This is a genomic window from Vibrio sp. 10N (genome assembly GCF_036245475.1).
GTDB lineage: Bacteria > Pseudomonadota > Gammaproteobacteria > Enterobacterales > Vibrionaceae > Vibrio.
In genome coordinates this window covers 1-57,671 of sequence record NZ_BTPM01000002.1, presented here as the reverse complement: position 1 = coordinate 57,671, position 57,671 = coordinate 1, and the positions used below count along the sequence as shown (strand labels likewise).

The window sequence follows — 57,671 nt, the reverse complement described above, 5'->3', positions numbered from 1 at the left end:
CATGGTTAAGTGGTGACTTTTTGCACAATCTCGCAATTCTCTCCGCCTACGCTGTCGTGTTTATTCGCAAGGCGTTTACTACGTTAATCAGTTTCGTTATGGTGGGCACTAGGAGTTTCAATTTCGAGCAAGGAAAGCAGCGCCGCTTAAGCTCGACAGGAGTGAGATATGGAAAAGGTCATTGTCGCCAGCAGAGCACTGCTTGCCCTCGCTATATTCGCCTTAGCTTGGTCAATTTACACCTTCACTCTCGAAGCTAAACAAGTACGAGTTGAGTTACCCAGTTTATTGACTCAAATCGACCAAACCGCACAGCGCATCACTCCTGTGGTTGAAGAAGTGCAAAAAATCCAAGCCATCATTCCAAGCATTCTGGAGCAAAGCGCCCAATACCAACAAGCAATCCCCGAAGTGCTGGAGCGAGTCGACGATATCAATCGCCAGATCCCCGCTATTTTGACGCAAGTCCAATCCGTCACGGCAGCCATTCCGCCAATTCTTGAGCAGTCGGAGCATTGGCACAGTTCGTTGCCGAATCTTCTAAAGCAAGTCGAACAAACCAATCAAACCATTCGCGCCACCAACAAACAAATTGCAGCGACCAACCAACAAGTCCCCGCGATTCTGGCCGAAAGTGAGGCACTGCGAGTAGCCATGCCTGAGATCATTGACCAAGCCGAAGCGCTGGTCCAACAGGCAGAGCAAGCAGGGCGCGAAGCGAGCAAAGGCGCAGTAACCGGTGTTATTGGCGGTATTTTATCCTCACCGTTTCAACTTGTAGACTCACTCACATCACAAACCTTTGGCGTTGAAGACAAAAGCTTTTCTGCCAAAGATCAGCAACTACACAAACAAGCGGTAGAGCGCTTGATGCGTGACCCAAACTCTAAACAAGCAATACCATGGAATAACAGCGGCAGTGGCAACTCTGGCACTGTCAGCATTCAATCTGCAACACCCAGTGGCAGCACCATGTGCTACAACATCTTAAGCCGGCTCACCATCACTAAGGGACCTGATAAGGGCACGCATAGCATCGTGACAGAACGTTGCGTGGCGCGCCAGTAACACTATGAAGATACACTATATTGAAGATAGCGCCGTCACAAACGAGCTAGACCAAGCACTGATCACGATTCTCAGTAGCTGTTTTACCAAGCCAAGCGATAGCCGATTTAAAACTCAGCGCTTTTACAACGAGATGCCTCAACATCGCTGGTATATTACCGGTGAACATGAGCATCATATTATCGCTCACTTAGCAGTGCATGAAAAAACCCTCTCCATTGGCGGCGAGTCTGTGCCTATTGCCGGTGTCGCTGAAGTGTGTGTCCATCCAGACTATCGAAAGCGTGGCTTAACCAAAGCTTTGCTCGAAGAAGCACATCAGTGGATGCAACTACAGCCGTTTTACTACTCAGTGCTGTTTGGCCGCGATGAAGTCTATGGCTCTAGTGGCTATACCCGCATCACTAACCTTTCACTACTGCCCGATGAGCCCTTGGCTCAGCCGACCCCCGTGTCTGTCATGATCAAAGAGCTTAATCAGCACCGCTGGCCAAAACAGCCCGTGCTGTTGCCTGGTCTGACATTCTAACCCCTCTCCTTCTGACGGCTAGAAGCGTAATTTGTTGCTTGCCGTCGGTGATCGATAGCCTAATCCCACCGTAACAGACGACTGCGAATAGACACAAACAAAGGATCGCAGATATGAAGACTATATTCACACGTTCGCTTGCAGCGATAGCAGCACTTCTACTCTCGTTTTCAGCACTGGCTGACCACCACGGAATGAAAAAAGACATTGTCGACGTGGCTGCTGAGAACGGCTCATTCACTACGCTCGTTGCAGCAGTACAAGCTGCGGGGCTCGTTGATACGTTGAAAGGTGATGGCCCATTTACGGTGTTTGCACCCACTGACGATGCGTTTGCAAAACTGCCCGATGGCACAGTCGAGATGTTGCTCAAACCAGAGAACAAAGACAAGCTAGTCGCAATTCTCACCTACCACGTAGTCGCAGGAAAAGTGATGGCAGCGGATGTTATGGGGCTAGATAAGGCGACCACAGTGCAAGGTCAGGACATTATGATTACTAAAAGCGATGGCAAGGTGATGGTGGATAACGCTACCGTTATCGCGACCGATGTTAAAGCGAAAAATGGTGTGATCCACGTGATCGATACAGTGATAATGCCAAAATAAGCTTGTTACTAAAACGAGTAAAACTCAATGCAGCATCTCAAGACCGAGGCCCATCGCTTCGGTCTTTGTGTTTAACGCGGCGGTAAGTCAGCCAGCATCGCACCAATCAGATTTTTCAGTTCCTCTCGCTCTTGAGGGTCATCAATTCGATTTTCTGTCGGCCCTTGTGCTAAAGCTCGCCATCTTGGAAATGCCCCCACTGAATCAAACACCGCTATGTACAAACTCCCTTTTTCCCCGTTCTGCGTCGGTGATTCAAATTGAACCCCGGTCTTGATTTGGGTACTTTCAAAAATTTGTTCATCATTCATTGCCGTTTCAGTCGCGATACCAAAGTCTAGGTGCATGGAAGCGGCATGACCATCTTGCACCGCAAGATAACCCTTCGATGCCAACACTTCATCAATTTGCGACTTGATCACAGACAGGTAATGGTCAGCGTCAAAATCTTCCGACACTTTAGCAACAGGTGAATGAGTACGCCACGAATAGGTCACCATGCCCGTTTGAGGGAGAAAGCCAAAGTCTCCTGTTTTCGCGACCCCATAAGCGAAATTAAGGGGTGCTACTGGTTTGGTGCTGGTCGTGCACCCTACCATAGCCAAGCTTGCGATAACGAAAGACGTCAGTACATGTTTCATAAACCAGTGTCCTGTGCGATTAATGTCGATGGGCTAGAAACATTAATGCACGAAAAAACAACAAGTTCAAATTTTGTTCACTATTCCATGTTAGCGATAGACAGCGCGATAAGCGATCCCTTCCAAGCGACGACGCAGATTCTGCGCCTCTCCAGAATAGGGGGCAAAGTTGGTTAGTACTTCATCAACAGAAAAAGATTCACCATAAATGGCGTGATTTAGCGTGTTGTCTAGAGTCATGTTGAAGGTATCGATGCTGCCACCAAAGTAGAGCCCTTTGTTTTGCGAAACCATCATCGCACTTATTCCACTGGTGCCACCAACGACTTTGCCACTGACGCCATCACCAATCGTGACATCAGCCGTTCCGCCAATTTTGGTTGAACCTGATTGCAATTGCTCGACCACATCATCGGAGAGGATCACTCCGACGCCTTTGATTTTTTGCGCGCCCGCTAACAAGCCAAACATCGCGCTGCGGAATTTGACAAACACAGGCTCACTCCACTGATGCCCATCTCTGGTTAGCAAGATACCTTTACCCCACTGTGCCCCCAAAATAAAGCCAGCTTGACCACCCGACGGAAAGATCACGATCGCTTTAGCAACACCAGTAACATTTTTCACTGACTCCCAATGTGCAGCGGAGTCGAATTCATCAATATTTTGCGCCGCTTGCGCGATGATAGTATTGGCTTTGTCCACCATGTCAGTGTCACTGGAGTAAGCATGACTACTGATAAGCCATAACGAAGCCAGACATGACCAAACCCATTGCTTTGATTTCAAGAACATAATCAACGTATCCAAATAAACGTTCTACAAGCATAACAAAAAAAGGTGGTACCAAAGGCACCACCTATTCGTAGATCAGATTATAAATTTAGGGTACTGCGCTACTTGCGTCCAACACCCATAAGAACTTTTTTCGGACCTTTGCCCGAATCAATTTCAAATGCGATTGACACTTCGACTTTCTCGAAACCCGCATTCAACAAGACATCTTTAGCTCGCTTTTCCGTCATCCCATAACCAGCATCGTCACTGTCAACAGCCCAGTCCCAGTGGATGAACATGCCGTACTCATCAAGCAAGGTATAGATAACGTTCACGGTGTCTTGAAGGTTGTCGATAAATCCACAAACAGAAGACGCAACGACGAGATCAAACTGATTGCGGAAGGCAGGATGCTGAGCAACTAAGCCGCGCGTTAATAAATCTACGACAGGCTCAACATTTTCTAACCCTTTTTTGTCGAGCTCTTCAATCATGGCTTCAGAGCCATCCAGTGCGACAATATATTTGGTCGTCGGAGACATCAGTTGGCTCAACAGGCCGGTACCACAACCAAAGTCTAAAACCGATTTACCTTTCAACGAGGTTATTTCAGAGAGCGCGTCATAGCATGACTGAGCAAAGACCGCGGTCGCCTCGTTATTTTCCCATGTCGCGGCGTACTCATCCCACTCGTTAGACATAGTTTACTCCATTGTTTTACTCGTGCTGAACACAATACAAGCACTTCATTTTAATCCTTGATAACTAGACATAGATTAAACCAGAACGCCAAGCAATTCCTAGTGTTATCTTCGTATTCTTTGGCACTCGTGCTATGATTTTTGTTCCTATGATTTACGGGCGTTTTACGATCAATGTCTATCAATCTTTCTCAAATCGAAGCCTTCTGCGCCGTGGTTGACGCCGGCTCTGTGTCCGAAGCAGCGCGAGTATTAAACTGCAACCGAACCAAACTCAGCATGGCAATCAAAGCCCTCGAGAAAGACCTCGACACCGATCTGTTTGTCCGCACAGGCAACAACGTGACCTTGTCAGAAATAGGGAAAGCCATTTATAAAGACTGTGAAAACTTATTGGTCACCTCTGCTCGCATCAGGCAGACCTGTGCCCAAGTCTCTGGTGACTTTGCCACTGAGCTGCGTATTGCCCACGACGACAGCCTACCCGATCAAGTATGGCAAGATCTGACGTTAGAGCTCAACCAACGCTATCCAGCTCTTTCTCTCAATATCGTCTTGGCCTCATCGGGCGACCTAGCCGATATCGTTGAGAAAAAGCAGGTTGATTTCGCCTTTGGTGTCGATTTTGAGCGCGAAGATGACCCCATGCTCACCTATCAGCCACTGGGGAAGATTCGTATGATGTCGGTGTGCCGAGCGGATCATAAGTTATCTAAACTGCCCCGTGTTTCAGACGAAGTACTGCGTGATCAAATGCAAGTATCACTCGCCTACCTAAATCTACGAGATAACCCTGAGCTATTGCCTTTCTCTCTGAAGTATATTGGATTTTCAAGCTTCGAATTTATGCTTAAAACCATCATTTCTGAAGGCGCTTGGGGGGTATTGCCAGAGCCATTGATTCGTCAATTATTGCGTGAGCAAACCTTATCTGTCATCAAGCACACCTATGGTTTGACCCAAGAAGATTTCTGTATGCTGACCTCATCGGGCATGTCGGAACACCCTGCGATGACGTGGCTTGCGGACCAAATCAGCGACTACCTGTTTACTTTCTAACGGTTATTCATCAGCGGCCATCAGTGGGTGTCATTAATACTGACAGCAAAAAACATCTATTAAACCCATGATTTAAATATAAATTATCATTAATTTGTTTTCAGCTTTCATCCAAACACTCAGTTAATGTTTGAAAGATAAGCAGCACGGCGAAACAATAGCCTTAGTTCAAACAAAAGGTAAATCCAATGTCTTCGCTAAAACAACACAATGAATCATCAGTCTTGAGAGTATCAGCCATTATTGCTACTGGCTTCGCTGTCGCAGGCCTAGTGGTTGGTGTGTTGATGGGCTCACTAGTCATCGCTTTCGACGGTGTCTATTCAATGGTCAGCTTACTGTTAACTTTATTGTCACTGGCCGCAGCACAACAGTTGAAAAATCCAAACAGCCACGCCTCTAAATACGGTCGCCAAACCGTTGAGTCCTTGGTAATAGCTATTAAAGCATCAGTGATCTTAATCATTGTATTGGCGTCACTGTACTCCGCCGTCAGCGCCATGTTCACGGGCGGTCGTCCGGTAGACACGACCGTAGCAACGCTATTTGGACTGTTTAATGTCCTAGGCTGTACCTACGCTTGGTGGTACATCGCTAGTAAAAACAAGAAAATGGGTTCGAACCTAATCGAAGCAGAAACCAAACAGTGGCAAATGGACACTCTCCTTAGCGTCGCTGTCATGGCGGGTTTTATTTCAGCATGGGCTATGGAATTTACGCCGTGGGCACATCTAAGCGTGTATGCGGACCCTACGATGATGATCTTAATGTCGGTGTACTTTATTAAAGTGCCAGGTCAAATGCTGTTTCAAGCGTGTAAAGCATTGTCACGCGCTAATGATGCAACCTTGGCCAGCAACTCATAACGACTTTCGTCAATATTAATCGGTCACATTTGGATGAGAGAGATGCTGATAGCCAGCAATCTCTCTTTTCAACCCCTTAAAGGTTTCAATCGCCCCTTCAATCGTCAACTGATTAGCCAACCAATCGGGCAATGCCCCGCCCACATCTGCAAACGCGGTGTAGACCACAAAGACTTGGTTTTCCGTTAACTTAGTCAGCTCCCAGCGTGAACGCACCTTTTCAATTCGAATATAGTCGGGCTGCTGGGCAAGGTAATCCGATGCGTCACTGATTTCCAGAACAAAACGACGACCGGTTTGATAGTAGCGAGAGTAAGTCACCATATCTCGATTCTTAGCAGGCCACGGAGCTGCAAAGGTGGTATATACGATGTTTTCGTTAGACGATAGCTGGGCCAACACTTTCGTTTGGTCGACATTATGCAGCCAGTTCGGAACATTGGCCGTGTCTTCAAATAACCGTAAAAAGGCGGCAAACGTCGTCGACACATCCGCATGCACTCGGATCTCAATCAGTCCAGTATGATGCTCCCGTTTGTACAAAGTCACGGCATCTTGATTGTAACTGACCAACCAAGGTTTACCGCTAGGAGCAGCAATCACAGACCGGCTGATTGTCGCGTTTAACACCAACAGCACTATCAGATGAACAAACATCACGGCCCCACCCATTGCTCGCATTTGGCTTTACCCTTTTCATCAACCCTATCTCTATTACGATAGTAGTTAGCAAAGCGATTGCCGCATTTGTCAGGCGTTTGCAGCTTCCTTCTCGAGTGCACGTTCGCGAGTGGCCCAAGCACAAAGCAGTGAACCAAGCGTGACTAATGCCACGCCTTTCCAAAACGACTGAGTCAGTGCCACAGACAAGTAAACTGAAGAAAACACGGTGGAGAATACCGGTGTAAAATAGGAAAACGTGGCGATAAGTACCATATTGCCGCCAATAATCGCTTGGTTCCAAAGCGCATATCCAGCCCCCATAATGCAACCTGCCAACAGTAAGGTTGATACGGAGGAAACGTTGAACACCATCTGGCTTTCATCACTCAGCGCATAGTGAATCCAAAGCGTCACCGATGTCATGGCAAAAAACAAAACGATGGCATTTTTGCCACCACTCATCTTAGGCGTGATATTACAATACAGCGCCCAAATAAACGCCGCCGACAACGCCATCGTGTAGGTTATTGGGTTGGTCGCCACATTGTTTTTGACACTCTCAAAAGAGAAAGAAGCGTCCCCAGAAATACACCACACGACCCCAATAAACGCGAGCACCACGCTCGGGTAAACCAACACACTGACTCTACGACCGCTCATCAATACCGCCAACAGCACAGTGAGCGCCGGCCATAAGTAGTTAATAACCGCCATCTCCATCGCTTGTTGACGATCGTTCGCCATCCCAAGAGCCAGCGCGAGACAAATCTCGTAACTTACAAACAACCCGCCGCCAAGAAGTAAGTAACTTGGACGATAGTCGCCAATACGTGGTCTTCCCATCACCACCATCAGCGCAATTGTGCTCACACTGTACATCAATGCAGCGCCACCAATCGGGCCAAAAAGCTCCGCAATATCGCGCGTCAACGCGATCACACAGCTCCAAAGCAAAATGGCCATAATGCCAAACAAGGTATATTTGTTGGTGCCCAAACTCGCCACGAACTCTCCTAATATCCAGCGATTCAAAACCAGCCAGAATCGTTATAAGTAATTGTTATGCAACCTAGTCACTTTCAATTAGGCTATACTTAATTGCTATGAAATTTATCAGTAAAAACGCCAGCGACACAGTGCAAATCCTTCGATGAGCCGTTACACTCTCGCTGCATTTTTAGAACTTACTCGAATACCAGCACTTTAACTATGCCCAACATTTTGTCTATAAAAAATTTCTTCGCACTACTGCTCATTGCCGCCCTGAGCGGATGCGTTTCTTCCAGCATTGACCCTAGCCGCTACGAAAAACAGCCCTCGTACACCATCATTAATGATGAACCGACCAAGCTGGATTTGTATTTTGCAAGGGAAGTGGCATCTCATTCTTTGATCGATGAGACTGGGTTTCATCCTTTAGATAAGGGGCATGATGCCTTGCTGGCAAGGCTCGCGATTATCGAAACCGCGCAGTCAAGCATCGACGTTCAGTATTACATTTTTCGAGACGACGAAGCGGGCAACTTAATTGCGTGGCGACTATTCGAGGCTGCCGAACGTGGGGTACGGGTGCGTTTATTGCTTGATGACATGCAAAAGTATGATGACAAAGACCTCATGCGTTTTAGTAGTCACCCAAACATCGAAGTGCGTATGTTCAACCCGCACCACCTGCGCTCAGCACGCGGTATCGCTATGCTGAGTGATTTCGAACGACTCAACCACAGAATGCACAATAAATCGCTCACCGTTGACGGGGTTGTGTCCATCATTGGCGGTCGCAATGTCGGCAACGAGTATTACTCTATCGAGTCGAGTGTTGAGTTTTCTGACCTAGATTTAATGATGGTGGGCAAGGCTGTCCGTCAAGTAAACCGCCAATTCGACCTCTATTGGAACAGTGATTACAGTGTCCCTATTGAGTGGATAGAACCGCGTGAAGATCTGCGCTACACCGATGCCGATGTTGATGCATGGGTCGACGAGCTTGGTCTCGAAGCCAAATTTTCTGGTGGGCAATATGATTTTGCCAAGCTGCCACTCTACAACGACCTCATTAACGGTACCGTAAAGCTATATTGGGGTGTCGGCGACTTACTCTACGATTTACCAAATAAGCCCGATAGCAAGCAAAGCACCTTAATCGACAGCCTCAATGCTGTGCTCGAAGATTCTCACACCTCGCTGGTGTTCATCTCGCCCTACTTTGTTCCTACAGCGCAAGGAACCAAAGAGCTGATCAGTGCCGTGAAACAAGGGCTTGAAGTGACGATTATTACCAACTCTCTTGCCTCAAACGACGTGTTTGCGGTACATGGCTGGTACGCTAAATACCGTGAAGATCTGGTCAAAGGTGGCGTAACGCTGTGGGAAGTTAAATCCAGCGCTGAAATCCAAAAGAACTGGAGCTTAACAGGTAGTAGCCGTTCAAGCCTTCACACCAAAGCGATGGTCATTGATAAGCGCAAAGTGTTTGTTGGTTCAATGAACCTCGACCCTCGCTCAGCTCACCTCAATACTGAAATGGGCGTGGTGATTGAGCAACCAGAATATGCCCAAAAGGTGTATGACGCTATCTCCAAAGAGATCCCCAAAACGGCTTACGAACTGAGAATGGATGACGGAGACCTGGTTTGGTTTGATCACAGTACCGGCGAAACCTTGACCTCAGAGCCAGAAGCCAGCATTTGGCGCCGCATGGGCGCTTGGTTTAGCGGCATATTGCCCATTGAAGAGCAATTATAAGTCTTGTCTAAGGTAGGCCTTTGAGACGAAAGTCGCTCAAAGGTCTTTGCGTTTCAATCTTCAAACTCTGTCCGTCAATTCAGTTACTCGCTTATCAAAAAACCCAAAAAGCTCATCCAGCGCCGCTGTCGCTTCATCAAAGTACTCTACCGCAGCAACGCTCGGGATCGAGACCAAGACTTTATTTTCAATCGTTTTAAGAAGCCTCTTCAATGTTGGGTAATGCGCATCGCTTTGTGCTGAGACAAAGCGATGAATCGACTGATGTAAGTACTTCAGTCGAATTCGCTCAACACTACTGCATTTCGATTTGGCTGCGACTCCGGTGCCTAATGCCCTTGCCTGTCCTACGCACTCCGTCACTCTCAATAAGTCCGTCCACAGCGTGGTAATCACTTCCCCCTCTTTTTGCCCCAACTCTGCCAATCGATAGTGCTGAGCACACTCCTCTACGGATTCTAACAATGCAGCGAGTAACTGGTTGTGCTCAACAAGGCTTTGCTCGGCAGACCATTGTCCGAACTGCATTTGCACCCTTGACCATTTACCTTCGACACTGCGCCAGCTGGCTGTGCTTCGCACCCTGTCATCCAATTGATTAAGCGCTATAAAGTGATCACTGATAGCGCTTTGCAGTGGGGGAAGACGAGACTGCAACTTATTGTCACCGCAAAGGACACCGTTGATTATTCCCCTGTGTTGCTGAATCGCGCCCAAGAGATGCCTAAGCGTAGTGACATGTTGCAATCCTTGTCGCCGAGTGGCTTGAATGTCTCTGCGTGTGCTCGCTCTCTTCCAGGTGCCAGTAACAACAACGAGAAAAACCAATAACACACCAAGTATTACACCGAGATTAGTCATCATCATTCACTCCTTAGGCGGTTAACTTTTCAAGATGCTCTGCTACCTGAGCATTCTCTGCAGCCACTTCAGCATTGTGCTTTGCACTAACCGCAACCCGCTCCATGCTGCTCGATATCTCTTGGGTTGCAATAGTCTGTTGCTCGGAAGCAACCGACACCCCGGAGATTTGATCCGTGATAGAGGCCATCGAAGCTTTCATCGCTTCTAGGGTGTTTTGTGCCACTCGTGTTTGCTCTGTACAACCCATGTTGCCATCACGTACTTTTTCTATCATCGCCGTGACAGCACTCATGCTAGTGGTTACTTGATCAACGTGAGACGTTATAGCATTGGCGGACTCATGGCTGCGTTTTGCAAGACGCCCCACTTCTTCGGCAACCACACTAAAACCACGTCCATGTTCCCCCGCTCGGGCCGCTTCAATCGCCGCATTAAGTGCCAAAAGGTTAGTTTGCTCAGCAATATCACGAATGAACTGCGACATCTCAGAGACCGTGGTGAGGTGACTCTCCAATGTGACGATACTTTTCGCTGTAGAGGCCACCTGTAATTCCACTAGCTCGACACTACTTTGAACGCATACAAGTGCCTCATTACCTTCGTGGCAGAGAGCATTGCCATGCTCAATTGCCTGCAAAGTGTGCTCGATACGAGTCGAGACATCCTCGATACTTTGGGAAATTTCCGTCGCCGCAGAGGCGGAACAAAGGGTGGATTCGGCCTGCATATCACTGTCTTTAGCCGCATCAGTCGCGTTGCTGGCGAGCTCTTGGGCACAAAACGCCATTTCTGAGCGCATTGCTTCGGCTTTTCGCAGTTTCCGAAGCAGCAACTGTTGAACATCATCAACAGCATGAAAGCTAGAATAAAGCAGCCCGAGTGACTGCGGTAAAGAAGGTGTCTCGCCTTGTCGTAGCTGCCGCAGATAATCATTGAGCACTCGAACCTCTCGGTTCAATAAAAGCAGCAGCAACCATGACAATATCGCGGCCCCTAACAGGACTGCGGCTCCTGCAAATATGGCGTCAAATGCGAAAAGCGCCAATGATGAAAACAGCGCAAACATTATGAGCAAGTTGACTGTGTTCAATGGTGTTATACGCAAGATAAGTATCATCTTTCCCCTCCCTGGCTAAAGACTCGCTTTCTTTATGTCTATGATTGAACTGCAACTTTCATTCCAGACACATAAGAGGAAACAAAATCGCACGGATACTGAGTCGCACTAGGACTTGCATAAGTGCTAGCGGTTACTTGATAACGGTACCGTATTGAACGAGAAGGGGGCGTTGCACCTAAAAAGTGCAGGATATTGATACTATTGCGAATTAAAGAAAATGGCGACCCTTGGGCCGCCATTTACAAGAAGAACTCAGCGATAGTGATTACGCTTTTTGTAGGTCTTTTGCTGGGTAAGTTAGAGACATGCCGTCTACTTCTACACGTACGTAGAAGCCGCCACTGCTCAAACCAGTCACGACCATTTTACCTAGATCGATACCTTTAGTTGCAACTACAACATCATCAATAGCAAACATTTTAAACCCTTAATTGGAAGTAAGATTAACAGCAATCTTTCGGGCGCTATTGAAGCAAAGTTGGTTAAGTATCACTAATCTGATTTTTTGTCGTTTGCATCAATTTTTATTATCAAACAGGCATAAAAAAACCACCGCAAAAAGCAGTGGTTCTTATAATCAGGGCAGTAAGATTACAGTGATACAGAGCCGAATGCTTGATTCCAAACTGTATGACGGTTTTCGCCGCCGTTTTCTTTCTTACGCTCTTCTGCTAGCCAGCAAAGTAGTTCCCAACCGAAGCCAGCTGCAATGATGCCGTCTTTATCTGTTGGGTCAGTATCTGGCGTGTACTCAGCGACGTCAGCACCAACAAGACGAACTTTACCTGATGCCTTCACTTTACGGATGATGTCGTAAACCTGAAGGTGCGTCAGACCGAATGGATCTGGGCTTGAGTTTGAACGACAGAACGCAGTATCTAGTGCGTCAAGGTCGAATGTGAAGTAAACCGGACCGCCATCGCCACAAAGTTCGATGATCTTGTCTGCTACCGCATCAACACCTTGCTCGTAAACTTCGTTAGTGGTGAAGCCAGTGGTACCAAATGCGATGTGGTTACCTTTAACAAGCGCCGTTTGACGACCACGCATACCAATTTGAACTGTGCGCTCTGGATCCGCTAGACCTTCAGAGTACAGCTTTGGTAGCCAGTGACCTGACGTGTATGGGTAGTCAAAGTCAGCACGAGTTGATAGGTCGTAGTGCGCATCGAAGTGGATAACGCGAAGAGGACCGTACTTCTCACCTAGAGCACGCATTGTTGGGTATGGGATTGTGTGGTCACCACCAAATACTAGCGGTGTACAATCTTTTTCAACAACCATGTGGTGTAGAAGTTCTGTTAGCTGCTCAACTTCTGCTTTAAGCTCAAATTGGCCTAGGCTATCCCAGTTACCGTAGTCAGAAATACGACACCATTCGAATGGGATTTCACCGTTGTCACCAACTGTACCCATACCCATTTTACTTAGGTGGCGTAGACGCTGTGGTGCGAACTTGTGTGAAGAACCAGTAGGAGAACATTTTTCGATGCCCATACCGTAGATAACAACGTCGGTGTTATCTAGATCTTGTGAGAATGGCGCTTGATAGAAACCTAGGTAATCTTTGTTGATGAAGCTCATTTGCTCGATACCCTTGCCGCCACCTTGCTCTTTAACACGAGCTAGGTAAGCCGCAACTTCTGGATCTAGGTTATCTGCTGCAGAAACGTTTTCCCAAATGTGCTTATATTTCGCTACTTTTTCTGGGTCGATTGCAGGCCACTTTTTGATGTTAGACATGATATTGCCTCTCTACTTGGTTGATAACGCCATACTAGCCCATCAATTTAACCGTCAACAGTAACAACAGGTACGGTTTACGTTAGTAAAAACGTAAACTCAGTAATTTACCTTTGAATTAAGATTGAACATAGTTGCTAGTACGACACCAAGAGGCGAAACAAAAAAACTCGCAGACTATTCCGCGACCTGCGCCAAAGATTGGCGCGCCTCATCTAACATTGCTTGAAGCGAGTCATCCAAAATCATCACTTTAAGCAACTGCTCAGCCATAGAGGCATTGTCACCAGTGCTTTGTCTCGCCTCTCGCCAATATTGCCTAGCGGTTTGCTCACGGCCTACCACTTGATAAATCAACGCAAGCAGAATCGTTTGCAACACATTACCTTCAACGTAGAACAATTCTAAACTTTGCAGCGCAGCCTCATGGTCATGCTGTCGAATCGCATTTAACGCCTGACTAAGTTTGAGCCAATTCGGGAAATAGTCGTCTTTACCCAAGAGATCGGTCAGAATTTGAATTCCATAATCAAAGTTACCAGATAGGCAGACCAACCACCCCACAGCACCAATTGTGTAGTGTGAGTTAGGATTAAGCTGAATAATGCGCTCGGCGCAGCCGCTAACCTTCTGCTGGTTATTTGTCAGAAGTGCCCACCACGCTTGTGCCAACATCACTTCGCCATTCCGCGGAGCATAATCAGACGCCTTCGAAACCAATTTTTCGCAGCGCTCAATCACCTCGTCATAGCTCATCATGCCATACAGTAAGGCATCGCAGTAAAGCTGAGCTAACGTAGCGAGCGTTCGCGCATCATTTGCATAACGTCCTGAGACCAACTGCTGATAGAGTTCGAGCATTTCTTGCAAGCGCTCCTGACTCATTTTCGTCAGGTACTCTAGGTAATAAAGGCGCGCTTGATAATCGTTAAGGAAGACCGCCCCTTGGTCCTTGATGCGTTTAAACTCATGCATTGAGATCACGCCATAGGAAGAGGCCATTTTGGTGGCAATTCGCTGGACCATACGCTCTTGTTGATCCAGTAAATCCTCACCACTGACAGGCAATACAAATCGCTCGCTCCAGATTTGTAGACCGTGCTCCGTCTCACTTAACGTGACGGTAACACGTAGAGCCCCCCCAGCCCTTCGCACAGAGCCTGAAACCACATAGCGGGCACCCAGTCTTTCGTGAAGTTCGGTAAGCGAAGCTACGCCGCCCGTCACTTCTTGTACTCGTAAAGGAGATACCACCGCCAACTGCTCAAATAAACTCAGAGCATGGTTAAGCTCTTCTTGCAGCGACAACGCCACTTCATCACAGGCAGGGTCTTTTAAGCTCGTCACAAATGACTGAACCGCGAGCGTGGGATAGTTGATATTCAGAGTTATCGATGAGGGAGCCGGGCTCGCTATGTGTGAAAACTGAGGCGAGTAGCTGCGTTTTGGCAAAGTAATTACAATCAGATCACTGTCATTGGTTGTTTGATAAAAAGCCATCAGCGATTTACGCAATTTTGTTGCTAGCATGCGAACCAGCGGATCGGAAGAGGGATTGAAACTCGCTGGTTTTTCAAACAGCTCAGTCGCTATCGAATATTGACTCAGTTGACTACCTTGACCAACGATAGTCTGCTCAACGATATAGCGCAAAAACGCCACCAATTTGGGCGAAGAATAAAACAGCGGAAAGGCGACAATTTTATCTAACGTGTTCTGAATTTGCTGTTCAGTGACGGGCATAGACTCGGAATCTGACATACTTGCTCAAATGAATGTGCTTTATTTTTACTAGTTTATCACCTAGCTAGTCGTTTCCAAATTTAGCTGCCTTCAATTATGTACTTTCCAGGTGTCTCCCCTGTTTGCTGCCGAAAAAATGCCACAAACGCGCTGTCACTGGAAAACTCAAGCGCGGCGGCCGTATCCGCAACGCTGTTTCCTTCTGAAAGGGACTGAATAGCCATCAGCAATCGCCATTGTTGCCGCCATGACTGGTAAGGCATGCCTGTCTCTTTGGTAAAGATTCGCGTCACGGTCTTCGCACTTGCTCCCACAGATGCCGCAACTTGATTCAAGGGTTGCGGCAAGTATTGATCACCAATGACACCCTCGAGCCACCTCTGTAACCTTCTATCACTTGGAAGTGGTAATGCTAGCGCTTCCTTTGGCGCAGCCCTCAGTTCTTCAAAAAACAGCGCGGTCATATTCATTTGCTCTGCTTGCGGTCTATCCCACTCCCAAAACGCCATGCGCTCAATTAGCGCTCGCAGTAAAGGGTTAATGGAAAACACCGTCACCGAATCAGGCAAGTCGGCACATAGCTTGGCGTCAAAATAGAGCGAGCGATAGGCGACCACATTGCTCATTTTCGCATAGTGCTCCACACCCGCAGGGATCCATGCCGCGCGAGTTGGCGGCAAGATACACATAGCGCCATCTAGCGATATCGACATACAGCCTGAGGCAGCGAAGAGTAATTGATTCTTCTGATGATGATGCATACCAGAGTCATGCGTCCCTACCGTCGCAGCAATACCGATCACTTGATTATCAATACTATCGGCATCAAACCGTGTGGTTTCATCGATGATCGCCATGCTATCCCTCTTTCTCCTGTATCTGCCCCAATATTAACGGCTTATGGACGAAATGCCATTACCAACAAAATAGTCCAGCATAAAAATAAAAAAATCTCTCCAACAAGTAGAGAGATTTTTTACGTTACAAAAGGTTTACTCCCTTTCGCTGTTATTTACGGCTCATGGTCACCAGCAGAGCAACGACGCTACAACCAATGAGTACTGTGCCTAGGTTTTGGATGACTCCAGCAAGACCAAGTCCGCCACCTATCATCAAATAGTACATCAACCCAAACAGAGCACCTGCGCTACCAGCTTGCTGCTTGTAGTCAGTTAAAGCAACGCTGAGTACATTTGGAATCGCAATACCGAATGACATCACAACAAGCATCATCGGTGCAACAAACCAAATTGAATCCAGCATGGCATACACACCAATCGAGCCAACACTCAGTAGTGTCGCCGCTACTACTAGTAGAGTGCGCTGCGCCAACTTCCTAGGCAATAGAGCTTTGTTTAAGTAGCTCCCTAACAACGTACCTAACCCTAAAACCACACCGCTATAACCAAATTGCTCTGCATTGAAGCCCAGCTCGACAAAGCGGAACGCACCCAATTGATAGTATGAAAATAGAGCAATGTTATATAGGGCAACTAAAATTGCAGATTGCCAAATTTTTGCGTCTTTGATCATACGGCCACTTAACGTAGTCAATTGAAGCGGCTGTTTTTGTTGCTGTGTTTCAGGCAGTTTAATTAGGTTGTAGACAAACAGTCCCAACGCCATCACAAACAAGGCTAGAAATACGTATTGATAGCCACCAGCTTGCGATAGCTGACCACCCAGCAACATGCCAAGTACAGGGCTGATCGAAATACCCATGCCCATTAAGCTGAATACTTTTCCTAGCTCTTCACCTCGGAATACATCACGCAGCATGGTTTGCGTCACCACAGAACCGACTGCAATACCAAATGCACTTAATGCACGTGCAATCATTACAGTCGTGAAGTTATCTGTTTTCATCGCAACTAGTGCTGCAACGCCATAGATAAAAAGCCCTAACAGTATAGTTGGACGACGGCCCCACTTATCTGCTAGTACTCCCCAAACCACAACACCAACAGCAAAGGCCGAAAAGTAAATCGATAGAGTTTGCGCGGCCTGTGCGTAACTCACAGCAAATGATTGTGCAATGGAACCCAATGCCGGGCTATAAATGGTTTCCACAATTTGCGGAAACATCAACATCACAACCATTAGCCACAAAGAAGGTTTCGTGTTCATTTTTTGTGTCCTCGTTAATCTTTAACATGGGATGCATTATGAGCTAGAAACCCAGGCTCTTATTAACAACATAAAAACATAAAATATCAAAATAAGGACACTCATAATCAACAAAAAAGGAGCCAACGTGGCTCCCCTTTTACTGAAATAAACTAGACAAATAGCTGACTAACTATTGAAGTAGAGACAGACCTTACGCCCGTCGACCTCACGAATATCAAACGGGATCTCGTAGATAGCTTCCATGGTTTCCTGTTCCACGACTTCATCGACTTTGCCTGATTTGATGACCCTACCTTTCTTCATCGCCACGATATTGTCTGAATAACAAGACGCGAAGTTAATGTCGTGAATCACGATCACCACGGCCTTATTGAAGTCGTGCGCTAAGCGGCGAAGCGTGTGCATGATTTCCACTGAGTGTTTGATATCGAGGTTGTTTAATGGCTCATCCAGAAACACATAGTCGGTATCTTGCGCCACCACCATGGCGATAAACGCCATTTGACGCTGACCGCCACTAAGCTGATCAAGGTATTTATTTTGGATCTCTTCAATCCCTAAATGACCAAGAGCCTGGTCGATGATCTCATTGTCTTCTGTCGTTAGACGACCACCCGAATGTGGAAAGCGACCAAAAGACACCAACTCACGAATGGTAAAACGCATATTGATGTTGTTGGATTGACGAAGCACGGCGAGATGTTTAGCCAGCTCTTTGGTGTCCCATTGAGCAAGCAGCTTATCGCCAATCACGACTTCACCTGCATCGCTCTCTGTCAGGCGGCTTGCCATCGACAGCAGAGTACTTTTGCCCGCACCGTTAGGACCAATAATCGAAGTAACCTCTCCTTTCGGGAAAAGCGCATCTGCATCTTGTACAACGAAGGTTTTGCCGTACTTTTTACTTAGACCTGTTAACTTAATCACTGTTATACCTCTTAATTAATTCTGTTTCTTAGCAATAAGAACAGGAAGTAGGAGCCACCAACGAGATTGATGATCACGCTAATTGTGGTCTGGAACGCCAATACTTTTTCAACAAACCACTGACCCGTCACCAGCAGAAATACCGCCAGTAGACTGCTCGCAATGATGAGAAAACGATGCTGATAATGTCTGAAGATCTCACGAGTTAAACTCACCGTAATCAAGCCAAAAAACAGCACAGGCCCCACCAAGGCCGTAGAAATAGCAATCATGATAGTGATAAGGATCATCACACGCTGAGTGAGTTGCTGAGTATTGACACCAAGACTCGTCGCATTGTCCGTACCTAGCCAAAGCACATCCAGCTTTGGAGCGTAGTAAAACAAAACTGCTAAGCAGAGAGAGAGTGGGATCAGGCTCCAGTAGACCAGTTTGGCATTGACGTTGTTGAAGCTCGCGAACATCGAGTTTTGAATACTCGCAAACTCATTAGGGTCGACCAACATGGTCAAAAAGCCAGTCACACTGCTAAACAAACTGCCGCAGACAATACCAATCAACAATAAAGTGAAGACGTTACTGTCTTTGCGTTTGAAATAGAAATGAAATAGCAACAGAGAAAAGCCAATCATCACACACGTGGAAAGCAAAAAGTTGCTCATCGCGTGAATCACCCAAAAGCTGGTGCTGCCAAGAATGACCACCATCAGGACTTGCACCATCAGATATAAGCTATCAAAGCCCAATATTGATGGCGTTAGAATGCGGTTATTGGTGATGGTTTGAAACACCAAAGAAGACGCGGAGATCGCAATAGCGGCCAGTACAATCGCCAACACCTTTGGAATGCGGCGCGATAAGAAAAATTGGTAGTTGTCGGCCGTCAGTCCCTGCCCCACAAACCAAGCGATAATCGCCACACACCCTGCGATGAGTAAGGAAATTTTCAGTGAATCACGCATTGCGCTTCTCTCTCAACACCAGATAAATAAACACTGCACCACCGAAAATACTGATGATCATCGAGATAGGCATTTCATAAGGGAAAATAATCAAGCGACCTAAAATGTCACAAGCGAGAACGAGAATGACGCCCCAGTAAGCTGTCCAAGGCAAGATCCGCTTCATGTTGTCGCCCATAAACAGCGACACGATATTGGGCACGATAAGGCCAAGGAATGGGATAACGCCAACGATCATCACGACCGTAGAGGAACTAACTGCGACTAAGATGACGCCAATAAAGACAATCTTCTGATAGTCGAGGCCAATGTTCGTAGCAAAGCTTTCACCCACACTCGCGGCACTGAACTGTCGCGCATAAAAATAGGCCAAAAGACATGCAGGTACGGCTAAATATAAGATCTCGTAGTTACCTTGCAGCACACTGGCAAAGTTCGCCACTGTCCACGAAGACATGGTTTGCACCAAGTCGTACTTGTAGGCAATGAAGGTAGTGAGCGCAGAGATCACGTTGCCATACATGATACCGATAAGCGGTACGAGAACTGCGTTCTTAAATTGCAGCCTCTGCAAGAAGCGTACGAAAATCAACGTACCTGCAACGGCGAAAAAGAAGATGGCACCTAAGTGTACCCATTGGCTAGCACCGCCAAGGAAAATTAGCCCAACAACGTAGCCAAGCAGCGCACAATCAATAGTGCCCGTTGTCGATGGTGACGCGAAACGGTTCTGCACGATTTGCTGCATGATGAGACCTGCGACACTTAAACCAGCACCGGCAAGAATGATGGCAAGCAATCTAGGAACGCGGCTGACGACATAGATGGAATAGGCATGCTCATCACCACGAAACAAGTCGGCCAGTGATACGGAAGCAGCGCCAAGGACTAAAGAGCAGACTGCCAATCCAATAAGCAGGGCAGTTGCCAAAATGGTTTTATGAATGGTCATTACAACGATAGGCTAAAGAAGAAACTTAACGAGAAAAGTCTCTGCTACTAAGCAGAGACTTTTATTGGGCAACGAACTAGTTCAGGACTTTATCGATATCACTGATCATAGTTTGTGTAGCAGTCACACCGCCACCTGAGATATACCAAGCGTTCGGGTCAATGTAGACAACTTTGTTGTTTTTCGCAGCAGGTGTTGAATCCACCAACGGGTTGCTAAACAGCTCTTTCGCCTTGCCAACACTGCGGCCAATCGCTTGTTCGCGGTCAAGAATGAAGATCACTTGTGGCTGAGCATCGGCAACATATTCGAACGAAATAAGGTTACCGTGCGAACCCTCAATTGGCGCTATGTTTTTACTACTAGACTCAGCAAAACCAAAATCATCAAACACAATAGAGAAACGGCTACCTTTGTTAAACATCGCTACGTTGCTGCCGTTGTTCATTAGCATTAGCGCATTTAGATTTTGCTTCGCGACCTTAGATGATGCACTGTCAAGTTGCTGCTGAGTTTCAGCAATAAGTGCTTCTACTTCGTCTTGCTTATCAAACAGCTTACCCAGCATACGCCAGTTTGCTTGCGTGTCTTGCCAGTACTGACCGTTATCAACGTAGAACATCACGGTTGGTGCAATCTGGTTAAGATCATCGTACACGCGAAGCATACGATTTTCTGCGATGATTACGTCAGGCTTTAAGGTAAAGATGGCTTCAAAATCCGGCTCACCGACAGAGCCTGTGTTGCCTGTCGTTTGTTTGTAGTCAGCTAGATATTCTGGAAGTAGCGAGTGAGGCGCGCCTACTGGTTTCACACCAATACGATCCAACACGTCTAGACTACCATTGCCCAGTACAACAACACGCTTTGGTGTGTCATCAAATTCACTGGTGCCTTTAAAGTGCTGAATAGTAACGGCGCTAGCTTGAGCGGCCAGAGCGAGAGTTGCGGTAAGGGTTAGCGCCAAACGCTTGACGAAACCAAAGGACTGACTCATTCCGATTTCCTTATATTCTTTATGGTTATAGTTAACCTGCTCATTATCACTTGCATCAAAATAGGAATCAATATCATTTTCATAATCAATATTAATTTTATTGTCCTAGCTCAATTTTCCGTTCTTACATTTACAATGATGGCTAACTGGTCATACTGAGAAATGGGGCAAATTTCTCCAATTCTTGGCCAAATCACCGCTATTGTTTTTACTCCTGCGCGTTTTGTCATACTATGTCGAAAATCATCGACTTATAGACAGCGCGACACTATGACCACCAAAGCGAAATACTCCGATATCTACCAATCGATCAAACAGCGCATTTTGAGTGGGCAATATTCCACAACACAAAAGCTGCCTGGCGGCAGTGAGCTGGCCGAAGAGTTCGGCTGTAGTGAACTGACGATCAAAAAAGCGCTGGATATATTGGTGACAGAAGGTTTGGTAGTTCGAAAGCGAGGCTCAGGCTCATTTGTTAAAAGGCCTTTGGGGAATGCAAGCTACGCGCACCTACATGGCACCAAAGCCAATGTGCTCGCAAACGGTCAATCCGTTGAAACTAAAGTGCTCGAATTTCAGGTAGTACCGGCCGATGAGCATGTTGCCAAACGTCTTAACTGTGATGCAGAAGACATGCTCTATAACACCACCCGACTGCGCATTATTGATGGCGTCCCGTCTTCGTTAGAAGAAACCTATATGCCGATCAGTATCATTTTGGGCCTTAAACGTGAGCACGCTGAGGATTCTATCTACAGTTTTATCACCGACAAACTTGGCCTGAAGATACACAGTTCCACCATGGAAATTACTGTAGTTAAAGCAAGTGAATTTTATGCCAAGGAGTTTGGTATCTCTGAGGGCGAGCCTCTCGTCAACGTTGAGCAGGTGGTGTACCTCGATGACGGCGAGATTTTTGAGTATTCGAATGTGAAACATCGCTGGGAGAGCTATAAGTTCGCCACGAATTTCTTTAAAGTTTAACGTCCGTACTCCTCTACACACACGCTGAAATAAGGACTTATTTCAGCGTCGATTCCACTGATTTTAGCTAGCGCAATTTGCGCATATTGACGATAAATATTCTTTGTCGTCAAGGTCATTTTTTTTCGTTTTACTCACCTCCCCTAAAGCCTCATAGTCGCGGCGAAAACTTCATCAAATCTTACATTTTTTTGATTTCCCACGACTAAATCTGGAGGCACCGCGAGTGGAAAACACAACTGATTTCGCAGTAAAAACTGGCTTTAAAGTTCCTGTTATTGCGCTATCACTCTATGCTGTGGCATCAGGCTATCTAATGAGCTTGATCCCGTTGATGCTCAATCAATACGGCATAGAGGCAAGCAACGCAAGTTGGCTCGCAAGTGTGTTTTATGCGGGTCTATTAGTTGGCGCTGTGATTATTGAGCCAGCGGTTAAACACGTGGGTCATCGCATTGCATTCATTGCCTGCTTGGCGCTATTTATCGCAACCATCGTTGTATTACCGCTTGTCCCTATTGCTTGGGCATGGCTCGTAGCACGCTTTGTTGCGGGTATTGCGGTTGCTGGCGTGTTTGTCATTGTTGAGTCATGGCTACTTGTGGGTGATGAGTCAAGCCGAGCTAAACGTCTAGGCCTATACATGGGCTCACTATACGGCGGCTCTGCTCTGGGTCAGCTTGGCATCGGTTTCATTGGCATCGAAGGTAGCGTGCCGTTTGTGGTGATTCTCTCTATGCTTAGCGCAGCAATTTTAGTGCTGATGTTTGTCCCAACTCAGCAGCCACAAAGCGCGCATTCAGCAACACTGTCACTTAAACAAGTGGCGAAGCTGAACCACGCAGCCATTATTGGTTGTATTGTATCGGGTCTGACACTCGGCTCTATCTACGGTTTGATGCCAGTAGAGCTAACGCACCGCAACGTGTCACAAACCAACCTGAGTGCATTAATGGCATTAGTCATTCTAGGTGGTATGGCAGTTCAAACGATTGTTCCAGCACTAATTAAAGTAGCAGGACGCACACCGCTAATGGGTCTATTCTGCCTACTTGGTGTGTTTGGCGTGGGTCTCGTGATTTTGAGTGATGACTTGAGCGTACTTGCCATCAGCCTATTCTTGATTGGCATGGCCACGTTCGCGCTCTACCCAATCGCGATTAACCTTGGCTGTGACAAGCTTGATGAAAGCTTTATTGTATCAGCGACTCAAGTGATGCTTTTCTGCTACAGCATCGGCTCAGTAGCAGGGCCTGTTATTGCAGACTGGTTTATGAATGGCACCCAAGGTTTGATGGCATACTTGCTAGCCACCATGATGGCGACGGCGATCTACATGTTTATCGCGAGTATCCGTACCAAAAACCACTTGGTGGCGGGAGAATAGAAGTAAAAGGGTCACAATCGTGACCCTTTTTCAGTTTCACCCGTTTATTGGCATACAGCGCTTTCGGACACAACAGTCGACATTTAACTGAGTTCAATGGTTCTATCAATCGCCAAACGTCCAACGAACCCTTCATCATGACTAACAAGGATCGCTGTGCCTTGGTAGCCATTAATGGCTCCAATCAACTGCTGTTTCGCCTCCAAATCAAGATGGTTGTCGGGTTCGTCCAACAGCAAAATTGAAGAGTAGGGTTGATGTGAAGCGATCAACATAGCGAGCTTCATCTTCTCCCCACCGCTAAGCGCTGATACGCTTTGATGCACCGACTCACGTCGAAAACCAATACCAGCCAACAACGTTCGTGCCTTGGGTATGTTCAAGGCTTCACAGCGATGACAGACCATATCCAGCATAGAAACCTCAGCGTCTAAAAAGGAAAAATGCTGATCAAGATAAAAGCACTCGCCATTTACCGTGAAATGCCCACTAAAGCTGGAACTACTGCGCTCCTCTATCAAACGTAACAAGGTGGATTTTCCCGAGCCATTAGCGCCCTTGAGCCAAACATGCTCACCGGAGAATATCTGCCCATTAATTGCATCCGATTCGATGAGCGAGTGGCTAAAATCTTCAAAATGGACCTTCACTCTACCAGCAGACTGAGCTTCACAGGTATACCATTTCTGTGGCTTGAACTGCTCAAGTTGTGATTTCACATTCTGTAGCTTTTGGTCAAGTTCGGCCATTTGGCGCTCATTTTGCGCTTTGACAGCCGAGTTGGCCAATTGTGCCCCCTGCTTCTTGCCGTCCATTAATATCTTTGGCTGACTGCCTGAGGCACGCTGTTTTTCTCCCCGGCTAGCAAGCCTTTGCGCCGTTAACTCGCGACGCTGCGCTTTCTCTACTTTGACTTTTCGGGCTTTCTCCAGCGTTTTCGCCATCTTATTGATAGCCGCTATCTTCTCCTCTTTTTGTTTAAGGAAACCTTGAAAGCCGCCACCATAACTGGTGATCCCCAAGCTGTTGAGCTCTAGAATACGGTCGGTGTTATTCAGAAAGCTGATGTTGTGACTGATCACCAAAATGGGGGCATGACGTTTCCTGAGCATCGCCACCAGCCAATCGATGTGTTTTGTGTCCAAGTGATTGGTGGGCTCATCGAGGATCCAAGCATCGTGTTCTTGGTTAAGCAAACGATAGAGCCTAATAATGGCTCGCTGGCCACCGCTTAGACGACTCAACGGAATGTTCAGGTCTTTGGGCAAACGCAATGTTTCCATCACATCTGCCAACGTCTGCTCTAATTGCCAATCAGAGTCTGCGATAAGGTCAAACCATTTGCTGTCGGTCGCCCCTTCTGAAATTTGTTTGAGTGCATCGAGCTTATGTTCAACACCTAAGTAGGCAGCAATCGAGCATTCAGCATCATCGGACGATCCCTCTTGCAGGTAAACACCCACCGATTTGACCTCGCTTCCCCAGTCAACACTGCCGCTTGTCGGTTGAGATTGCTTGGCCAATATTGAGGCTAAGTGGCTTTTGCCACAGCCATTTTTTCCCACTAGGGCGGTAACACCACATGGAATCGTGAACGAAAGATCGTTAAACAGATCTTGTCCATCTGAAAATTGTTTTGATAGTGAAATAGCATGAATAGCAGTCATACATCCTCCTTGGCAGAGCATGAGACGCTTGGCAGCACAAACGATAATGTCGTGATAGGTAGAGATGTCTCGATCATTGGCAATGCCCTGATCAGTAGACAAAAATATAGAACGAGCCAACGCCCACTAACTCTGCGATTTCAAAAGTTACTTGTATAAAACGTTCGAAATTGAGTTAGTTGTTCATGTAGGCGTGCGCTCCTAGGGAAGTGATGGGAAGGATTATACACAATTGAGCGAAAGTGGCAGCCTCAAAATCCGAGACTGCCAGCGAGATCGCAAAATACAGTGCTAGTACTCACTAACCAAGTAAACCATCTAGCGCCCGTGGCTCAGGTGCTCCTGGAAAAACTTGCGTCAAAGCAGTGTTATCTGCTCCCATATGCTGCTTTAACACGGCCTTAATCACCGCGCGAGTATCAGTAGTTGGCGCCAAATCGCGCCCTTGATAGCGCTGCGCTTCAGAGAGTCCGGGCCACTCCACAATAACGTCAGATTTGTTCAATGCACCACCAAGAACAAACATAACGTTGGCTGTGCCATGATCGGTGCCTTTGGTGCCGTTTTCCGCCACGGTGCGGCCAAACTCACTGGCTGCGATGATAACAGTTGATGACCACTGTTCGCCCAGTGCCTCTTTTAGGGCTGCAAGCCCTTTGTCCAGCTTGGTCAATTGACTGCTAAGTCGGCCTTTGACCGTACCTTGCGCAGAGTGGGTATCCCATCCTCCTAGCTCTAGTACGGCAATATTTGGACCATTCGGCGCGAGCATGAAATCTCCAGCTTGACGCATTAAGCTTGCAAATTGTTTGCTTTGACTGCCGCCGGTAGTCATGGATTCAAGTGCCATCGCATCTTCAAAATTGGCCGACAATACCTCATCATTTTGAAATAGCTCAGCAAGCAAATCCGCTTGTTGCTGTTTGGCTTTGAGTTTGTGCGGAAACCAACTGCTCACTTTGACGTCACCGCGCACAATGAGCGGCATACCGGGGTCAATAGCTATCGCTTGGTGATCCGTTTGTGCAGCAAGATATCGATTCATCCAGCCAATAGGATCAAATGGGTCGGAGCTCCCATTTTCTAACACTTTTTGACCATCAAAGTGCGAGCGCTGCCGGTAGTTTGTCGCGCTCGCATGCACAAAAGCTGCCTGTCCTTGTTGATACCATTGATGAACATTGACTAATGATGGGTGTAGACCAAAGCCTTTATCGAGGGGCTTGAGATCGGTTTTTGCCATCGCGATGTTTGGACGCAGCGCATAGTAGTCATCATCAAAAGTTGGCACCACAACGTTCAATCCATCCATGGCACCACGCAGCGTTATCCAAACCAGTTTGTTGGGTGATTGAGTAGAAGCGAACGATAAATTGGGCAGCAAGCCAACAAGAGATGCCGCGCCAACGCCTTTAATAAAATCTCGTCTTGTCGTCATCGTGTTTACCTATATTGAAACTGTGGGCTCATCCAAAGCACTACAAGCTTAGAGACAGGGTCTTGCGCTTTATCGATCGCCGTAAGGACATGCTCATCAACTTCACTGCCATAAAGTCTTTGAATCATTTGAATCAACTTGTCATCGACATTTTGTTGACTGCGCTCCATATGCCTCACAGCCAGTTTGGCGGTTTGATCCGCGACTTGCCAACGCTGCTTAAGCGCCGATGAGGAATTGTAATCGGCATCGCTGTCGGGCCAACCAGCGGGCGAACCGGACATAAAGGGCTGCTGCCCTAACAGTCTAAGGTGTTGAATCATTTGCCTTGGATTCGGTTCAAAATCGGCACTACGCAGCAAGGCAAAATACCACTCTTGAGGGGTACGAAAACGCAGTTGTTCGGCACTATTTCTAAGTGGTGAGTTAATCAAAGTAATGTACACAGGGATCAGCATCCCTTGATTGTCGAGCCAAACTTTGGTCAGCTCATCGATTAAAGATGCGTGACCAGTGCCATAAAAATGCTCCACCAGCTTGCGACACAAATGCCTGGCGGTATTTTCATGGTTAGCAAGGTCGCGCAAACAGGTGGCTGCTTGCTCCTCACCGGATTGGTCATAGACCTGACCAAGTACATTGATAGCTCCCGGCTCATGCATAGCCCCAACAAACTGATAGCCAGGTCGCTCCGCTTTAAAGCTGACACTCCAACCCGTAAGGCCTTGTGCTAACTCAATCACATCGTTTTGCGAGTAGCCGCCATCGACACCTAAAGTATGCAACTCTAAAATCTCTCGCGCGAGATTCTCATTCAGTCCTTTATTGCGTTTTTGACCCGCCTTGGAGCCAGGACCAATCGAGCGATGATTGTCCAAATAGATCAGCATGGTCGGATGCTGACACACCGCGAGCAACATAGATGGAAAGTCGATACTCCATAGCTCACGTATCACCTCATTTTCGATACCAGCAGCAATAGGTCGAACGCGGCGGTTATCTGCCGATATCGCAAAGTGGTTGCTCCAAAATTGGATCAGACGCTCTTGGAAGCCAAGGGGAGTCGCTAGGGTTTGTAGATTGCGAGCTGTGGCCAATGCTTGATAACTTTCTTGGAAGAACGCATTGCTCGATTTGGTGAACAGCTTTTTCTCTTCTTCGGTCATAGATTGCTTACGGCGACGATTAAGATCGCCCATATGTGCAAGCAGTTCATCGGTGGTAGGCAAAGACGTGATTGCCTTGTTCATATAAGGCTGGGACTTGAGTTGGTCATTGAGTGAGGGAGCGAGTTTGGCATCTCCTACCCTTGGACCAAAACCAAAACGCTGCGAGACAATGTATTGTGCGGACTGTGATTTCTCCATGACAACCTCAATGACGGGAGCATACAAAGAGCATCGCACATTCAGGCCAAATTGCCCAATCACAAACAGCAAAAACAACAGCGGCGCTCATCATTGAGCGCCGCTGTTGTTTTATCAATTAACGATTACGAACGTTTTGGCTGACGGTAAGTTTTACCCGCAGTCTTGTAAGTATCGCTTTGTTTGATTTCAAACATCACATCAAAGAACCATGCGACAAACTTAATCACGTCGTCACCTTCGTTCATGATGTGCTCAGCGAACTCTTGCTCTTCACCGTTATCATCAACATCGTTAAACACGTGATAGATGCGCTCTTCACCATCAACGGTTGCCAGTGCGAACTGACCCGTTAGGCTCTCTGCCGCTTCTTTGATTTCTGGGTTTTCAGAGCTTTTCAGCTTGTTCAATGCGTCTGGGAGTGTTTTCAACTCACATAGCTGCATGACCAGCAGCTGAAATTCTAATTGTTGCATGTATTACACCATTGTTATTTGCAAACCAAGTGTTGTTGAAACCTTAGCACTAAATAAAGCATCGAGATTAAAGGCTCGCCAGTTTGGTCTCTTGTTTCTCAAGCATGGCGTCCAGTTCGTCTCGACGCGCGATAAACTGCTTGAGTTCGTTTTTCGGGACAGAGTCTGCCATAGGAATGTTAGCTCGCATAGCATTTACTGGTCTACCACGAGAAATCAACTCGTAATGCAAATGGGGACCGGTAACTCGACCCGTTGCACCAGATAAACCGATTCGAGTTCCACGAGTTACTTTCTGCCCTTTCTTCACTAGGATTTTACTTAAATGAAGATAACGCGTTTTGTATGGACCACCGTGATCAACCACGACATATTTACCCGCATATGGGTGGTTGCGAACCATGGCGACAACACCGTCACCAGTCGTATAAACATTGGTACCGGTGCGAACGCCAAAGTCCGTACCATTATGCGGAGAAACGCGCCCGGTCACCGGGTGACGACGATTTGGATTGAATCCCGAAGTAATGCGGTGGTTTTTCACTGGATAACGCATAAAGGCACGCTGCAAGCTGTCGCCTTTAGCATCATAGTATTGACCGTTGGTATGCAGGTAAGCTGAGTACATAGCACCGCGATTGAAGATCTTAATCGCTTGAATCTCCGAGTTCCCTGTTGGAGTGCCATCAACAAACTGGCTATTTTTGACGACTTCAAAGCGATCACCTGCACGTAAGTCACGCGTGAAGCTGATCTTGTCTTTTAGCAAGGTCACGACTTGGTCGATTTCTCTTGGATTAAGTCCGAGCTTGTTCGCAGAGGCAGAGAAACTGCCATTAATACTGCCAACCATAGCGACACTTTCCCATTGACCCGGGATAGAAATATCTTTGAACTCGTAACTTCCATCATCTAAACGAGCATAGACCGCTTTTTCAGCGACATTACGGCTCACTTCAAGCTTAGTGAGCGCGCCTGAGGCTTCATCTTGCCAAAAACGCAGTCTGTCGCCAGGCCTTAGCGTGTCGAGTACAAGGAAGTTCAAATCGGTTTCCATTACAGACATCATGTCACTGTATGGAAAACCCAACTGGTCAAAGATCTGGCTTAGGCTATCACCAGATTTTACTTTGTAAGCGTATTTAGGTGGCAATTCAGCTTTTGGTGGTTCTTCAGAAAGCACAGCAACGGCAGGAGAGTCATTGAGATTAAGTTCAATGGTACCTTTCATATTTGAGTCAGGTAAGCTGTGAAGAAAAGCAAACGCTGCCATAAAAGGCAGTCCAAAAGCGATGCTTGTTTTGAGTTTTCGCGACGGATTCTTGGCCGTGGTTGATCCGCCTGCTGATTGATTCGATTGCACAATGGTTCCGATGCATGTCGTAAATTGAGCCACTAGAGTAATCGTTTCCTATTTTAAATGCACCCAAATGTCGGGAAAAGTCAGGTAAAACATGTGATGAGAGTGTAAAAAAGCGACGTTTGTCATCTATTCAGCCTCGGCCATTTTTTAGTCATTACTCCCAAGATTATCTAACTGCTTGAATTTACTTGAACCGTGTCGAATAGTGTCAAAAATGTGTTTTAACGGCCGATAAAGTGATGATTCAAGCTATATCTACTATTGCCCTACAGCGGAATTGGTAGCATATCAATGCCTTTAATTACACTTTCTATTCATAACCATCCCCATATGATCGTCTAGATATGATAGAATTGTCAGTTCAGGATTAGATGTAAAACGGATAATTTCATCATAAACCTCTGATTAAAAACTACTTTAATCGAAGGAATTTCGAATTCTAATCAGCAATTCATTAAACATGGAGTTGGTCTTTATATTCGTCCACACGAATATGTAAACCTCATAATTATGAGTTTCAAATCTCAAAAATACAGTATCGATTCAACTGACTATCAAGTCGGCCAAGACAACATCACCAAATGGGGCATGGATGTCCACAACACAGTATTTACCGCGTCAGCGGGTCTATCCATCCTCTTCATCGTCACTCTTCTCGTCCTTTCGCCAGCCGATGCTAAGGCAGCTATCGACGCGGTAAAAGCCGTCGTCCTCTCGAAGTTTGACTTTGTGTTTATGTGGGGAGCGAACATCCTACTGATATTCGCAGTACTCATTGCTTTTTCTCCACTAGGGAAAATTCGTTTAGGTGGCGATGACGCCACAACGGACTATTCAACCTTATCCTGGATCTCAATGCTGTTTGCAGCAGGTATGGGTATTGGTCTTATTTTCTGGGGTGTGGCAGAGCCAACCGCATTCTTTACCAACTGGTTCGGTACGCCGCTAAATGCAGAGCCTTTCACACCAGAAGGTCGTGAAGCCGCACTGGGTGCCACGGTATTCCACTGGGGCCTACACGCTTGGGCGATCTATGGTATGGCCGCACTGTCACTGGCCTACTTTGTGTATAACAAAGGCCTACCACTTTCTATGCGCTCGGTGTTCTACCCATTGCTGGGTGACAGAGTTTGGGGTCGCATCGGTGATGTTATCGACGTGATGGCAGTACTGGTTATCCTATTTGGTCTTGCGACGTCTCTAGGACTAGGGGGCTCTCAAGCGGCAAGTGGTATCAGCCACGTATTCGGTCTAGAAAACAGCTTAATGCTGCAGATTGCCATCATCCTTACTATCATGGGTCTGGCGATTGTTTCTGTGGTTCGCGGTATGGATGGCGGTGTTAAGGTGCTGAGTAACCTTAACATGATCATCGCCTTCATCTTCCTTGGCTTTATGGGCTTACTGAACTTCACTACTGTATTTGATTCATTAACAACCTCACTTGTGGGCTATGTTAAAAACATCATTCCACTAAGCCAAACAACTGGCCGCGAAGATACCACATGGCTACACGGCTGGACCGTGTTCTATTGGGCTTGGTGGGTAGCGTATGCACCATTCTTCGGTATGTTTGTTGCTCGTATTTCAAAAGGCAGAACAATCCGTGAATTCCTATTCTGCGTGCTGATCATTCCAACACTGGTTACCACAGCGTGGATGTCTTTCTTTGGTGGTATCGCAATTCAGCAAATCATCGACAAAGTTGGCTTGCTTGGCATGGAACAAGGGATCTCTGACGTATCACTCAGCCTGTTCTACATGCTAGATGCGTATCCTATCGGCAATATCCTTTCTATGATCGCAGTTGCATTGATTGTGGTGTTCTTCGTTACCACACTCGACTCTGGCTCTATTGTGGTTGATAGCATGACAGCAGGTGGCAAGCTAGAACTCCCGATCAAGCAGAAAGTGGTTTGGGCGGTGATCTCAGCGGTGATTGCGACAGTGATGTTGTGGATCGGCGGTACTGATTCCATTCAAGCATTGCAATCCATCACGATTATTGCGGCGCTGCCGTTTACAGTTATTTTGATTTTGGGCTGTGTTAGCCTAATCAAAGGCCTGTTAACCGAGGTTGATAAGCCTAAAGTCGCTGACAGACAAGCGCAATAAGACCTTAGAAGCTAACTGTACAATACGTTGGCAATGTAAAAAGAGGCTCACAGTATCACTGTGAGCCTCTTTTTGTTCATATCGGTTTGTATCGCTGTCGATTACCTAAATAAACCAACGCGCGATTCAGTTAAGCCTGTGCCGTGTTCACGATACAGTTGTCGGCACCAAACCCATTCGGAACATATTGATCCGCTTGCGCGTCGTTCACCCACTCACTCTCATTAACTAGATAACGAAACTCAAACTGAGCATCTTTTGGTAGTCGAGTTTTGTATTTAAACGACTTTGTCTTTGCGACTTTCTTCATTGGCACGGGTTGCCAATCAAGAAAGTCCGCCATCAGCACCGCACTTTGTACATCGGTTGCATCCAACTCGAACGTGACTTCAACTTCATCTTTAGTTTTAAAAAAACGCTTATTAATCATTGCAAGCTCCATTTGTCTAAAAAATAACAACATCAAAACTTCATGTTATGTAATTAATGTCACATTCTCAAGGGCATATTTGCAAGCAATGATTTATTCAATCAATAAAAACAACCCATTCCATAGAAAGGCCAATTAGCATCCCGTCCATTTAAAGTTCTTTGCTTCACAGCTAAGGCTATCCTGCTCTGCAGGCTCTTCGGCCATGGACTGAGCCTTGCCATGTTTGTTGAAGCTTAATGTCATTCTATCTTCACTGCGTTGCAGGTCGATGATGTCAATGCGATCACCGGCAAGCTTAGCATCTGCCAAAATCACGCGTTGACGCGTTGAATCCCACTTAAACAGCCCTAAGTAATAGAACACACCCGAGCCTTGGTTGCTCACGGCAAACGGGATCACCACAGCCGACAGAGTCTTATCTGAATAGATAGCCTGCTGATACGCATACAGCAGATACACGCTGCCTCTTTCCATACCATCATCATAACTACCAGCGGCAACTTGTTTATCCTGGTCTATGTCAGTAAGCAGAGTGAATGCGCTGGTCTCTGGCACTTGAATCGTCCATGGGTTGGCCACTTTCAGTCCTAAAATGGCTTCAACAACAGGATCCGCCTGAACATTTTGCTGAGATGGGAATTTGGCGAGGATCTCTTCATCCGTGAGCGAGAAGCGATAGATACCCGCCACAATAACAACGGCGAGTAAACACAAGGGAATCAATAGTATCAGTGGAACGGGAAGCTTCTTCCTAGGCATTATTATACTTCTCAATAACTTATTCAATCATTACAGTTTAGCGCGTTCTCTTTAGCCCTGAAAGCATCAATCCCCACTATACTTTGTAAACACTGACAAAAGCCCTCACCATACATTCTATTGCGTATTAGTGGCGACAAAAGAACCATATAGTGAATAATTACTCTTTAATGATGAATAGTATTGCCACAATTCAAAAAAAGGGGTAATCTTGCGCTCAATGCACAAATATGGATGTTTAGTGAATAAATAGGCGCAGGACGTCGTCATTATTAACTAGTTGTAACACGAGAGAAAAATGCAAAACAGTGCTCAATCAATGCCGAAAAGCGGCAAAAAAGGCAACTTCTGGATGTTCTTCATCCCGTCTTTAATCGGCCTATTCTTGTTTATGGCGCCAATCAGCTACGATGGCGGTCTTACTATTCCTGTCGCAGTCCTTGCTAAAGCTTTGCAAGCCGCTGTTGGCGACTTCATTGTTCCTTTAGTCACAGCAATTATTGCTGTAATGGCAGCAGCATCTGTTTTGTCTCGCATTTTCAAGCCTGCTTTCATTACTAACAATGAGTTTCTGAACGGCCTGTTTAACCCAACACCAATGTGGCTCGCGGTTCGCGTTATTGGTGGTATTGCGGTACTAATGACCTACTTCCAAGTTGGTCCAGAAGCCATTTGGGAAGAAAACACGGGCGGTCTCGTGTTGGAGGGCCTTCTGCCGACGCTATTTGCGGTATTCATTTTCGCAGGTCTTCTTTTGCCATTACTTCTAAACTTTGGTTTGCTCGAACTGTTTGGTGCGCTACTAAGTAAAATCATGCGTCCAGTGTTCAACCTTCCGGGTCGCGGCGCTATCGACTGTATGGCCTCTTGGTTAGGCGATGGTAGTGTGGGTATTCTTCTGACCAGCAAGCAATACGAGAACAAGTTCTACACCATGCGTGAAGCCGCTGTAATTGGTACAACTTTCTCAGCAGTTTCTATTACGTTTAGCCTGGTTGTTATTGCACAAGTTGAACTTGAGCACCTATTCCTACCTTTCTATGGCGCGATTTGTTTGGCGGGTATTGTGGCAGCAATCATTATTCCTCGCCTACCGCCACTGCGTAACAAAAAAGACACCTTCATCGATGGTACTAAGCCTTCGAAAGATGCCGAAGTAACGCCAGAAGGCCACACGACTTTCTCTTGGGGTCTGGATCTTGCGTTGCAACGTGCTGGTACCGTGACATCTGCTAAATCTGTATTTGGTGAAGGCATTAAGAACGCTGTCGATATGGTATTTGGCGTACTGCCTGTCGTCATGGGTCTAGGCACCGTTGCGTTGGTTATTGCAGAATACACATCTGTATTTGAAATCCTGGGCACACCGTTTATCCCATACCTAGAGTTGTTAGGCGTACCAGAAGCGGTAGCCGCATCAAAAACCATGGTTGTCGGTTTTGCGGATATGTTTATCCCATCTATTCTAGCGGCGTCGATTGATAACGAGATGACACGCTTTGTGATTGCAGCGATGTCGGTGACACAGCTTATCTATATGTCTGAGGTAGGTGCCTTACTACTTGGTAGCCGCATCCCAGTGAACATTTTCGAGCTGTTCGCCATCTTTATTCTGCGTACTCTAATCACGCTTCCTGTGATTGCTGGTGTCGCGCATTTGATTTTCTAAATCGCTCACTGCTTTTCTCTTGACGAGGCTCACCTTTTTGAGGTGAGCCTTTTTTTATCCCATAAAAACAACATGATGCATCATTTACTTTATATAAATATCAATTATCATATGCTCGCTTGTGAATAATTTACAGCAACGCAGTGGCGTGCTTTCTGTAAAGGAGGCACGTGATAAATAAGACTCATCGGATAATGAGTACTAATGCGAACGAATCGCAGGATATAATAATGAAAAACATCACTAAAGTGGCCGCCATCGTTTTGGCAGCAACCACTCCAACCATATCGAATGCAGCTAACAATATGATCGAAGCACGCGGTGCCGCCATGGGCAACACTGGCGTAGCCTCGGCTGACTACCTGACTGCAGGCTTATACAACCCAGCATTAACAGCATCATACAAAGATAACGACGATGTCGGTTTGCTACTGCCTACCCTTGGCGCTAGTGCTCGCGATACTGACGAAAGTATCTCTACGCTTGACGATCTACAGTCGTTGATCGACGAGTACGAGAAAAACCCGTCAGGCGAACAAGCAAAGCTAATCGAAATCAACCGCCTACTTGATCAACTTGAAGGCAACAAGCCGACAACCGTAAGTGCCAACCTAGGTTTTGCGGTAGCGATTCCATCGAGCCTAGTATCCAGTAATCTCTACGCTCGTGGCTACGCAGAAGCGATTGCAGCGCCTTTAATTGCACCTAGCCAAGGTGATACACCTGAACAAATTCAAGCCCGCTACGAGAACTCTGAAGTGCAAATGCAAGCTTTTGCTAGCGCCGAGCTTGGCTTAGCACTGGGTAAAAACTTCACCATTGCCGATCAAGACGTCTCGTTTGGTATCACACCTAAGTTCCAAAAGCTGCGTACGTATGCGTTGATTGCAAGCGTACAAGACTTTGATGCCGACAATGCAGAAGATAGCATGGTTGAAACGAGTGCTTTCAACTTCGACTTGGGTGCGGCTTGGCATTACAACAACTGGCGTCTAGGCCTGTCGGTTCGTGACATCATTCAACAAGAGATTGATGTACAAACTTACGAAGGTACCAAGATTGATACTTACAAGCTAAACCCGATGGCAACCATTGGTTCAGCCTACAATGGCGAGTTCGTGACCGTAGCGGTCGATATTGAACTTACCAAGCAAGAGCGCTTTGCTAGCCTTAACGATGAAACTCAGTACCTACGTTTTGGTATCGAGGGCAATGCTTGGGACTGGGCACAACTTCGTGCCGGTTATGAGGTGGATATGCAAGACAATGCCGACAGTGCTATCACCGCAGGTATTGGTTTGAGTCCGTTTGATGTGGTAAGCCTTGATATTGCAGGCAACTACGCGGGTAGCAATCAACTGGGTGCATCTGCAAACCTAGCATTTACGTTCTAATTGCTAAGCAGATAGAAAAAAACGGAGCGATAATCGCTCCGTTTTTGTATTTGGCAGTTTTGTTCTAAACGGTTTGTCGTCGATTAGAAGAAGTACTTGAAGCGTACACGAACGCCTTTGTCTGTATCTTCCTCAAACACTTTCGCAGTTGTTTGGTCATCAACTTTCGTGTAGTAAGCACCTAGGTAGATTGAGAAATCATCAACTGCTAGCACGTCTGCAAACTCGTAAGATGCGTAAACCGTGTCTACTTTCGCCTTACCTTCTGTGTACGTTAGCTTTTTGTTTTCGTACTCGTTGTTCGCATGGATATAACCAAGACCGAAGCCTTTGTATAGCGCGTTCACACCAACAGTCATGTTGTCTTCGTCAACTGCGTCCATGTATGCAAAGTTTGCAATCAAGTTCCAGTCAGCAGTCGTGTAGTTAGCAGTCACACCGTAACCCATACGGTCAGAGATATCTACACCACTCTCAGTAACAACTGCATCTTTAACTAGGTTCGTTTCTAGAGACGCTGCGATGCCGAAGTTACCCGCTTGGTAGCCGACTACAGGACGAATTAGTACAGAGTCTTTTGTTTTGCTTTGGTCAATGTTTGCACCGTGGTATTTACCACCAGTAAATAGGTCTGAACGGTCACCAATCATAGAACCTAGCTCAACGTATAGGTTGTCGAAAGACTGGCTGTACATGATTTGGCCGTCAGAACCACGACCACGTGCTTCTTTCATTTGGTATACATATGGTGCACCATCAGCAACTAGTTCGTTTGAAGTGTCACCAGAGTACTCTAGGAACGTATCTTGACCTACAGGGAACATGTCGAATGCTTCAAAACGACCCATACGTAGGTTCCAACCATCTTGTGCACCAAACGCAAACCATGCATCATCCAGTGCGACTTCACCGTTGCTTTGCATCAAAGGTTGAACATTTACTTGGAAAATGTGACCGTTGGTAGTAATGCGCTCGCCTGCAAACTCAAGAAGAATACGACCAGATTGGTTGAATTCGTTGTTCTCTTGACCTTCGCGATCTTGGAAGTTGAAGTCAAATTCAACGTCACCACCGATAGAGAAGTTACCTTGCTCGTTGTCTACGATGCTGATGCCCGCGTTTGCGCCCATAGCAGCAGAAACCAATACTGCAGCTAGCGATAGCTTAAATGTGTTTTTCATTATTAACCCCAGGGATTGTAATTAACTATTTTTTTTATATTTAAAAGCTTTCTGTTTGTAGTGAATGAGCAGGGATAAACCTAGCACCTCATTCACACGTCACATCAAACAAAAAACTTGAAATCATTTATCGAATGAACGAGGGCAATTTTGGGCAAAATCATTCACACCATCAATCCTAATAAGTTAAAAATGCCTATCTAAATCACGCTTTTATAAAAATACAAAAACCCATACTTATCAATTACTTATATATAAATAAATATCCATTTAGCTTTAAAAACATTTATTGACTCAATTTATATGAACTTTAATTGAATTCGCAGTCTTACAGTGATGCCTGTCACAATTACAGATTAATAAAAGTATTAATTGGCTGTTTAATTTGCAGACAAAAGATGTAGTAAGAATGTAACACTTATTCGACATATCTGAATGACTACGGTTACGTAACAAGCTGTATAGATGCATCTCCATTAATAAGAACTCGCAACTACACCTGTTGATGCTATCTTCTCGGCCGTGTCGTGGTCAGACGAGGCGCATCAAACCGCAAATAAACTTGCTATTAGGCGCATATGGTCTAGGTTAACAATATGAAAGGAATTGAGGAGTGAGTCGCATGAATCAAACGTTGGAACAGGACATTGTTGACGCCATTCATCATTTAGATGTTAACCAACTCAGAGACGTTAAGTCCTTTGTTGAAAGACTGTCGAGCGAGAAACAACTTAAGGAGCTGGTGACAGAAGAAGAGATAGCAATGATACTCAAAGTCAGCGCCAATAAGCAGCGACGCTAGTCAAGAAAAAGACACTCTGCTCTCCATCATACCCATACACCAAAGGCCAGCATTGCTGGTCTTTGGTGTATGGGTATAAATATAAGAAGCCTAGCTAGGCGCTAATGACGAGCACTTCCTCTCGCCCTATATTATGTGACAGCGTCACATTTAAAAGTGACCTTAAGATGAAAGAGTCCAAACATTCCCCCTCTTCTCAGTATGACACTCTATTTTCACCAACGTGAGATAGGGCTAACCGCTTCGGTAACGAATATGAGCAGGTATAACCACCTTTCTTTTATAAGACTCATCAGACAAAACGGCTTGCAAACAATCAAACGTCTTCACCGCCAACTGTTGGCAATCTTGCTCGATAGAGTCGATTTGCAACGGCAAGCAATCAAGCACGGAATAGTTATCAAAGGTGGCGAGTCGCATCGGCTGCTGGGCGGCAGCCGCCATCAGTTTATGCTCATTGAGATACCTAAGCACACCTTCCAATAAAGAGTAGGAACCCGTAAACAGTGCTGCTGGAAGCCGACCTAGATGTTCAACACAGCTTCGCATCATCTCATAACCACTTTGAGGCTGATAATCCTGGTTAAAAACAAGCTCAGGTTGCAACGACAGCGCACCCTCTTGAATGGCATCAACGAAGCCTTGATAACGCTCTCGGCTAGGAGACAAAGAGAGCTGCCCGCCGATAAACGCACATTCAGACACACCTTTAACCAATGCAGACACAATAGCTTTCGTAGAGTCATACGCATCCGTCGTTATCTCACTATAGCGCTCGGACTCCAAGTCTCGGTCAAAAAACACCACAGGGATATCTTTGATATGACTTTGATAATAGTCATCACTATCTAAGCATGAAGCCACCATCATGCCATCGACTTGGCGTTCAACAAGGTTCGCCACCGCCTTTTTCTCCTGCAAAGGATCGTCATCGGTAGAAGCAATTAAAAGTTGATAACCCGCGTTTAAGCACAGCTGTTCCAATGCTTTCGCAATCGTAGCGAAACCCATGTTGGTAAGATCTGGGATAACCAAGCCAAAAGTTTGCGTCTTTTTCGACTTGAGCGCTCTGGCATAAACACTGGGCGAATAGTTATGCTCCTCAACGACACGCAGCACGCGTGCCACCGTCTCTTTATTAATGCGGTGTTTTTCTGCATGTCCATTCAGCACAAAACTGACGGTCGATTTAGAGACCTCTGCCAATTGTGCAATATCGGCCAATTTTAGCTTTTTGCTCATCGCGTTCTACTTATGCTTCCTGCTTGTTGCGTCTTATATAGAGAAGATCTTCACTGCGGATCACGATCGTGCTTGAGATCACAATTTTTAGCGCCGCTATCATGGTGTCTATTAAAACACATTTTCTTTGCTAAATCGATTTAGTAAACTCAAAACAAATCGATTAGTACAGGAAATTTGTGATGAGTAAGGTTTGGGTAACTGGCGATGCCGTTGTAGATTTGATTCCTGATACGGACACGACGTATCTAAAATGTCCCGGTGGTGCTCCTGCAAACGTCGCTGTTGCGATCGCTCGACTCGGTGGTGAAACCGGATTTTTTGGCCGTGTCGGTCAAGACCCGTTAGGACGCTTCATGAAGCAAACGCTGAGCTCAGAAAACGTGAATACTGACTTCATGCTACTAGATGACGCCCAGCGCACTTCAACGGTTATCGTTGATCTTGATGAATCAGGCGAACGCAGCTTCACCTTTATGGTTAAGCCAAGTGCCGACCAATTTATGCAAGTGAGCGACATTCCTGAGTTTAGCGCAAGCGAATGGCTACACGTTTGCTCTATCGCACTTGCTAATGAGCCAAGCCGCAGCGCGACACTAGAAGCGATGAAACGCATTAAGCAAGCCGGTGGCTTTGTCAGTTTCGATCCGAACCTTCGTGATGAAGTGTGGGGCGACCAAAGCCTTATCAAGCCTGTTTGCCAGCAAGCCATTGCCCTAGCCGATGTGGTTAAGTTCTCGGATGATGAACTGATGTTCCTAACTGAAACCAACAATCTAGACGCTGGTATCGCTGCGCTTGGCGAATACAACAATACACTTGTGCTCATTACTCAAGGCGCAAAAGGCGCATTAGTTATTCGCGGAAACGAGCAACAGCTAATTGCCGGTACGCCAGTCAAGCCGGTTGATACCACAGGTGCCGGCGATGCTTTTGTTGGCGGCCTATTGACTCGCCTATCTAAAACCGCAGATTGGATCAATGATGAGACCATCGTTGATGCGGTTCGCTGGGCCAACGGCTGCGGCGCTTTAGCGACAACGCAAAAAGGGGCGATGACCGCACTGCCTAGTGAACAAGCCCTTATCGATTACATTCAGTAATTTTGTGCCCCTTGCTGCGGTAAGGGGCGACCTCTACCCTTTTATGCCCTCGCCTTTTTCATCAAGCGTTATCGTCACGATTAACAACCTAAATTGAAGCATGCTGTCTATTTCTTTATAAAGCGCCCTCCCTGTTTCTAACAACGATGGTGCATCATGCAAACAATGATCGACAATCTGACCCAACATGGCTATTACGTTTGGGATGACTTTCTCTCTGCCAAGCAAGTTTCAGCTCTCAAAGAGTGCTTACCTGAAGAGTGGAACAAAGCGCGTATTGGTCGTAATGATGATGTGATGCGTGAAAGTGCCATTCGCAGTGACAAGATCTGTTGGCTATCACCCGATCTTGGTGATCCGGTAGGGCAATTTCTTAGCAAGATGGAAATCATTCGCCAAACCGCTAACCAAAACTTTTTCTTGGGGCTATTTGAGTATGAAGCACATTTCGCCAAATATGAGAAAGGCGACTTCTACCAAAAACATCTCGACTGCTTCCGCGGCAATGAGAACCGTCGTCTGACGACCGTGTTTTATATGAATGACGAGTGGACAGACGAAGACGGTGGCGACTTGGTGGTTTACGATCTTGATGACAATGAAATCACTCGCATCAAGCCGAAATCTGGCCGTTTGTTTGTGTTCTTCTCAGAAATGTTCCCGCACGAAGTTCTGCCGACTCAACGCGAGCGCTTTAGTATCGCCGGTTGGTTCCGAATTAATGGTGTGAAAGACAACGTTCTAGATATCGCTCACTAAGCCTCCCCCAACTCTAGCTATCCGACACACTAGCAAGTTCTTAACAAGGGTTTGCTAGAAGTGTCCGCTAGCGGATACTCTTCCCTCGTCCCATCCCTTACACTCTCCCACATCAACAAGAAACACCTGCTATTAGCCTCTATAATTTTTGAGACAACATCAAAAAGGGGCAGCGATGACAAAGACAGTAAGCAGTAAACAAATACGATGGACGGCGTCTTTATCAAGCGAACTATTGAGTGAACTCGAGTCCATCGCCAAACGCACAACGCTGTCTAATCAGGCTATTGCAGGAGCAAGCTTGATTAATAAAGGCGTTAACTTTGTTGAAAAAGGAACATTGGCGATTTGTATCCAAACGCCAAACTTGAAAACAGCCAACTGTTTACTGGTGGGTGAAGGAGGTTGGTTTGGCAACTATATTGATGATGCCCACTCCTTGTCATCATTTATCATGATTGAGATAGAACCTTGCAGCATCGTTCATTTTAGCAATCAGAAACTGACGCCAATTACTCATAAGAACAATGAGATCTTCAAATGGTTCTACTCACTCACATTTGAATCTCGAGAAAAATGGCTACAAAGCCAAATAATCAACAACGCCAATATTACGGAGCGGATCGTCTATCAATTAATTGAGATCTTAGCTCATATTAGTAGTAGAAACATGCCTGTGGAAATAGCGATTTCCCAACAACAACTAAGCGATATGACGGGTATTGCGAGACAAAGAGTTAATGAAGTAATGAAAGAACTAGAAAGAAACCAAATGGTTTCACTGCACCGCGCGAAAATTACTATTAACTCGACTGAAAAGCTAGCTCGTTATTTAGACGATATGGATCTCAGCATTCGAGACCCACGAAATATTATTTAATACCTAACACCATCGGCCTTTTGGCCGGATTTACCACCAAGCAATCAGGGTCTCCTGAGGACTCACTTTATCTGAAGGTTACTATGCCATTTATCTACGCTATAGCAGTTAATACCGATACAAAAGACGATGTAAACAAAACGCTCCGGGTCAATGGCCTAGAGGGGGAAGTCGTCGTAGATAACAGTGGCAATGTCTACATTTGCCCACAAATAAGCACAACTAAGTGGATGTACTATCCAAAATCAGAACAGCGAATTAATCGCAAAGATACACGCTGGGATTTGATATTAGAAGCAGCCCTGCTGTTCATGGAAAAGCACTACGTTATCAAGGTGGATAGTAGGGAGCCTAAATGGCTAGATATCGACTGTCTATTCCGCTGTCCGAAAATGGAATTATATATTGAAAGCTTAGATTTAATATCTAGCCGTCATAGCTACCACAATTAATCGAGAGTTTACTATGAAATTATTAAACTGTATTCCACACTCATTATTTATCTTGGCTATGGTTTCGCTTTATGGCTGCGGCAGTTCGACACCTCAAATTAATGACCCTGAGATCATGACAACCTCATCCATGAAAATTCGTACCTTCGATCTCATTCAGAATCACTCCGGATTCGCAATTCATGATGTTATTGCTCAGACTCACTCTCAGCATGAATACCACTTGCTGAAAAATCATGCTCTGAGTCATTCAAGCCAGCTGACCACCGTTCATTTTAACGAACCGACGGACTTGCACTACCCACTTGCCATCGACTTATTAGATAGAAATCTGCAAGTTAAACGCACAAGCACCCAAATAAACATCGCTAATGATGCTTTTTACTGGGTATTTGCCATCGGCGATGTCACTACTGGTCAGTATTCACTCTACGCTATGACTAAGCCCGAGATCACCCCCGTTGACGATAGTGTTCCGCTGTTTATTGTTGATACAACCTTGCCTCAACACAGCATGGCACAGCTTAAGGTAACGAATAACGATTTATCACAGCAAACCTTGTTACTCGACGCACCAACACAAATTAATCTACCGATGGATATTGACGACTTTTCCATCGAAGTAAAACAGAGCGAGTCCAATACGATCCGCTGCGAGAATCTTCTCTCTAAGTATACTCACCTCTATAGAGAGGAGGTAATTCACTGGCAAGATGGACAATGGTTAGTGGTCGTGTCAGGTGATGAAAAATGTTCTCTTCACCTTATCTATTAAAGTGTGTTGCCATGTACGGGTCTGTGATTATCACAGACCCGCCTACTGCCTATTCATTCAATAAAACCGCAAGAATAGCAGTTTAAAATATCAATAAATATTGTTTTTAAACAACAACTTAGTCAATAAAAACCCAGTAGCACATAAATTCCATCACCACGAATAAAAGCTACTTTTTTTGATGGCTATCTCAGTCATAAACATAAAATGACTGAAATGTGCCTTGTTGCATATTTTATCTGCGCGTTCCTCAACAGTTTTGACTAGCTTGAATTTCGTACGCGAGATGCACAGCTTCATTCGATGCACTCGCCCTGTCAGCAAGAATAATGCTGACCTAATTCAGTAATTCGATAACTTTTGAATGGAACACAATATGTTGAAGACATTTTTAACTTTCTCTATCGCCTCAGCTTTTGCGATAACCTCAAACTACGCACTTGCCGAACAAGACCAAGTTTTAGCACCTCTGGTCACTGCCTCTTCAGACACAGCGCTTAGCAACCAGTATATTGTTGTATTAAAGCAGCCAATGACACTTAGCAATGATCCTATGGCATTGCAGCAGTTCACCGAACAGACTGTGTCAGGCCTTGCTACTCAACATTCGTTTGAAATTGAGAAAGTGTTTGATCGCTCGTTGAGCGGCTTTGTTGCCACCCTAACAAGTGAGCAATTAAACGAACTACGCAGTGATCAGCAAGTAGAGTTTATTGAGCAAGATCAAGTCATTACATTGGATCCCGTCGTTTCCAGCAACGCCAGTCAATCCAATGCTATCTGGGGTCTCGATCGAATCGATCAACGCGATCTCCCGCTAAACAGCAACTACAGCTACAACTATGATGGCACTGGCGTAACGGCATATGTTATCGATACTGGGGTGACCAATACTCACCCAGAGTTTGGCGGTCGTTCACGTTCTGGTTACGATTTTGTCGACAATGATAGTGACGCAACAGACTGTAATGGCCATGGTACCCACGTCGCAGGAACCATAGGGGGTGCGCAATATGGTGTGGCGAAAAACGTCAATATCGTTGGGGTACGTGTACTAAGTTGTACCGGTTCAGGCACAACATCAGGCGTTATCAGTGGTGTTGATTGGGTAGCAGCAAACGCATCAGGGCCATCGGTTGCCAACATGAGTTTAGGAGGAGGAGTGTCCACCGCACTTGATCGCGCAGTTGCTAACGCAGTTCAATCTGGCGTCAGCTTTATGCTAGCGGCGGGGAACGATAATGCCAATGCCTGTAACTCCTCTCCTGCTCGTGAACCCAGCGGCGTAACCGTTGGCTCAACCACCAGCAGTGACGCTCGCTCAAGCTTCTCGAATTGGGGCAGCTGTGTCGATGTATTTGCGCCAGGTTCGAGCATTAAATCCGCGTGGTATGACGGCAGTTATAAAACCATTAGTGGCACTTCCATGGCCACACCACATGTCGCTGGTGTCGCTGCGTTGTACCTACAAGAAAACCGAACGCTCACTCCTGCACAGGTGTCTGCGAAAATCAGTGAACGTGCTAGCGTCAATAAAGTCCGCGACACCAAAGGTACGGTGAACAAACTCGTTTACAGTTTAACAGACAGCGGCTGTGGTAATGATTGTGGCGGTCAAACCCCAGATGGTGAGCTAAAGAACGCCACGCCGGTAAGTAACATTTCCGGTGGACGCGGCGAGCAAAAGCAGTATTACATTGATGTCACAGCGGGTCAGCGTTTAAGCGTCACCATTTCTGGTGGGTCTGGTGATGCCGATCTGTACTTGCGTTATGGCTCAGCTCCAACACTCAACAACTGGGAGTGTCGTCCATATCGCTACGGTAACCAAGAGACCTGTACCGTGAGCAGTACGAAAAGTGGTCGCTATCATATTATGCTTAACGGCTACACCAGCTTTAGCGGCGTAACGCTTGAAGCTCGTTACTAGTTCACACCGAAAACGAGTTAACTGAAAAATACCTCATAGAAAATGCCAGCCTTGAAAGGCTGGCATTGCTATTTTCAATCAGCGTCAGGCCGAACTTTGAACTCAAGCACTTTAGGTACGCAAACATCAATGCAGCGCCCACAACTAATGCAATCTTGACTCATCACCCGTTTGTCTCCCGCCTTTAGCGGTTGTCTCAATACATCCGGTTCAGGGCAGACGTGATAACAATCCATGCACTTAGTACAAGCCTCACGGCGGGTCGCTTTTACGCGGATCGGGCTTTTACGTCCAATCACCCCATAGGTCGCTCCAAGCGGACATAGATGGCCACACCAACCATGCTCGACAAGTACCAGATCGAGTAGAAATACCAAAGCGATGAGGATCCATCCTGCGCCCATACCAAACACCAAACCGCGATGCAGTGTCGCGACCGGATCCACCCAAGCCCAAAGTAATGAGCCCGAGACTGCACTACCGACTAAAATCACAGGTATCAACCAGTAACGTATCGTCGGTGACCATTTATAGCTGGTTTTCAGATTGAGTTTACGACGCAGCCAGGCCGCCATGTCAGTCACAATGTTGAGTGGACAGACCCAAGCACAAAACGCTCTGGGGGCGAGTAAGGCGTAAAAAAGCACAACGAGCATCACGCCAATTAATGCATTCATCTCTGGCCAATGCCCGGTTGCCAAGGTTTGTAATACCAGTAAAGGATCACTAAGTGGGATTGTGCCTAACAGCATGCTTGACGACAAATTGCCCTGCAAAATTCCCCATGTTGGTCCCATCATAAATAGACCGATAATCGCGATCTGGCACAATCGACGCACAATTAAAAACCGATGCGCCCTCCACCAGCCAAGTTCACGAATGGCGTCATTGCCAGCATCTTTAGCGAGATTCTTAGCCATTATTTTCTCCCATCATTGATGCGGATGTGCTCGGTCGGGGCAATGTCTGGGGTTTCTGGAAAGGTACCGTCTCGAAGCTCCACCTTTTCCTCCCAACCAAGCTGATAATGGTCGCCCATATACCCCTTCGCGAGTTCAATCGGTACCACCTTGATCACTGGCACTTCAGTGACACAAGCTTGCTCACATTTGCCACATCCCGTACACGCGTCTGAATGTACCGTAGGAATGAACATCGCGTGATAACCAGTACGTTGATTACGAATCGGCTCCAGAGTAATGGCCTTATCGATCAGTGGACAAACCCGATAGCAAACATCACAGCGAAGCCCCTGCCAATTGAGACACTCTTCATGGTCAATCAGCACCGCTAAACCCATCCGTGAGTCATCAATGTTGGTCAGCGCGTGGTCCAGGGCCCCGCTTGGACAGGCAACCACACAAGGAATGTCTTCACACATCTCACATGGAATATCACGGGCGGTAAAATAGGGCGTACCCGATGCAACAGGAGAGAGCAGCGTGGCAAGTTTTAGCGTATCGTATGGGCATGCTTGAACACATAACCCGCAGCGCAAGCAAGCTTGCTCAAAGTGATTGCCTTCCAACGCGCCAGGGGGGCGTATAGGCACCCCGCCACTGGTTTTGGCCTGCCCTTGTTTGGATTGGAGTCCTAAGACGGTTGCTGCCGCCCCGACTCCCATTGCCGTGCGCGCCGCATCGCGAAGAAATCGGCGTCGACTCTGTGAAGTTTTCTCTCGTGACATATGCTCCGCCTTACTAATAGTGGATTAACGGCATAAGGCTCTCCCATAAAAGTAATGGGAAATGTGTCATTTGAAATAGTGCTTAGTAGGTATACCTAGGCTCGCTTGATTTCGGTCAAATTAACGTGGTTACTTGGATCACAATACGGCACTTTAGGCTGACTCATGGCTTTACGCATCACAAATAACAGCGTCACAAAAGTCAGTCAGCTCTGACATCTTATCTCACTTGAGTATAGCGTATTAGTCAAAGCAGATACGGGGACAAGGTAGAAGAGAAGGGCGCCCTAATAGAACATTAAGGCGCGACACGAATATCGGTAATTTACGCAGTTTTCACCGCTTTAGCTGGCTGTTTTGCCACTGTTTTCGCTTTTGCTGCGTCACCAGCAGGGACCGCTTTCGGCGCTACGTTGATCGCAGGGGCGCTGTTCTCTTTTTTAGATTGGCTTGGTAGAGACACCACTTCCTTCTCCTGCAACTCAGCGGTTTCACCAAAGAACTTACCACCAGGCTCAATGCTCAGATTATTGCTCCACACTTTGCCCTTCACGCGACCATTAGACAGGATTTGGATCTGCTCTGCATGGCAATCACCTTCCAGTATGCCATTAACGATCAGTTGTTTCGCATATACCTCGCCCTTAACGCGGCCAGACTCAGCGACCACCATCACACCTTCGATGTGCAGTTGACCATCAACAACACCATCAACTTGAATGTCATTTTCTAGTTTGAGTTTTCCGCTAATAACACAGCCTTTGGCGATGAGAGTTGAAGCTGCTGAGCGACTCTTTGTTCCACTGTTTTTACTAAAGATTCCCATCGTATTGCTCGCTCCTTTTTAAAGATATCTTCGAAATCGTTTACACCCCACTCCACAAACGGTTTAGGGTCAAGTGCCCGCCCAACAAAGCGAACTTCATAATGTAAATGGGGGCCTGATGACAGACCACTATTACCAGAAATGGCGATCAACTCTCCCTTACGGACGAACTGTCCCGGACGGACTTTAAAGCCCTTTAGGTGAGAGTATGAACTGGAAAAACCGAACGAATGTTGCAGTCTAAGAAAGTTACCCGACCCTTTTTTACTGCGTCTTGTCACTTCAACTACACCATCCGCTGGCGCATAAATTTTCGTACCGGTATTAACCGCAAAGTCCATACCTCGGTGCATTTTTAGCTTGCCTGTCACCGGGTGCTTTCGCTTACCAAACTGCGACGAAATGCGCTCTTTACCCACCGGTGAACCACTTGGGATCTGGTTGAGCATCGTCATACGCACACTAGAGTGGATAGCCGCCACATCAAGTCTTGAATCTAAGTCGATATTCTCTGGCGAGTCGGCTACGCCCAACACTTTTTCCAAATCGGCTAGACGCTCCGAGACTAAACTGATTCGCTCTTCGCGCTCGGATAAGTCTTGCTGCAATGTCTGTTTAAGATCTTGCAAATTGGCCAGCTCATCACCAAGCGTTTGTGACTCATTGGCAAGCTCCGCCTGCTTTAGCTCCGCGTAATCCACCACCTGATACAAATGCTGAATAAGAAGCACTGCTCCTAGCACTGACACCAGCCCGATCCCCGCCAAGCTCTTTAGGCTGCGACGCATCGATTTACTCAACTGCCAATGAGAAGAGCCATTAATCGTTGAAATAGAGATAGTAAGTTGATCTTTCATGATAGTGCAGTGTTCCATAACGCGGTGTCAGCGGCAGTACGCCAAACCACTTTGCAGTGTTCCTTTGTGTCATACCCAAGTAATTTACGAAATCCCTATATCAGGTACTAGTCAGAAGCAGCAAAAGAGTGTCAATACGTGATGTGGTTTCAGACATTTTAGAAAAAACTATATTACGTTTAACAACCAGTTAAAAACATCCGCAACAAAATCTTCTACCTGTGTCGTAGTTAAGTTCACAATCGCTGTACTTATGTTCATAATGGCTGCGTACATTATCGAAAATACAATCAATTCCGAGGCTTATATTGAAAATTGCACACATTGGGTTAGGTGATATCGCCCAAAAAGCCTATCTGCCATTCACCACCTCTCAGTCGGATATCCAACCGATATTCTGCACCCGAGATCCCGGCACCCTTAATGCTTTAGCCCGTCAATATCGCGTGACGGAGACTACGACCCATTATCAGGCGGTACTCAATTTTCAGCCGGATGCCGTCATGATCCATGCCGCGACCTCTATCCACCCTGAGATTGCTCGTTTTTTCCTTGAACATGGCGTTGCTACCTTTGTTGATAAACCCTTGGCGGACAGCTACCAAGAGTGCGAAGCGCTGTATCACTTAGCAGAGCAGAAACAAGTTCCGCTCTATGTGGGTTTCAACCGACGCCATTTGCCGTTGATTCAACAGCACAGCTTGTCTGATACCGCTTCGCTGCGCTCATTACGTTGGGAAAAACATCGTTACGCCCAGCCCGGTGACGTCAAAACCTTCCTGTTTGATGACTTCATTCATCCACTGGATAGCATCAATATCCATGGCGACATTCAGTTTGAGGACATAGATGTTCATCATCAGATGGAAGCTGGCAAACTGGCGCGTATCGACATCAAGTGGCAGCATCATGGTGCCATCTTCGAGGCCTCTATGAATCGACAGTTTGGCATCACCCAAGAAGTCATTAGCAGTTGCCATGACGACCGAGCTTATCGATTCGACTCCTTTGTGAGTGGAGAGCGCTACCAGGGTAACAATGTCGACCAACTGCAACTTAAAGATTGGACCCCTATGCTGGCAAGCAAAGGATTTCATGGCATGTTCGACGAGTGGAAACAAGTGGTCACCGCAGGCAAGTTAGATACGAAATTAATCGAAAGAAACCTTTCCAGTCATCGAATTGCCCAAAAGCTACTTGACTTCATAACTTGATGAAATTCAGCTAGAAAATCGCTGCCGCCCTTCTAATATTGATAGTAGATATCCGTTAGAAGGGTTGTGTATGAGACGTTCACTGCTAGTCATTATTCCTCTCGCACTCGCACTGCTTGGCTGCCAAAACGAAGATAACGGCAAAGCATTAGGGACTTTAGAAAGAGACCGAATCTCTTTTTCATCCACAGCAAGTGAAATCATCCGTGAGCTACCAGTACGAGAAGGCACGCGTGTCAAAACGGGGGATGTGCTTGTTCGCCTGGATACCAAACGCCAAGAAGCCATACTCGCTCACGCAATTGCCGAAGAAGCGAAAGCCAGTGCTTACTTACTCCGCTTAACTAACGGTGAAAGGCCCGAAGATATAGCAGCTGCCAAAGCACGCGTCGATATGGCACAAGCAAAACTCACCGAGGCTCAGAAAAACTATTCTCGAGCTTCAGAGTTAGTAAGAAAAAAACTCGCCAGCCAATCACAAAAAGACCAAGCCATAGCAAGTCGTGACACCGCGCGGGCAGAGCTCAACTCAGCCAACGAAGAGTTCTCTAAACTCACTGCAGGCTCACGGCCAGAAGACATTACCCAAGCTGAGGCAGCACTTGCCGCCGCAACGGCCGACGTTGCTCTGCAAACTCAGCAACTTGACGAACTCACTATCGTCGCAACTCGAGATGGCGTGTTAGATAGCCTTCCTTACAACTTAGGCGAGCGCGTCTCCGTTGGCGCTTTTGTGGCGGTTGTTCTCGCCGATCGGATCCCTTATGCCCGCGTGTATGTGCCTTCTTCTGTGAGGGTAAACTTCGTCCCTGGGTTGCAAGTCAATGTCCATGTTGACGGTCTTGAAGAGGTACTATCCGGCACTGTGCGCTGGGTGGCGACGGATCCCTCATTTACGCCTTACTATGCTCTGACAGAAGATGAACGCTCTCGATTGATGTATCTGGCTGAAATAGACCTCCCAGAAAGTGCTGAGAATCTGCCTAGTGGCGTCCCTGCTCAAGTTGACCTGCAAGGACTTAAATAAATGACGGACATTGCAGTCGCTGCGACCAATCTGGTGAAAAAATTTGGCGATTTCACCGCTATCAACGGCATCAACTTATCGGTGCCTAAAAGTAGTATCTACGGATTTTTAGGCCCAAACGGATGTGGCAAATCCACCACAATACGAATGCTAACGGGCCTACTGAAACCAACCGAGGGCGAGGTTAATGTCTTGGGGCTAGCGATCCCTGAGCAATCGGAAGCACTCAGACTAAAAATTGGCTATATGACGCAAAAGTTCTCGCTCTACGATGACTTAACCGTTCTAGAAAACCTTCAGTTTATCGGCCAGATTTTTGGCTTGGATAGAACACTGCTAAAACAACGCATCGCGGAGCAGATGGATATTTATGGCCTGAGTAGCCTTCAAAAACAACGCGTCGGTGGCATGAGCGGTGGGCAAAAGCAGCGCCTCTCATTAGCCTCTGCGACGATGCACAGACCCGAATTACTCTTTCTCGATGAGCCCACATCCGCCGTTGATCCTGAGAATCGCCGTGAATTTTGGGAACAACTCTTTGATCTAAGCGATCAAGGCACAACGATATTGGTCACCACCCATTATATGGATGAGGCTGAGCGATGCCATCGCCTCGCAATCATGGAGTCTGGAGAAATGCGCGCCGATGGTGAACCAGAAACGCTCATGAACAACATGGGCGTTAACATCATTGAAGTGAAAGCACCCAACCTTAGAGCACTCAAAGAGCGCCTGATTCATTGTCCCGAAGTCCGATCCGCAGCCCAACTTGGAATTCGACTGAGAGTACTCATTTACCAACAGGTCCGTGACCCTATTAAGTGGATCACCACCTCATTCCCCGAACTATCAAACGCCGAGTTAACACCGGCTCGCCCTAGCCTTGAAGATGTGTTTGTCTCTGTAACAGGAGAAGGCCGACAATGAAAAGTTTGACGCGCATGAGCGCCATCATGATTAAAGAGATCCGCCAGCTTTCAAGAGACCGCATTACCTTTGGCATGGTGATCATGATCCCACTGATCCAGCTGGTGCTGTTCGGCTTCGCCATGAATACCGACGTGCGTAATATTCCCGTTGCCATCGTCGATAAGAGCGAGTCCGCCCCAGGTCGAATCATCGTCGAAGCAGTAAAAGTCACTCAGGTAGTCAATGTTAAAGCCCAATATGCAACCGTTAAAGAGGCCGAAACCGCGATTCGGGAAGGGGTCGTTCGCGCTGCATTGATATTACCGACAAACCTTACCCAACGTATCACTCATCAAGAGATACTCGGACAGTGGCTTGTCGACGGCTCAGACACCATGGTAAGCGCGGCGTTACTTTCCCTGCAAACCATGCCCATTGCCGAGTTCGAAATTGCTGGTTATCACCCCAATCGTCCCAAAACCTTTGAGGCGACATTACTGTATAACCCAAGCCAACGCTCTGCGGTTAACATCGTACCCGGACTGCTTGGCGTGATATTGACCATGACCATGATTTTGTTCACCAGTGCGGCGATTGTCCGCGAACGCGAGCGAGGCAACCTCGAGTTGCTGATCACGACCCCCATCCATTCACTTGAGCTCATGATTGGCAAGATCGTACCTTACATCTTCATTGGCCTAATCCAAATTTTCATTATTTTGGGCTTGGGGTATCTCATTTTCAGTGTGCCCATAAACGGACAAATCAGCCAAATACTCCTTGGCAGCCTTTTGTTTATCGCCGCCAGTTTAACCCTAGGACTTGTTATCTCGACCATCGCCCACACCCAGTTGCAAGCGATGCAAATGACGGTGTTTATCTTGCTTCCTTCGATCCTGTTATCTGGCTTTATGTTTCCTTACGAAGCCATGCCTGTCGCTGCTCAGTGGATTGCCGAAGCACTACCTGCGACCCACTTTATGCGTATGATTCGGGGGATCATTTTACGGGGCGCTGATTTAATAGACGTATGGCGAGATACACTTTGGTTAGCAGGGTTTACACTTATCGGTATTGTTATCGCTGCACTAAGATTTAAGAAGAACTTGGACTAATTCCCCACAACACATTGGATACAAGGAAACGACATGACAATAGGCAATCAAGGTGGAAAAGCTAACGGAAAGAAGTTTGACCTCAACTTATTGCGCGTCTTCGTATCCACTTACGAAACTCAGTCCGTCACGAAATCTGCCGAGCAGTTGGATTTAACTCAATCATCGGTGAGTAATGCGCTTGCCCGACTCAAAGAGGCCGTAGGGAATGAATTGTTTACCCGTACAGGACGGGGCATCAAACCTACTCGCTTTGCCGTGGAGCTTTACGAACATGTTCAGGAGCACATTCTCGGCATCGATAAAGTCATCGAGGGGTTAGCGAATTTTGATCCCAAGTCGAGCCGACGACGTTTCGTTATCTATTGTCATGAAGCCGCTCTGCTACGGTTACACAAGCACATAAATGTGCTTGATGACTATCCCAACATCACACTCGTACTCAAGGAATTGCCTCCAAACGATGCTCGAATATACGAAGACTTACGTATGGAAAAAGTCGACTTAGTGGTTGACGTGGCCCCGTCCGATAGCCGTGTTTTCCAATCTAAACTGCTGCACAGTGACGGATTGATTTGTATTAGCAGCGAGAATCACCCCAGATTACAAGACGGTAAGATGACCAAACAGAGGTACATGGACGAAAGCCACGTCCTTCTGAACATTCGCCGCGACAACCTCACATTTGTCGAATGGTTAGTCAGCGACGTGCTTCCCCCAAGACGAGTGTTCAGCCAACATTCATCGTTACTGGGTATGTTGCCTTCTGTATCGCAGTCTCACGCAATCGCTGTTGTGCCAGAAACGCTATTTCGTCAATACGGCGACATGTTTCACCTTCAATCCCTACCCTTCCCATTTGAAACCAAAACCTTTGATACTTACATGGTGTGGCCCACCAAAATGGCACGCAATTCTGCACTCAGTTGGTTGAGGCGTTTTATCGAGTCGCAGCTTAAGGCATCAAAGTAAAAAATCCACCTGCAGAGCAGGTGGCTTTGAATGGCCCCCTAGAAGGGGGCTAACTTTTAGTTACTCAACCCTAGATGCATCTGACGCTCTTCCTCTTCCTTTCCCACACGATCTTGATGCCTGACATATCTTCGGATTATTTCCTCGTTCATTCCTACCGAATCAACAAAGTAGCCACGCTGCCAGAACTTATTGCCCCATAACTTCTGCTTTCTTAGGTACGGAAATTTGTCGAACAACCTTATCGCTGTCCGTCCTTTAACAAATCCCATATACTTTGAAATGCTCAAACTTGGCGGCATTCTCACGACTAGATGGACGTGATCTACTTGAACGTTCAACTCTACAACCTTACAGTTCTTCATGTTGCTGTAGATGTAGATACTTCGGTACAGCTCTTTGCCCAAGTTACCCTTAAGTATTTTGAGTCGGTACTTCGGTGTCCAAACTATGTGGTACTGACACCTGTAATATACGTGGGAAGCGGATTCATATCTGCTCATGTTCTTTTTCTCCTTGATTTGCTGGTTACAAACTTGGATATCTTGAACATGAGCGTCCTTCGGGCAAAGCCCTAATGGACGATCACCACCTTCCTAGAAGGTGGTTTAGGGTTAGAAAATAAAAAATGCCGCTCAACATGAGCGGCATTTTTATTAGAATCGTTTTGACTTAAATCCACACAAAGCAGATTAGAAGTTGAACGTTACACCTAGACGAACACGGTTTTCAGTCTTCACTTCGAAGTTTTGGTTTACGTAAGTCTTATCTAGGATTTGGTAATCTAGGTAAGGTGCCCACGTGTCGAAGCCTGTGTATTTCACTTGGAACGTGTGTTCCCACTTGCTGTCTGCACGAGAAAGATCGCTGTTGATCTTACCGCCGTTGTTTTGCGCGATGTAAGCTGGGTTATATTCTAGGTTGAAATCAGAAACGTTGTAACCAACCCATGCGTCAACTTGGTTTGTGTTCTCAACACCGTCAGTTGCCGCTTGGAAACGGTAACGTGCAGCCGTGTAGAAGTTACCTGTAGCGTAAGTCGCTTTTAGGTAAGGACGGTATTCAGAATGGTTAGTACCGTTCCAGTAAACGAAACCTGGAGTTAGGGTTACGTTGTCGTTGATTGCGTAGTTGTAGTTTAGCTCAGTTTCGAACGCCGCTACTTTGTGGTCAGTTTGGCTGAATGCGTTCTTGTTATGACCTTGAGTACCTTCTAGGTGGATTTGCCAGTCTTCAGCAAAGTCCATGCCCGCGCGAACACGGCTTTCATAAGTTTTTGCTTCTGTGTTGTAAGCACCACGAACGTCAACGTAGTTTGCGCTTGCTGGAAGTGCAACTGCAGCAACTAGCGCTGCTGCCAATGTCATTTTAAAAGTTTTCATTAAAAGCTCCGTATAGAACAGGAATGCCATAAATGGCACGGATTTTATGTGCAAACGACCAGGCCACTGCCAAGCATCCTCGTCGCTCACACTGAAACTGAGCTCAGAATATTTTTTTGAACATTGTTTTTGTCATGAAAGTGTCAAAGGCAAACATTGAGTGATGTAGGTCACACTGATATCGACCAAAAAACCATCGAAGTCCACATCAATGAAAGATAAAGATAACAATAATGGAACAGAAGTTCACATATGATTATTTGTAACGATTAATGACAGTATGCAAGGCCATATTTGATTAGTTAAGTTCGCTATTGTGAATAGTGGGTTTCATAACTAGCGTAACTATACGAGCGGGCATTATCCTCTGATGACGCTTGTTCGCTTGTTGCTGCCGTATCGCTCTCGGTCTCACTCTGTTCGGTCGTCGATGAAGAAACATCCTCAGAGTCCGCTGTGGTTGATGGCTCACTGTCTAACGCTAAGCCAAAAAGAGGTAAGTCTCGTTTGTAGAGCTTGTTAAGCGCACGAATCAATGAATGCTTAACCACGGGTCCAAATTGCAGTTTTTTAAGAACAGGTTTGGCGAGTGATTGCAGCCCAACGACAGAATCAACCCCCAAAGTACTGCCCACCGCATCACGAGCCGACTTAGCTGGCTCATGCCCCATGTACGCAGACATAAACAGCCAGATGTATGCTATTGACGCGCCGTTAGGTTTTACGTCACGCCACGCTTCGCCCGCATAATACATAGCTTCGACGTTGCCTTTTTCGGCTGCGCGCTCCAGCCAGTAACACGCGCGCTGTATATCTTGCTCAACCCCAACACCATTAAGGTAGTTAAGTCCAAGCTTCGTCATACCCTCTTCACTTTGCTTGTCGGCCGCTTTCTCAAACCATTGAGTCGATTGCTTGGGTGATGGCACAGGATTATCAGGAGAGATACTCCAATCGCCCATAAACAAAATAGCTTCTAGGTTTCCCTCTTCCGCGACCTCTTGAACTTTGGCAACGCCTCTGGGGATATTGCGCTCCACGCCATGCCCAAAGATCTGTGCTTTGGCCGCTTCAAATTTGGCATGAACATCGCCTTCCGCTCCAGCAATGCACAAGCGCCAATAATTCGCTTGTTCACGTAAAACCAGATCTTCCCGCTTTTTATCACTCAAACGGACAATACCGTACATGGAGGTAATGTTGTCCAGTTCAGCGCCTTTGTGATACCAATACAGCGCTTCATTAGGCTTGTTTCTCTCGGCCTCTTTAGCGAGATAGAGGATAGTTGGCACGTGACCCGTCTCCGCTTTAAAGACTCGGTCTTGCCTCTCTTGCAAGCGGGCTTTTTCCATTGCTCGTCGATACGCAGCTTCTCGCGCAAGACGCTCTTCCTCCATCCGCCTTTTGCGCAGTGAAAGGGAGAACATCCAGACGAATACCAACAGCAAAGATAGGCTAGTGGCACCGATAGCAATAGTGAGTGTCGACATAATTTGATTGGCTTTTATGGTAACGGTTACTCTCTATAGTAACGGCAGCTAAGCCAATAAATTAAATCTGTTTGACGATCCGCCACACGGTTTTACAACTTTTTGCTAGTTTTCGGTCGCATTGTCATTGATTGACTGATTAAAGACTTCTCTAGCGTCAGGAATACCCAAAGATTCCGCCTCTTCAAGAAGGCTTACCGCTTTTTGCAGCTCGTTCTGTTTCACGGCATCTTGAATTGCCTGTCGGTAAAACGCAGCACTTTGTTCTGTCACTGAGCGCGCTTTTTTATCTTCAGGTTCAACATTCAGTTGATGATGAGCACTATCTATCTCAATCTCTACCTCGCCCTGCAGCGCAAAAGGGATCTCAATATCTTTCACCTCAGGAAGGTAATTGCCTCTGGCCTCCGCATCCAACCTTGCTGGATGAATCACAGAGACACTGTCGCCAATCATTTCAGGCTTGGTGTACACCACTAACGTCAACTCACTGTCCATCGCCATAGGGAAAAACACAAAGTTGAGCGTCAAACGATTTCCCAAATGGAAACGCGGCTTTTGATATTCAAACTGTTCAAATTGATAGCTATCGACAACCGTCCCATCTTCTCGAATGATGGCCACAAATGGTGCAAACGCGGTTTTTCCGATGATACTGGTCACAGTAATGTCCAAAGCACCGGCTGTATTAGGTAACGTCACAGCCGTCACAGGGCTGGTGACACCATCGATATCGAACTGTTGAGTATTGCGATTGATGACAAACTTGTGCTCACTTGGCACTTTGGCCACAAGAGCATTGAGGCCGGTTTGATTACGTGCAACTGGCGTGTTGTGAATCGCGACCTGTTCTATCACTTCGGCACTTTGACAGCCCGCGAGCAGAACACAACTGCCTAAAAATATTGAGGATACTTTCAT

Annotated in this window: 56 protein-coding genes and 1 pseudogene; 24 read left to right on the top strand and 33 right to left on the bottom strand. The window is 46.6% G+C overall.

Going from position 1 to position 57,671, the window contains the following annotated elements; all coding sequences use genetic code 11:
- Nucleotides 1-168: 168 nt before the first annotated feature.
- The 3 genes from AAA946_RS16595 (at nucleotide 169) to AAA946_RS16585 (ending at nucleotide 2,205) form a co-directional block, all read left to right on the top strand.
- Nucleotides 169-1,068 carry a hypothetical protein gene (locus tag AAA946_RS16595; RefSeq protein ID WP_338165911.1) on the top strand — a complete coding sequence of 300 codons (900 nt, stop codon included), beginning with the start codon at nucleotides 169-171 and terminating at the stop codon, nucleotides 1,066-1,068.
- A 4-nt stretch (nucleotides 1,069-1,072) separates the two neighbouring features.
- Nucleotides 1,073-1,597 carry a GNAT family N-acetyltransferase gene (locus AAA946_RS16590; protein WP_338165910.1) on the top strand — a complete coding sequence of 175 codons (525 nt, stop codon included), beginning with the start codon at nucleotides 1,073-1,075 and terminating at the stop codon, nucleotides 1,595-1,597.
- 113 nt (nucleotides 1,598-1,710) lie between these two features.
- Nucleotides 1,711-2,205 carry a fasciclin domain-containing protein gene (locus tag AAA946_RS16585; RefSeq protein WP_338165909.1) on the top strand — a complete coding sequence of 165 codons (495 nt, stop codon included), beginning with the start codon at nucleotides 1,711-1,713 and terminating at the stop codon, nucleotides 2,203-2,205.
- Nucleotides 2,206-2,276: 71 nt separating this feature from the next.
- On the opposite strand, the gene AAA946_RS16580 is transcribed toward AAA946_RS16585, so the two are convergent.
- From AAA946_RS16580 to AAA946_RS16570, 3 genes are all read right to left on the bottom strand, one after another.
- A complete protein-coding gene (locus AAA946_RS16580) occupies nucleotides 2,277-2,846 on the bottom strand; it encodes a hypothetical protein (RefSeq protein WP_338165908.1) in 570 nt (189 codons plus the stop codon).
- Between the two features lie 90 nt (nucleotides 2,847-2,936).
- Nucleotides 2,937-3,641 carry a lipid-binding SYLF domain-containing protein gene (locus AAA946_RS16575; RefSeq protein ID WP_338165907.1) on the bottom strand — a complete coding sequence of 235 codons (705 nt, stop codon included), beginning with the start codon at nucleotides 3,639-3,641 and terminating at the stop codon, nucleotides 2,937-2,939.
- 101 nt (nucleotides 3,642-3,742) lie between these two features.
- Nucleotides 3,743-4,324, bottom strand: coding sequence for a class I SAM-dependent DNA methyltransferase (locus AAA946_RS16570; RefSeq protein WP_338165906.1), 582 nt, complete (start codon nucleotides 4,322-4,324; stop codon nucleotides 3,743-3,745).
- A 180-nt stretch (nucleotides 4,325-4,504) separates the two neighbouring features.
- Here AAA946_RS16570 and AAA946_RS16565 point away from each other — a divergent pair, with 180 nt between their 5' ends.
- Nucleotides 4,505-5,383, top strand: a complete 879-nt coding sequence (locus tag AAA946_RS16565; protein ID WP_338167189.1) for a LysR family transcriptional regulator — start codon at nucleotides 4,505-4,507, stop codon at nucleotides 5,381-5,383.
- Nucleotides 5,384-5,571: 188 nt separating this feature from the next.
- Nucleotides 5,572-6,210: pseudogene (locus tag AAA946_RS16560) on the top strand (cation transporter); the annotation flags it as partial.
- A gap of 54 nt (nucleotides 6,211-6,264) precedes the next feature.
- Here the strand turns inward: AAA946_RS16560 and AAA946_RS16555 are convergent.
- Together AAA946_RS16555 and yddG are read right to left on the bottom strand one after the other, a co-directional pair.
- Nucleotides 6,265-6,906 (bottom strand): START domain-containing protein, encoded by a 642-nt coding sequence (locus AAA946_RS16555; RefSeq protein ID WP_338165905.1) that lies wholly within the window; start codon nucleotides 6,904-6,906, stop codon nucleotides 6,265-6,267.
- Between the two features lie 93 nt (nucleotides 6,907-6,999).
- Nucleotides 7,000-7,908, bottom strand: a complete 909-nt coding sequence (gene yddG / locus AAA946_RS16550) for an aromatic amino acid DMT transporter YddG (RefSeq protein ID WP_338167188.1) — start codon at nucleotides 7,906-7,908, stop codon at nucleotides 7,000-7,002.
- A 213-nt stretch (nucleotides 7,909-8,121) separates the two neighbouring features.
- Here yddG and AAA946_RS16545 point away from each other — a divergent pair, with 213 nt between their 5' ends.
- Nucleotides 8,122-9,657, top strand: a complete 1,536-nt coding sequence (locus AAA946_RS16545) for a phospholipase D family protein (RefSeq protein ID WP_338165904.1) — start codon at nucleotides 8,122-8,124, stop codon at nucleotides 9,655-9,657.
- Nucleotides 9,658-9,717: 60 nt separating this feature from the next.
- Here AAA946_RS16545 and AAA946_RS16540 read toward each other — a convergent pair whose 3' ends face one another.
- On the bottom strand, nucleotides 9,718-10,239 hold the full coding sequence (locus tag AAA946_RS16540; protein ID WP_338165903.1) for a hypothetical protein: 522 nt from the start codon (nucleotides 10,237-10,239) through the stop codon (nucleotides 9,718-9,720).
- Nucleotides 10,240-10,269: 30 nt separating this feature from the next.
- Here AAA946_RS16540 and AAA946_RS16535 point away from each other — a divergent pair, with 30 nt between their 5' ends.
- Nucleotides 10,270-10,488 (top strand): hypothetical protein, encoded by a 219-nt coding sequence (locus AAA946_RS16535; RefSeq protein WP_338165902.1) that lies wholly within the window; start codon nucleotides 10,270-10,272, stop codon nucleotides 10,486-10,488.
- 43 nt (nucleotides 10,489-10,531) lie between these two features.
- Here AAA946_RS16535 and AAA946_RS16530 read toward each other — a convergent pair whose 3' ends face one another.
- The 10 genes from AAA946_RS16530 to AAA946_RS16485 all read right to left on the bottom strand — a co-directional run bounded on the left by AAA946_RS16530 (nucleotide 10,532) and on the right by AAA946_RS16485 (nucleotide 21,095).
- Nucleotides 10,532-11,638, bottom strand: coding sequence for a methyl-accepting chemotaxis protein (locus tag AAA946_RS16530; RefSeq protein ID WP_338165901.1), 1,107 nt, complete (start codon nucleotides 11,636-11,638; stop codon nucleotides 10,532-10,534).
- Between the two features lie 268 nt (nucleotides 11,639-11,906).
- Entirely contained in the window at nucleotides 11,907-12,059 is a 153-nt protein-coding gene (locus AAA946_RS16525; RefSeq protein ID WP_128650681.1) for a hypothetical protein, read from the bottom strand.
- A 173-nt stretch (nucleotides 12,060-12,232) separates the two neighbouring features.
- Nucleotides 12,233-13,384, bottom strand: coding sequence for an arginase family protein (locus tag AAA946_RS16520; RefSeq protein WP_338165900.1), 1,152 nt, complete (start codon nucleotides 13,382-13,384; stop codon nucleotides 12,233-12,235).
- 177 nt (nucleotides 13,385-13,561) lie between these two features.
- On the bottom strand, nucleotides 13,562-15,145 hold the full coding sequence (locus AAA946_RS16515) for a hypothetical protein (protein ID WP_338165899.1): 1,584 nt from the start codon (nucleotides 15,143-15,145) through the stop codon (nucleotides 13,562-13,564).
- A gap of 62 nt (nucleotides 15,146-15,207) precedes the next feature.
- Nucleotides 15,208-15,984 (bottom strand): AraC family transcriptional regulator, encoded by a 777-nt coding sequence (locus AAA946_RS16510; RefSeq protein WP_338165898.1) that lies wholly within the window; start codon nucleotides 15,982-15,984, stop codon nucleotides 15,208-15,210.
- 151 nt (nucleotides 15,985-16,135) lie between these two features.
- Entirely contained in the window at nucleotides 16,136-17,254 is a 1,119-nt protein-coding gene (locus AAA946_RS16505) for a multidrug effflux MFS transporter (protein ID WP_338165897.1), read from the bottom strand.
- A 168-nt stretch (nucleotides 17,255-17,422) separates the two neighbouring features.
- Nucleotides 17,423-18,184: an iron ABC transporter ATP-binding protein gene (locus AAA946_RS16500; protein WP_338165896.1), complete on the bottom strand. Its 762-nt coding sequence runs from the start codon at nucleotides 18,182-18,184 to the stop codon at nucleotides 17,423-17,425.
- 11 nt (nucleotides 18,185-18,195) lie between these two features.
- Nucleotides 18,196-19,146 carry an iron chelate uptake ABC transporter family permease subunit gene (locus AAA946_RS16495; protein ID WP_338165895.1) on the bottom strand — a complete coding sequence of 317 codons (951 nt, stop codon included), beginning with the start codon at nucleotides 19,144-19,146 and terminating at the stop codon, nucleotides 18,196-18,198.
- Complete coding sequence (locus tag AAA946_RS16490; protein WP_338165894.1) at nucleotides 19,139-20,098, bottom strand: ABC transporter permease; 960 nt, start codon at nucleotides 20,096-20,098, stop codon at nucleotides 19,139-19,141. Before AAA946_RS16490 ends, AAA946_RS16495 begins: the two co-directional genes overlap by 8 nt.
- A gap of 76 nt (nucleotides 20,099-20,174) precedes the next feature.
- A complete protein-coding gene (locus AAA946_RS16485; RefSeq protein WP_338165893.1) occupies nucleotides 20,175-21,095 on the bottom strand; it encodes a siderophore ABC transporter substrate-binding protein in 921 nt (306 codons plus the stop codon).
- Nucleotides 21,096-21,257: 162 nt separating this feature from the next.
- Between AAA946_RS16485 and AAA946_RS16480 the strand changes: the two genes are divergently transcribed.
- Nucleotides 21,258-22,079 (top strand): GntR family transcriptional regulator, encoded by an 822-nt coding sequence (locus AAA946_RS16480; RefSeq protein ID WP_338165892.1) that lies wholly within the window; start codon nucleotides 21,258-21,260, stop codon nucleotides 22,077-22,079.
- 226 nt (nucleotides 22,080-22,305) lie between these two features.
- Nucleotides 22,306-23,466, top strand: coding sequence for an MFS transporter (locus AAA946_RS16475; RefSeq protein WP_338165891.1), 1,161 nt, complete (start codon nucleotides 22,306-22,308; stop codon nucleotides 23,464-23,466).
- A gap of 83 nt (nucleotides 23,467-23,549) precedes the next feature.
- Here AAA946_RS16475 and AAA946_RS16470 read toward each other — a convergent pair whose 3' ends face one another.
- From AAA946_RS16470 to AAA946_RS16450, 5 genes are all read right to left on the bottom strand, one after another.
- Entirely contained in the window at nucleotides 23,550-25,133 is a 1,584-nt protein-coding gene (locus tag AAA946_RS16470) for an ATP-binding cassette domain-containing protein (RefSeq protein ID WP_338165890.1), read from the bottom strand.
- 301 nt (nucleotides 25,134-25,434) lie between these two features.
- The gene (locus AAA946_RS16465) at nucleotides 25,435-26,571 is read right to left on the bottom strand and encodes a DUF1501 domain-containing protein (protein WP_338165889.1); all 1,137 of its coding nucleotides are present in this window, start codon (nucleotides 26,569-26,571) and stop codon (nucleotides 25,435-25,437) included.
- A 5-nt stretch (nucleotides 26,572-26,576) separates the two neighbouring features.
- The gene (locus tag AAA946_RS16460; protein WP_338165888.1) at nucleotides 26,577-27,938 is read right to left on the bottom strand and encodes a DUF1800 domain-containing protein; all 1,362 of its coding nucleotides are present in this window, start codon (nucleotides 27,936-27,938) and stop codon (nucleotides 26,577-26,579) included.
- Nucleotides 27,939-28,063: 125 nt separating this feature from the next.
- On the bottom strand, nucleotides 28,064-28,414 hold the full coding sequence (locus AAA946_RS16455) for a hypothetical protein (protein WP_338165887.1): 351 nt from the start codon (nucleotides 28,412-28,414) through the stop codon (nucleotides 28,064-28,066).
- 67 nt (nucleotides 28,415-28,481) lie between these two features.
- Nucleotides 28,482-29,687, bottom strand: coding sequence for a peptidoglycan DD-metalloendopeptidase family protein (locus AAA946_RS16450; RefSeq protein ID WP_338165886.1), 1,206 nt, complete (start codon nucleotides 29,685-29,687; stop codon nucleotides 28,482-28,484).
- A gap of 600 nt (nucleotides 29,688-30,287) precedes the next feature.
- On the opposite strand from AAA946_RS16450, the gene AAA946_RS16445 reads away from it, so the two are divergent.
- Nucleotides 30,288-31,892: a BCCT family transporter gene (locus tag AAA946_RS16445; RefSeq protein ID WP_338165885.1), complete on the top strand. Its 1,605-nt coding sequence runs from the start codon at nucleotides 30,288-30,290 to the stop codon at nucleotides 31,890-31,892.
- A gap of 130 nt (nucleotides 31,893-32,022) precedes the next feature.
- On the opposite strand, the gene AAA946_RS16440 is transcribed toward AAA946_RS16445, so the two are convergent.
- Complete coding sequence (locus AAA946_RS16440) at nucleotides 32,023-32,322, bottom strand: isoamylase early set domain-containing protein (protein ID WP_112460607.1); 300 nt, start codon at nucleotides 32,320-32,322, stop codon at nucleotides 32,023-32,025.
- A 135-nt stretch (nucleotides 32,323-32,457) separates the two neighbouring features.
- Nucleotides 32,458-33,084 (bottom strand): hypothetical protein, encoded by a 627-nt coding sequence (locus AAA946_RS16435; protein ID WP_338165884.1) that lies wholly within the window; start codon nucleotides 33,082-33,084, stop codon nucleotides 32,458-32,460.
- 298 nt (nucleotides 33,085-33,382) lie between these two features.
- On the opposite strand from AAA946_RS16435, the gene AAA946_RS16430 reads away from it, so the two are divergent.
- Both AAA946_RS16430 and AAA946_RS16425 read left to right on the top strand, forming a co-directional pair.
- Nucleotides 33,383-34,753 (top strand): YjiH family protein, encoded by a 1,371-nt coding sequence (locus AAA946_RS16430; protein WP_338165883.1) that lies wholly within the window; start codon nucleotides 33,383-33,385, stop codon nucleotides 34,751-34,753.
- A gap of 230 nt (nucleotides 34,754-34,983) precedes the next feature.
- Nucleotides 34,984-36,147, top strand: coding sequence for a conjugal transfer protein TraF (locus AAA946_RS16425; protein ID WP_338165882.1), 1,164 nt, complete (start codon nucleotides 34,984-34,986; stop codon nucleotides 36,145-36,147).
- Nucleotides 36,148-36,230: 83 nt separating this feature from the next.
- Here the strand turns inward: AAA946_RS16425 and AAA946_RS16420 are convergent, their stop codons facing one another.
- Nucleotides 36,231-37,328, bottom strand: a complete 1,098-nt coding sequence (locus AAA946_RS16420) for a carbohydrate porin (RefSeq protein ID WP_338165881.1) — start codon at nucleotides 37,326-37,328, stop codon at nucleotides 36,231-36,233.
- Between the two features lie 622 nt (nucleotides 37,329-37,950).
- Here AAA946_RS16420 and AAA946_RS16415 point away from each other — a divergent pair.
- Nucleotides 37,951-38,130: a hypothetical protein gene (locus AAA946_RS16415; RefSeq protein ID WP_338165880.1), complete on the top strand. Its 180-nt coding sequence runs from the start codon at nucleotides 37,951-37,953 to the stop codon at nucleotides 38,128-38,130.
- A 234-nt stretch (nucleotides 38,131-38,364) separates the two neighbouring features.
- Here the strand turns inward: AAA946_RS16415 and AAA946_RS16410 are convergent, their stop codons facing one another.
- Nucleotides 38,365-39,372, bottom strand: coding sequence for a LacI family DNA-binding transcriptional regulator (locus AAA946_RS16410; protein ID WP_338165879.1), 1,008 nt, complete (start codon nucleotides 39,370-39,372; stop codon nucleotides 38,365-38,367).
- Between the two features lie 182 nt (nucleotides 39,373-39,554).
- Between AAA946_RS16410 and AAA946_RS16405 the strand changes: the two genes are divergently transcribed.
- The 6 genes from AAA946_RS16405 to AAA946_RS16380 all read left to right on the top strand — a co-directional run bounded on the left by AAA946_RS16405 (nucleotide 39,555) and on the right by AAA946_RS16380 (nucleotide 45,271).
- On the top strand, nucleotides 39,555-40,475 hold the full coding sequence (locus AAA946_RS16405) for an aminoimidazole riboside kinase (protein WP_338165878.1): 921 nt from the start codon (nucleotides 39,555-39,557) through the stop codon (nucleotides 40,473-40,475).
- 156 nt (nucleotides 40,476-40,631) lie between these two features.
- Nucleotides 40,632-41,234, top strand: a complete 603-nt coding sequence (locus AAA946_RS16400) for a 2OG-Fe(II) oxygenase (protein WP_338165877.1) — start codon at nucleotides 40,632-40,634, stop codon at nucleotides 41,232-41,234.
- 175 nt (nucleotides 41,235-41,409) lie between these two features.
- Complete coding sequence (locus AAA946_RS16395; protein ID WP_338165876.1) at nucleotides 41,410-42,114, top strand: Crp/Fnr family transcriptional regulator; 705 nt, start codon at nucleotides 41,410-41,412, stop codon at nucleotides 42,112-42,114.
- 83 nt (nucleotides 42,115-42,197) lie between these two features.
- Nucleotides 42,198-42,566, top strand: a complete 369-nt coding sequence (locus tag AAA946_RS16390) for a hypothetical protein (RefSeq protein WP_338165875.1) — start codon at nucleotides 42,198-42,200, stop codon at nucleotides 42,564-42,566.
- Nucleotides 42,567-42,579: 13 nt separating this feature from the next.
- Nucleotides 42,580-43,341, top strand: coding sequence for a hypothetical protein (locus AAA946_RS16385; protein WP_338165874.1), 762 nt, complete (start codon nucleotides 42,580-42,582; stop codon nucleotides 43,339-43,341).
- 376 nt (nucleotides 43,342-43,717) lie between these two features.
- Nucleotides 43,718-45,271, top strand: a complete 1,554-nt coding sequence (locus tag AAA946_RS16380) for a S8 family peptidase (protein ID WP_338165873.1) — start codon at nucleotides 43,718-43,720, stop codon at nucleotides 45,269-45,271.
- Between the two features lie 74 nt (nucleotides 45,272-45,345).
- On the opposite strand, the gene napH is transcribed toward AAA946_RS16380, so the two are convergent.
- The 4 genes from napH to AAA946_RS16360 form a co-directional block, all read right to left on the bottom strand.
- Entirely contained in the window at nucleotides 45,346-46,191 is an 846-nt protein-coding gene (gene napH / locus AAA946_RS16375) for a quinol dehydrogenase ferredoxin subunit NapH (RefSeq protein ID WP_338165872.1), read from the bottom strand.
- On the bottom strand, nucleotides 46,191-46,958 hold the full coding sequence (gene napG / locus AAA946_RS16370; RefSeq protein ID WP_338165871.1) for a ferredoxin-type protein NapG: 768 nt from the start codon (nucleotides 46,956-46,958) through the stop codon (nucleotides 46,191-46,193). The genes napH and napG overlap by 1 nt, the downstream gene beginning before the upstream one ends.
- Nucleotides 46,959-47,283: 325 nt before the next feature.
- Nucleotides 47,284-47,784, bottom strand: coding sequence for a bactofilin family protein (locus tag AAA946_RS16365; protein WP_338165870.1), 501 nt, complete (start codon nucleotides 47,782-47,784; stop codon nucleotides 47,284-47,286).
- Nucleotides 47,688-48,641, bottom strand: coding sequence for a M23 family metallopeptidase (locus AAA946_RS16360; RefSeq protein ID WP_338165869.1), 954 nt, complete (start codon nucleotides 48,639-48,641; stop codon nucleotides 47,688-47,690). The genes AAA946_RS16365 and AAA946_RS16360 overlap by 97 nt, the downstream gene beginning before the upstream one ends.
- A gap of 308 nt (nucleotides 48,642-48,949) precedes the next feature.
- Between AAA946_RS16360 and AAA946_RS16355 the strand changes: the two genes are divergently transcribed.
- The 5 genes from AAA946_RS16355 (at nucleotide 48,950) to AAA946_RS16335 (ending at nucleotide 53,878) form a co-directional block, all read left to right on the top strand.
- Entirely contained in the window at nucleotides 48,950-49,855 is a 906-nt protein-coding gene (locus AAA946_RS16355) for a Gfo/Idh/MocA family protein (protein ID WP_338165868.1), read from the top strand.
- A 70-nt stretch (nucleotides 49,856-49,925) separates the two neighbouring features.
- Nucleotides 49,926-50,882 carry an HlyD family secretion protein gene (locus AAA946_RS16350; RefSeq protein WP_338165867.1) on the top strand — a complete coding sequence of 319 codons (957 nt, stop codon included), beginning with the start codon at nucleotides 49,926-49,928 and terminating at the stop codon, nucleotides 50,880-50,882.
- The gene (locus AAA946_RS16345) at nucleotides 50,883-51,809 is read left to right on the top strand and encodes an ABC transporter ATP-binding protein (RefSeq protein WP_338165866.1); all 927 of its coding nucleotides are present in this window, start codon (nucleotides 50,883-50,885) and stop codon (nucleotides 51,807-51,809) included.
- Nucleotides 51,806-52,906 (top strand): ABC transporter permease, encoded by a 1,101-nt coding sequence (locus AAA946_RS16340; RefSeq protein WP_338165865.1) that lies wholly within the window; start codon nucleotides 51,806-51,808, stop codon nucleotides 52,904-52,906. The genes AAA946_RS16345 and AAA946_RS16340 overlap by 4 nt, the downstream gene beginning before the upstream one ends.
- 33 nt (nucleotides 52,907-52,939) lie before the next feature.
- On the top strand, nucleotides 52,940-53,878 hold the full coding sequence (locus tag AAA946_RS16335) for a LysR family transcriptional regulator (protein ID WP_338165864.1): 939 nt from the start codon (nucleotides 52,940-52,942) through the stop codon (nucleotides 53,876-53,878).
- Nucleotides 53,879-53,934: 56 nt separating this feature from the next.
- Here the strand turns inward: AAA946_RS16335 and tnpA are convergent, their stop codons facing one another.
- The 4 genes from tnpA to AAA946_RS16315 form a co-directional block, all read right to left on the bottom strand.
- Nucleotides 53,935-54,381, bottom strand: coding sequence for an IS200/IS605 family transposase (gene tnpA, locus AAA946_RS16330; protein WP_338165863.1), 447 nt, complete (start codon nucleotides 54,379-54,381; stop codon nucleotides 53,935-53,937).
- Between the two features lie 189 nt (nucleotides 54,382-54,570).
- Entirely contained in the window at nucleotides 54,571-55,260 is a 690-nt protein-coding gene (locus AAA946_RS16325) for an oligogalacturonate-specific porin KdgM family protein (protein WP_338165862.1), read from the bottom strand.
- 311 nt (nucleotides 55,261-55,571) lie between these two features.
- On the bottom strand, nucleotides 55,572-56,750 hold the full coding sequence (locus AAA946_RS16320; protein WP_338165861.1) for a tetratricopeptide repeat protein: 1,179 nt from the start codon (nucleotides 56,748-56,750) through the stop codon (nucleotides 55,572-55,574).
- 105 nt (nucleotides 56,751-56,855) lie between these two features.
- Nucleotides 56,856-57,671 (bottom strand): MalM family protein (locus AAA946_RS16315; protein ID WP_338165860.1); only part of this gene is annotated, 816 nt, incomplete at its 5' end.

Bases quoted from the DNA above. Each gene is read 5' to 3' on its own strand.
- tnpA (WP_338165863.1), bottom strand. From the start codon at position 54,381: ATGAGCAGATATGAATCCGCTTCCCACGTATATTACAGGTGTCAGTAC.
- AAA946_RS16430 (WP_338165883.1), top strand. From the start codon at position 33,383: ATGCAAAACAGTGCTCAATCAATGCCGAAAAGCGGCAAAAAAGGCAAC.
- AAA946_RS16570 (WP_338165906.1), bottom strand. From the start codon at position 4,324: ATGTCTAACGAGTGGGATGAGTACGCCGCGACATGGGAAAATAACGAG.
- AAA946_RS16405 (WP_338165878.1), top strand. From the start codon at position 39,555: ATGAGTAAGGTTTGGGTAACTGGCGATGCCGTTGTAGATTTGATTCCT.
- AAA946_RS16455 (WP_338165887.1), bottom strand. From the start codon at position 28,414: ATGCAACAATTAGAATTTCAGCTGCTGGTCATGCAGCTATGTGAGTTG.
- AAA946_RS16420 (WP_338165881.1), bottom strand. From the start codon at position 37,328: ATGAAAAACACATTTAAGCTATCGCTAGCTGCAGTATTGGTTTCTGCT.
- AAA946_RS16590 (WP_338165910.1), top strand. From the start codon at position 1,073: ATGAAGATACACTATATTGAAGATAGCGCCGTCACAAACGAGCTAGAC.
- AAA946_RS16465 (WP_338165889.1), bottom strand. From the start codon at position 26,571: ATGACGACAAGACGAGATTTTATTAAAGGCGTTGGCGCGGCATCTCTT.
- AAA946_RS16520 (WP_338165900.1), bottom strand. From the start codon at position 13,384: ATGTCTAACATCAAAAAGTGGCCTGCAATCGACCCAGAAAAAGTAGCG.
- AAA946_RS16585 (WP_338165909.1), top strand. From the start codon at position 1,711: ATGAAGACTATATTCACACGTTCGCTTGCAGCGATAGCAGCACTTCTA.
- AAA946_RS16395 (WP_338165876.1), top strand. From the start codon at position 41,410: ATGACAAAGACAGTAAGCAGTAAACAAATACGATGGACGGCGTCTTTA.
- AAA946_RS16545 (WP_338165904.1), top strand. From the start codon at position 8,122: ATGCCCAACATTTTGTCTATAAAAAATTTCTTCGCACTACTGCTCATT.
- AAA946_RS16415 (WP_338165880.1), top strand. From the start codon at position 37,951: ATGAATCAAACGTTGGAACAGGACATTGTTGACGCCATTCATCATTTA.
- AAA946_RS16525 (WP_128650681.1), bottom strand. From the start codon at position 12,059: ATGTTTGCTATTGATGATGTTGTAGTTGCAACTAAAGGTATCGATCTA.
- AAA946_RS16450 (WP_338165886.1), bottom strand. From the start codon at position 29,687: ATGGCAGCGTTTGCTTTTCTTCACAGCTTACCTGACTCAAATATGAAA.
- AAA946_RS16470 (WP_338165890.1), bottom strand. From the start codon at position 25,133: ATGACTGCTATTCATGCTATTTCACTATCAAAACAATTTTCAGATGGA.
- AAA946_RS16350 (WP_338165867.1), top strand. From the start codon at position 49,926: ATGAGACGTTCACTGCTAGTCATTATTCCTCTCGCACTCGCACTGCTT.
- AAA946_RS16400 (WP_338165877.1), top strand. From the start codon at position 40,632: ATGCAAACAATGATCGACAATCTGACCCAACATGGCTATTACGTTTGG.
- napG (WP_338165871.1), bottom strand. From the start codon at position 46,958: ATGTCACGAGAGAAAACTTCACAGAGTCGACGCCGATTTCTTCGCGAT.
- AAA946_RS16340 (WP_338165865.1), top strand. From the start codon at position 51,806: ATGAAAAGTTTGACGCGCATGAGCGCCATCATGATTAAAGAGATCCGC.
- AAA946_RS16320 (WP_338165861.1), bottom strand. From the start codon at position 56,750: ATGTCGACACTCACTATTGCTATCGGTGCCACTAGCCTATCTTTGCTG.
- AAA946_RS16530 (WP_338165901.1), bottom strand. From the start codon at position 11,638: ATGATACTTATCTTGCGTATAACACCATTGAACACAGTCAACTTGCTC.
- AAA946_RS16510 (WP_338165898.1), bottom strand. From the start codon at position 15,984: ATGGCGATCATCGATGAAACCACACGGTTTGATGCCGATAGTATTGAT.
- AAA946_RS16425 (WP_338165882.1), top strand. From the start codon at position 34,984: ATGAAAAACATCACTAAAGTGGCCGCCATCGTTTTGGCAGCAACCACT.
- AAA946_RS16345 (WP_338165866.1), top strand. From the start codon at position 50,883: ATGACGGACATTGCAGTCGCTGCGACCAATCTGGTGAAAAAATTTGGC.
- AAA946_RS16515 (WP_338165899.1), bottom strand. From the start codon at position 15,145: ATGTCAGATTCCGAGTCTATGCCCGTCACTGAACAGCAAATTCAGAAC.
- AAA946_RS16360 (WP_338165869.1), bottom strand. From the start codon at position 48,641: ATGAAAGATCAACTTACTATCTCTATTTCAACGATTAATGGCTCTTCT.
- AAA946_RS16335 (WP_338165864.1), top strand. From the start codon at position 52,940: ATGACAATAGGCAATCAAGGTGGAAAAGCTAACGGAAAGAAGTTTGAC.
- AAA946_RS16495 (WP_338165895.1), bottom strand. From the start codon at position 19,146: ATGCGTGATTCACTGAAAATTTCCTTACTCATCGCAGGGTGTGTGGCG.
- AAA946_RS16575 (WP_338165907.1), bottom strand. From the start codon at position 3,641: ATGTTCTTGAAATCAAAGCAATGGGTTTGGTCATGTCTGGCTTCGTTA.
- AAA946_RS16580 (WP_338165908.1), bottom strand. From the start codon at position 2,846: ATGAAACATGTACTGACGTCTTTCGTTATCGCAAGCTTGGCTATGGTA.
- AAA946_RS16385 (WP_338165874.1), top strand. From the start codon at position 42,580: ATGAAATTATTAAACTGTATTCCACACTCATTATTTATCTTGGCTATG.
- AAA946_RS16485 (WP_338165893.1), bottom strand. From the start codon at position 21,095: ATGAGTCAGTCCTTTGGTTTCGTCAAGCGTTTGGCGCTAACCCTTACC.
- AAA946_RS16380 (WP_338165873.1), top strand. From the start codon at position 43,718: ATGTTGAAGACATTTTTAACTTTCTCTATCGCCTCAGCTTTTGCGATA.
- AAA946_RS16555 (WP_338165905.1), bottom strand. From the start codon at position 6,906: ATGTTTGTTCATCTGATAGTGCTGTTGGTGTTAAACGCGACAATCAGC.
- AAA946_RS16390 (WP_338165875.1), top strand. From the start codon at position 42,198: ATGCCATTTATCTACGCTATAGCAGTTAATACCGATACAAAAGACGAT.
- AAA946_RS16435 (WP_338165884.1), bottom strand. From the start codon at position 33,084: ATGCCTAGGAAGAAGCTTCCCGTTCCACTGATACTATTGATTCCCTTG.
- AAA946_RS16365 (WP_338165870.1), bottom strand. From the start codon at position 47,784: ATGGGAATCTTTAGTAAAAACAGTGGAACAAAGAGTCGCTCAGCAGCT.
- AAA946_RS16460 (WP_338165888.1), bottom strand. From the start codon at position 27,938: ATGGAGAAATCACAGTCCGCACAATACATTGTCTCGCAGCGTTTTGGT.
- AAA946_RS16410 (WP_338165879.1), bottom strand. From the start codon at position 39,372: ATGAGCAAAAAGCTAAAATTGGCCGATATTGCACAATTGGCAGAGGTC.
- AAA946_RS16490 (WP_338165894.1), bottom strand. From the start codon at position 20,098: ATGACCATTCATAAAACCATTTTGGCAACTGCCCTGCTTATTGGATTG.
- AAA946_RS16505 (WP_338165897.1), bottom strand. From the start codon at position 17,254: ATGAACACGAAACCTTCTTTGTGGCTAATGGTTGTGATGTTGATGTTT.
- AAA946_RS16445 (WP_338165885.1), top strand. From the start codon at position 30,288: ATGAGTTTCAAATCTCAAAAATACAGTATCGATTCAACTGACTATCAA.
- AAA946_RS16595 (WP_338165911.1), top strand. From the start codon at position 169: ATGGAAAAGGTCATTGTCGCCAGCAGAGCACTGCTTGCCCTCGCTATA.
- AAA946_RS16325 (WP_338165862.1), bottom strand. From the start codon at position 55,260: ATGAAAACTTTTAAAATGACATTGGCAGCAGCGCTAGTTGCTGCAGTT.
- AAA946_RS16440 (WP_112460607.1), bottom strand. From the start codon at position 32,322: ATGATTAATAAGCGTTTTTTTAAAACTAAAGATGAAGTTGAAGTCACG.
- AAA946_RS16480 (WP_338165892.1), top strand. From the start codon at position 21,258: ATGGGGCAAATTTCTCCAATTCTTGGCCAAATCACCGCTATTGTTTTT.
- napH (WP_338165872.1), bottom strand. From the start codon at position 46,191: ATGGCTAAGAATCTCGCTAAAGATGCTGGCAATGACGCCATTCGTGAA.